Genomic DNA, 56,117 nt, shown 5'->3' with positions numbered 1-56,117 from the left:
ATCGACGGCAGGCAGGGCGCGGGTCAGCCCTTCAACCGGCGCGTTGGTCTCGATCGAACGCTTCAGCGCATCGAGGTTGGAAAAATCGAAGGTCGGCGTGCGCCATTGCAGCACTTTCACCGGCTCGAAATCATGACTTTCGATCTTCTGGACGAGGTCTTCGTCGAGCGGGTCGACCTGGCCGGTGACGCCGAACGTGCCGTCGCGCAGGTGCCGGCCGGCACGGCCGGCGATCTGGCCGAGCTCTGCCGCGGTCAGGTTTCGGTATTGATAGCCGTCAAACTTCCTGTTCTGGGCAAAGGCGACGTGGTCGACATCGAGGTTCAACCCCATGCCGATGGCGTCGGTCGCAATCAGATAATCGACATCGCCGGACTGATAGAGCGCCACCTGTGCATTGCGGGTGCGAGGCGACAATGCGCCGAGCACGACTGCCGCACCACCCTGCTGGCGGCGGATCAACTCGGCGATCCCATAGACCTCATCGGCCGAAAAGGCGACAATGGCCGAACGGCGCGGCAGACGGGTCAGCTTCTTGGAGCCGGCATAGGCAAGATGCGACAGGCGCGGCCTGGTCACCACCGATACGCCGCGGAGCAATTTCTGCAGGATGCCCTGCATGGTGGCGGCACCCAGAAGCAATGTCTCCTGCCTGCCGCGCAGGTTGAGAATACGGTCGGTGAAGATGTGACCGCGTTCGAGATCTCCGGCCAATTGCACTTCGTCGATGGCAACGAATGCGGCGTCGGTCTCGCGCGGCAACGCTTCGACGGTATGAACCGAATATCGCGCCCCGGCGGGCTGGATCTTTTCCTCGCCCGTTACCAGCGCGACCTTGTTGGCGCCGACCTTCTCGCACAGCCGGGCGTAGACTTCACGGGCCAGCAGGCGAAGCGGCAAGCCGATGATGCCGCTTTCATGCGCAACCATTCTCTCGATCGCGAGATGCGTCTTGCCCGTGTTGGTCGGGCCGAGCACGGCCGTGACGTCACGGCCTGAAAGGATCAGCGGTTCGGTGGGTTTGGGATGGATATTCATCGGCCCGGAAAGAAGACCTTTTCCCGTCATCGGCGCCGCCTTGCCCGGCGACAGCGCACACATAGGCATTCAGGCGCCGGAGCGAAAGCAGAATGTTCATGGAAGCGTCGCACCCGTTCACCCGGTCCTGCCTTTTGCACCGCAGAATTAACGTACGGAACGAGTCTGGAACGAATCAGCGACGAATCGCTGACTCTTCGCGATTCACGGTTCGTTCACGGCTAGATATGGATCTCGGCTCACTGAGTCGCACCACATGCTGAATCGGCTAATCGACCAAACCATCCGCTTTTCACAACTGCCGTTAACTTTTGCCGGCAAGAGGCATCCACGCGAGTGCCGGCTAACGAGCCGACCAGTTCAAGCCGCTGAAATAACAGCATTTTCTTAATGGCCATTAACCACATCCGACACTTAACCGTCCATTTTCATTAACAATTCGACCAAAGCCGGAACGAATCGGCGACGAATCGGCGATCGCAGGAGTTTCCTGTTTTGTTCACCCCAACATCTGGTGTTGTGCACAGCTTGTCCACCAATGATTCACAGGCTTCCGACGCATTTATTCGCCATGCGACGGACCAACATTAATGTTTGCGTGCCGGAACGGCACAATCAGCCAGGCATCGGCGAGCCTTCCCCACGGTCGAGACGGCCTCTTTTTTCGCCGCCGGGGTGGCGCGTGTCCGCTTCAAACCGGGATCGGTGGTCCATTTACAGAAGCGCAGGCACCTCCATACGGTGGGGCCCCAGCAGCCGGAACAGCCCCTATGGAATCCCAAAACTCGTATCGGACCTTGATGTCGATCCCGGGCCTGCCGCCGCTCATCCTCGCGGCAACGCTGTCACGACTGGCGGCACGCATGTTCGGCCTTACCCTTGTTCTGTTCGTCCTGGCACGTTTTTCGTCACCGGCCCTGGCCGGTTGGCTGACTTTTGCCGCGATTGCTCCAGGCCTCCTCGTCAGTCCCGTCGCCGGTGCATTGCTCGACCGCGTCGGTCCGACAACGGCGGTCCGAATCGACCTGATCGCCAGCGCCGCCTTCATCGCCGCGGTCAGCATTGCCGGCTGGGCGGGCTGGGCGAGCCCGCCGGTTCTGTTCGTCCTGGTGGTACTGTTCTCGCTCGCCGGTCCTCTGGGTGCATCCGGCACGCGGACGCTTCTGCCGCGGCTCGTGCCCGCCCATGCGCTCGATCGGGTCAATGCTCTCGACACCGCGGTCTATGCCATCTCCGATGTCGCGGGGCCGGCACTGGCCGGCCTGACCGTAGCCCTGCTTGGGCCGGAGGCTGCGCTGTCGATCATCGCCTTTGCCTATGCCGGCGCCGCTGTCTGCCTGTCTTATGTTCAACGGCTGCCGGGGCTGGCATCACGCCATGCCTCCCTGCTACGCCAGACGATCGAGGGCATTGAGATGGTGGCACGGCAGCCTACGCTGCGCGGCCTCGCTGTCTCCTACTCGTTCTATCAGGTCACCTGGGGCGTGCTCGTCGTGGTGGTGCCGGTGTTCGTGGCCGAGCGTTACGGCGTGACGGAAAGCAGTTCGGTGACCGGCGCGCTGTGGGCTGCCATGGGCATTGCCGGCGGTATCGGAGCGCTTCTGGCGGGTCATCTGCGCACGACGGGGCGCGAGCGCCATGTCATGGCGGTCGGCATGGTTGTCACGGCCCTGGCTGCCTGGCCGGTCGCGGCGGAGTTCGGGCTGGGTGGGCTGGCCATCGGCCTGATGATTGCCGGCATGGTGTCGGGCCCGATCGATGTTGCGCTGCTGACCTTGCGCCAGCGCCGCACAGATCCGCACCAGCTCGGCCGCGTCATGTCGATTTCCATGAGCCTGAACCTGGCCGGCTTCCCGCTCGGATCCGCCATCGCAGGCATGGTCATCACGCAATCGATGTCCGCTGCCTTCATCATCGCCGGCTGCGCATCCGTCATCGCAGCCGCGGCCACGGCATCGATCCCCCGCGATGTCGCCCCCGCAAAATAGGGTCCAGCGTAGTCGCTGAAACGAAAACGGGCCGCAAGCGGCCCGTTTCGTAACAATAGGCATAATCTCTCAGGCGAAATACTGCCCGCCATTGGCCGAGATGGTCGAGCCGGTGATAAAGCCGGCTTCCTCGGAAGCCAGGAACACCACGCAACGCGCGATCTCCTCCGGCTCGCCGAGGCGACCGACCGGGATCTGCGGGATGATGCGTTCGTTTAGCACCTTCTCGTCGATCGCCTTGACCATTTCGGTGGCGATGTAACCGGGGCAGATGACGTTGACGGTGATGCCCGCGCGCGCGCCTTCCTGCGCGAGTGCCTTGGTAAAACCGATGTCGCCGGCCTTCGACGCCGAGTAGTTGGCCTGGCCAGCCTGGCCCTTCTGTCCGTTGATGGAGGAAATGGTGATGATGCGGCCGAACTTACGGTCACGCATGCCGCTCCACAGCGGATGCGACATGTTGAAGACACCCGACAGGTTGGTGTCGATCACCTCTTTCCACTGCTGCGGCGTCATCTTGTGAAACATCGCGTCGCGGGTGATGCCGGCATTGTTGACCAGCACGGAAACCGGGCCAAGGTCGGCCTCGACCTTGGCGATGCCGGCCGCACAGGCTTCATAGTCGGCAACCGACCATTTGTAGGTCCTGATCCCCGTTTCCCCGGTGAATTTCGCTGCTGCCTCGTCATTGCCGGCATAGTTCGCCGCGACGGTGTAACCGGCATTCTTCAGACCGATCGAGATTGCGGCACCGATGCCGCGCGACCCACCGGTGACGAGTGCGACTTTACTCATGCGTTTCCCCTTTGCTGCATCTCAGGCGATTTCGAAATCGCCTTCATGGAATTATCCGTATGGCGGACCTCTTGAACCCGACTCTTATGACGAGCCTTTGAACCGGATCATTTCAGCGTTCCAAGAACGGAAACGCTCCAGAGACGAAACGGGCGGCACTTTGGCCGCCCGCTCGTATTTTCAATCAGAGTGCCTCGACACACATCGCGACGCCCATGCCGCCGCCGATGCATAGGGTGGCAAGCCCCTTCTTGGCGCCGCGGCGCTTCATCTCAAAGACGAGCGTGTTGAAGATACGCGCGCCCGAGGCGCCGATCGGATGGCCGATGGCAATGGCGCCGCCATTGACGTTGACGATCTCGGGGTTCCAGCCGAGGCCCTTGTTGACCGCGCAAGCCTGCGCGGCGAAAGCCTCGTTGGCCTCGACCAGATCGAGATCCGATACCTTCCAGCCGGCCTTCTCCAGCGCGCGCTTCGAAGCCGGGATCGGGCCCGTCCCCATCACCGACGGATCGACACCGGCCGTCGCCCAGGAGGCAATGCGGGCGAGCGGGGTGATGCTGCGACGAGCAGCCTCGGCCTCGGTCATCAGCAGGGCGCCGGCTGCACCGTCATTGATGCCGGAAGCATTGGCGGCAGTCACCGTGCCATCCTTGTCGAAGGCCGGCTTTAGCTTCTGCATTGCGTCGATCGTTGCACCGTGGCGGATATACTCGTCCTGGTCGACGATCGTGTCGCCCTTCTTGCCCTTGATCGTGAAGGCGACGATCTCGTCCTTGAACCTGCCGGCCTTCTGCGCGGCCTCGGCCTTGTTCTGCGAGGCGAGAGCAAAAGTATCCTGGTCGTCACGGGTGATCTGGAACTGCTTGGCGACATTCTCGGCGGTGATGCCCATATGGTAGCCATTGAAGGCGTCCCACAGACCGTCCTTGATCATGGTGTCGATCATCTTGTAGTCGCCCATCTTCACGCCGGCGCGCAGGTGCTGCGCATGCGCCGACAGTGACATCGATTCCTGGCCGCCGGCCACGATCACCTTGGCATCGCCGCTGCTGATCTGCTGCATGCCGATGGCGATCGCCCGCAGGCCCGAGCCGCAGACCTGATTGAGGCCCCATGCCGTCGTCTCGATCGGCAGCCCGGCATTGATCGATGCCTGCCGCGCCGGGTTCTGGCCCTGGGCCGCAGTCAGCACCTGGCCGAGGATCACCTCATCGACTTCCGCCGCCTCGACACCGGCACGCGACAGCAGCTCACGGATCACCACCGCGCCGAGCTCATGCGCGGGCGTTGCCGCGAAGGCTCCGTTGAAGGACCCGACGGCAGTGCGCGCGGCACTTGCGACGACGATGGCGTTGGATGCTGACATGTTCTTCTCCAGACCTCGAATTGAGCGGTTTGCAACCGTTGCTTTGACTTTTCTTGCCGGTTCGAGGCCGCGAGTCAAACTGGAAATCTGTCCGATTTGGCTATCCTTGCCGCGGCGTAAGTCATGCCGCGCAGCATATTGCGGCATGCTGCGCAGCATATTGCAGTGCCGAAAAGACGGCGTATGCTTCCGCACTGCACAAACCGCTTGGAATTGTGACGGTTTTGCGCATATCCTCGACACAGGGAGTAATCGTTACCGGCTGCTTACGAGCGTGCCGGTATCCGCGGGAGGATGCTGAATGGCGGCGAAAGACGAACCGGTGGTGATCAAGAAATACGCCAACCGCCGGCTCTACAATACGGGCACCAGCACCTATGTGACCCTCGAAGATCTCGCTGAAATGGTCAAGAAAGGCGAGGAATTCACCGTCCAGGATGCCAAAACCGGCGACGACATCACGCACCCCGTGCTGACCCAGATCATTTTCGAGCTGGAGAACAAGGACGGGCAGAACATGTTGCCCATTCCCTTTCTGCGCCAACTCATCGCCTTCTATGGTGATCAGATGCAGATGATCGTGCCAAGTTTCCTCGAGCAGTCGATGCTTGCCTTCTCCAAGGAGCAGGAACGCTTTCGCGACCAGATGAAGTCGGCGCTCGGCAAGACGCCGATGGATATGATGAAACTGCCGACGCCGATGAAGGCGCTGGAGGAACAGACACGCCGCAACATGGAAATGTTCCAGAACGCCATGCGCATGTTCACGCCATTCCCGGCTGCCGCGGCAGGCGGCGCCGCGAACACCGCCCCCGAACCCGCCAAGGCGGAACCGGCGGAAAAGGCCGATGACCTTCAGGAACTGAAGGATCAGATCGCCGCCATGCAGCGCAAGCTCGACAAGCTGTCATAGTCAGCATGCGTCTTCTTCCTTCTTCCCTTGCGGAAGAAGGAAGCGTTCTAGTCCTTCACCGCGAACGTCTCGGCGAACTGCTGGCGCAGAAGGTTCTTTTGCACCTTGCCCATCGTGTTGCGCGGCAACTCGTCGATCACGAAGAGACGGCGCGGCTGCTTGAAGCGCGCGAGCCCTGACGCCAGTCCTGCAAGCAGGCTGGCCTCGTCCAGGGCTACCCCCTTGCGCGCCGTCACGACACCGATCACACCTTCGCCGAGATCGGGATGCGGCACGCCGATCACCGCGGACTCCTCGACGCCCGGCATCTCGTCGAGCAGAAGCTCTATTTCCTTGGGATAGATGTTGTAGCCGCCGGCAATGATCAGGTCCTTGGCGCGACCAACGATGGTGACGTAACCATCGTCGTCCTGTGTGGCGAGATCCCCGGTGATGAAATAGCCGTCGGCGCGGAATTCCTGCGCGGTTTTCTCCGGCATGTTCCAGTAGCCTTTGAAGACGTTGCGCCCCTTCACCTCGATCACCCCGATATCGCCTGACACTACGGGCTTGCCGGTATCGGGCTCCGCGATGCGTACCGAGACGCCGGGCAGCGGCTGGCCGACGGTGCCGGCCCGGCGCTCGCCGTCATAGGGGTTCGAGGTGTTCATATTGGTCTCGGTCATGCCGTAGCGCTCGAGGATGCGCTTGCCCGTGCGCGCCTCGAAATCCCGGTGCGTTTCTGCCAGCAGCGGCGCGCTGCCGGAGACGAACAGGCGCATGTGCTGAACCAGCGCCCGTGTCAACCTGGGATCGGCGAGCAGGCGCGTGTAGAATGTCGGCACGCCCATCAATGTGGTCGCGCGCGGCATGTTCGCGACCAGGTCGTCAATGTCGAGACCGGGCAGGAAGATCATCGACCCGCCGACGAGCAGGATGACATTGGTGGCGACGAAGAGGCCATGCGTATGGAAGATCAGCAAGGCGTGAAGCAGCACGTCCTGACCGGTGAAACGCCAGGTCTCCACCAGCGCCGCCGCATTCGACAGCAGGTTGTCATGCGTCAGCATCGCACCCTTCGATCGTCCGGTCGTCCCGGAGGTATAGAGAAAGGCGGCGAGGTCATCCGGCGCTCGCTCGGCAGCCGCAAAGATTTCGGGTTGGCCTGCCGCCCGCTCGCCAAGTGTTCCGGAGCCGTCGCCGTTGAGGGTCAGCAGCGCCGCCCCTGCCCTGTCGGCCACCGGTCGCAGAGCGGCTGCACTGGCGTCGTCGCAGATCAGGAGCCTTGCACCAGCGTCGCTGACGAAATAGTCGACCTCGGCGGCCGTGTAGGCGGTGTTCAGCGGCAGGAACACCGCGCCCATGCGTACGGCGGCGGCATAGACGGCGAGCGCCTGCAGCGATTTTTTTGCCTGCAACGCCACCCGGTCGCCAGGCCGCACGCCGGCGCCGGCCATGGCATGCGCCACACGCGCTGACAATTTCAGGAAGTCGGCATACGAAACGCGCGAGCCATCCTTCAGCGCGAGAAAGGTGCCGTCATTGGCTTCGTGCGGCCGAAACAGCGCGTCGTAAAGCGTATTCGTCAAGGATGGCTCCGGCAGTTCGAAATCGAGGTTCTTTCCAGCACGGCTTGCACGCAGTGACAAGCACCAGCAGCCCTCTGGCATTTGCGTGCACGGGCGGGGCGCCTTAAACAGGGCGCCTCGTTTTCCAACGTCGACAGCCGAAAGTCCCCCAATGACCGAGACCGACCTGATCCCCGTCTTCGACGGCCACAACGACACGCTGCTCAAGCTCTACCAGTCCGGCAAGGCTGATGTCGAAAAGCTGTTCATCGAAGGATCGCCGGCCAGCTGGCATATCGACCTGCCGCGCGCCAGGAAGGGCGGGCTCGCCGGTGGCATGTTCGCTATCTTTCCGCCACCGCAGGAAGAGCGCAAGGCCAAGGATGACGGTGTGCCGGCAATGCCATCCGACAATGAGCCACTGCCGCCGGAACTGCCGCGCGAGTTCGCCCGTGAAACGACGCTCGGCATGGCCTCGATCCTGTTGCGGCTGGAAAGAGCGGGAGCGCTCACCGTCTGCCGGAGCGCCGCCGACATCCGCGCAGCCATGGCAAGGAACACCATGGCGGCGGTCTTTCACATTGAGGGAGCCGAGGCGATCGACGCTGACCTCACGATGCTCGACGTGCTTCATGCCGCCGGCCTGCGCTCACTCGGCATCGTGTGGAGCCGGCCCAACATCTTCGGCCACGGCGTGCCGTTTCGCTTCCCATCCTCGCCCGACACTGGCGACGGCCTGACCGATGCCGGCAAGGCACTGGTCAAGGCGTGTAACCAGCTCAGGATCATGATCGATCTTTCCCATCTCAACGAGAAGGGATTCCGCGACGTTGCCAGGCTTTCCAACGCACCACTGGTCGCAACCCACTCCAACGTACACGCGCTGTGCCCGCACTCCCGCAACCTCACCGATTGGCAGCTCGGCGCCATTCGCGATACCGACGGCATGGTCGGCCTCAACTATGCCACCGGCTTCCTGCGCGAGGATGGCCGCATGAATTCCGACACGCCGCTCGAGGTCATGGTGCGTCATGTCGACTATCTGGTGAAGGCACTCGGCGAAGACCGCGTCGGCCTGGGTTCCGACTTCGACGGCGCCATGATCCCGGCCGCGATCGGCGACGCAACCGGGCTGCCCAGGCTTCTCGATGCATTGGCCAAACACGGCTATGGCCGTGCCCTGATCGAAAAAATCGCCTATCGCAACTGGGTGCGCGTGCTGGAGAAATCGATCGGATAATCTACGCTTGGCGAGCGTTTCCGGTTTTCACGGAAACGCGGAAACGCTCTGCCCCTCACCCTTACGCAATTCCGGACGGAAAACCGCTACGCAGTTTTTCTGGAATTGCTCCGACCCGCTTCAGCCACGCCTTGCCGACGCCGCGATCACGGATGATCGACAGGGGGTCTTCCGCATCCAGCCTGGAGCAGATGCGATAGACTTCGAGGGTCTCGGCATCCATCTCGCCTTGCTTGTAGAAATACATGGCGGCGGCATACCGCGCGCGCCCCGACCATGGCTGTCCGAGCGGCGTGTTGACCAGCGCCCACTGTTCCGCCACCTCCGTCTCGTTCCGGTCGCTCATGTCAGGCCGTCCATGTTCACGACCCACCTCAGTTGCCGGCGGCCCGCAGCTGATCTTGCCATGGCGGGGTTTGCTTTGTCCATGTTGAATGAATGTTCAGCAAATACTCTTGCGTTTGCACCTCGAACCGCTAGGCTCTGCGTAATATCATCAGCCGACACCGTGATCCACCCGATGAGCAGGGAGGCGCTGGCGTACAGGGCTGTCGGAACAGCCTATGTCGACAAGAACATCCGCACCCGTGAAGCGATGCAGAAGGTGCTTGACTCGGGCGAACACCGCCCCACTCATCTGCGCGGCCGAAAGCCCGTATGGGCCGGCGCGTAGGGGACCGTTACGATGAAGACAATCGATCTCGAAGACGAGCCTGCAGAGACCGAACGACAAGGCGGTTCCGAACGGCGTGGCCGCAAGGCTTCCAAGGAAGTGCGCCGCCAGCAGCTGATCGAAGCGACGATCGATTCCCTCGCCAAACGTGGCTATTCGGAAACGACGATGGCGGACGTGGCGGATGGCGCGAAGCTGTCGCGCGGCATCGTCAATTTCCATTTCGAGAGCAAGGAGAAGCTGCTCGTCGCCACGCTGCAATATATGTACGACGAATATTCCACGCATTGGCGCAACGCCTACGACAAGGCCGGCGACAACACGGCCGATCGGTTGAAGGCGCTGGTCACCGCGGATTTCGATCGCGCCATCTGCAACAGGCGCAAGCTGGCTGCGTGGTGCGCCTTCTGGGGTGAGGCTAAATCGCGTCCCACCTATCAGGCGCTGTCGGGTGCACGCGACACCGACTACCAGAACCTTCTCTCTGATCTGTGCAGCGGGCTGAAAGCCGAGGCTGACTACGCCTTCGAGCCGCAGGCCCTTGCGCTGGCGCTCAGCGCCCTGCTCGAAGGGTTGTGGCTGCGCCTGATGATGGGGCTGGAAGACGTCAGCCGCGAAACGGCCCTGCAAGCCGCCAATGAGTTCCTGCTGACCGTTTTCCCGCGGCACTACACAAGAGGGGCAAACGGCATCCAGAGGCTCTGAGGCGGAGCTGCACATCTCGCAGGGATCTTGAGGACGGCACGACAACCAGACGGGCACCGGCCCGCGCAACCAAGGGGAACTGGCATGCAGACGACGATCCGCCATTGGATGACCGCACTCGCCTTCGCGAGCACGTTGATGACACCGGCAGCCGCGCGTGCAGCCGGCAGCGATCTCATCGTCTTCGACTGGGCGGGTTATGAGCTGCCCGAGTTCCATCCGAAATACACCGAGAAGCGTGGCGACGCCCCGACCTTCACCTTCTTCGGTGATGAGGACGAGGCCTTCGAGAAGATGCGCTCCGGCTTCAAGGCGGACCTTGCGCATCCCTGCTCGCAAAGCGTCGTGAAATGGCGCGACGCCGGCCTGTTGCAGCCGCTCGATACCTCCAGGATCAGCGCCTGGAAAGATCTCAACCCCGGCATCATGAAGATGAAGAACCTCGCCACGTCTGACGACGGCACCGCCTGGTTCATGCCCTGGGACTGGGGCAATTCGCAGCTCACCTACAATTCCGAAAAGGTGGACGAGAAAGACATCCAGTCGCTGAAATCCCTTGCCGATCCGAAGTTCCAGGGCCGCGTCTCCATCCCTGACAATGTCGACGACGCCTATGCGCTGGCTTCCCTGGTCATAGGGCTCAAGGACTGGACCCAGATGACCGATGAACAGTTCAAACAGGCATCGGATTTCCTGCGCCAGGTGCACAAGAACGTGCGCCTCTACTGGACCGACACCACCAACATCGTGCAGGCGCTGACCGGCGGCGAGATCGACCTGGCCTGGGCCTGGAACGATGCAACCGCTCAGTCCGTTCTGGCCGGCTCGCCCATCAAGGCAAAACCCGATACCCAGGAAGGCATTTCGACCTGGGTCTGTGGTTATGTTCGCTTGAAGGATGCACCGGGCGATGCCGACCAGGCCTATGATTATCTCAATGCGATCAATGAGCCCGACGTCGCCAACGTCCTGGTGAAGGACTGGGGCTATGGCCAGGCCAATACCAAGGGCATGGCCGCCGTCGACGCGAAATTGCTGAAGGACAAGGGTTATGATGACGTCGACAAATTCGTCGACAAGACGCTTTTCCAGTCACCTGTTCCGACGGAACTCAAGCAGAAGATGATCGCCGAGTTCGAGAAGATCAAAGCAGGATATTGATGGTTCACGACGTCATCGTTGTCGGTGCCGGTTTTGCCGGCCTTTCGGCAGCGCTTGCCTTGCGCGACAAAGGACTGGACGTGCTGGTGCTGGAGGCGCGCGGACGTGTCGGCGGGCGGGTCGAGGCACGGGCCGATGCCCTTGGGGAGTGGTACGACAGGGGCGGCCAGTTCCTGTGCGAGGACATGCCTGAAGTGATGGCGCTGGTTAAACGCCATGCCAAGACATTGGTGACGACCCCGGTCGACGGCGCTTTCACGCTGCAACCGGAAATGTCGGAGGAAGACAGCCAGGCGCTTTGGGACGCCAATGTCGCCATACGCGATCGCATGAATGCGATCGATCCGACCGATCCGGCAGTGCGTGACCTCAGCGTGTGGGATTGGCTGCAGCGACAACCGGATGATGTTCACGCCAAATCGGCGTTCTGCTCGACGGTCGAAGGCCTGTGGTGCCAGCCGATCGATGCCGTCCCGGTCTGGTATCTCATCGACAACGACCGCCGTATCACCAATGAGGTCTCCGAGCTGCAATACTTCATAGCCGAGACGATGTATGCGCTGGCCGCGGATCTGGCCGCGGACCTTGGCGACTGCATCCGGCTTACAGTGCCGGTGCGGGAAGTCCGGCACGACAAAAATGGCGTGATCCTGATGACGGCCGAAGGCTCCTTTCAGGCGAGGCGCCTCGTCATCGCGGTTCCACCCGTTATGGCAAACCGTATTGCCTTCTCACCACCCCTGCCGGCAAAGCTCGCCAAGGCACTCGGCGCCTGGCGTAGCGGCATGGTCATCAAGATGCGTCTTCGCTACGCCCGTGCGTTCTGGCGCGACCAGGGCCGCAACGGCATGGTTCTGTGGCGCGACATCCATGGTCTGTTCGTCTGCGACACCAGCAGGGACGACGCGCATCCGGCGCTTGTGGTTTTCATCGGCGGTCCGCTGGCTCTGCAGCTGCGTGCACTGGCGGATGCAGCTTTGCGCGCGGAAGTGCTCGCCCGGATCGCCGCCGCACTCGGACCGCACATCCTTGAACCACTCGACGTCGTCATGCGCGACTGGATCGACGATCCGTGGAGCGGTGGCGGTTATAGCGACATCGTCGCCGATTTTTCCGCCCAGGACGCCGAAGCCGAGCTGCGTGCCGGAATGGCGCCCATCCATTTCGCCAGCTCGGAGCTCTCCCTGTCGTTTCCTGGCTATGTCGAGGGTGCCATCATCAGCGGCCGCGCCGCCGCCGAAACGGTTCTGGAAGCCTTCGAACGGCCTGTCGGACTTGATCCGCCGGCTTAGCCTTGTGCCTTCCTCTCGTCAGCCGGCAAAAACTGCTCTACCGTCGACAGGCGTGCCGTTTGCGATCGGGGAGCTCTCGCGTCATGGCCTTCAGTTTTCGCCGCATGATCCTGGCCACCACGCTGGCCGCCGCTGCAGCAGGCACGGCACTTGCAGCCGGCGGCGATCTCATCGTCTTCGACTGGTCGGGCTACGAAGATCCGCTCCTGCACGCCGACTACACTGCCAAGCAAGGTGCGGAACCAAGTTTTTCCTTCTTTGGCGATGAGGATGAGGCCTTCGAGAAGATGCGCGCCGGCTTCAAGGCCGATGTCGGCCATCCTTGCGCGCAGAGCGTGGTCAAATGGCGCGAGGCAGGCCTGCTGCAACCACTGGATACGTCACGGATCTCTGGCTGGAAGGATATCAACCCCGGTCTGATGAAGATGAAGGACCTTGTCACCACCGCCGACGGCAAGGCCTGGCTGCTGCCGTTCGACTGGGGCACTTCGTCCCTCATCTACCGCACCGACAAGGTCACGCCCGACGACGCGAAGTCGCTCCGCATCTTCGCCGATCCGAAATTCGAGGGTCGCGTCACCATCGGCGACAATGTCGACGATGCCTATGCGCTGGCCTCCCTGGTCATCGGTCTGAAGGACTGGACCCAGATGACGGATGCACAGTTCAGGGAGGCTTCCGACTTCCTGCGTCAGGTGCACAAGAACGTCCGCTTCTACTGGACCGACGACACCTCGATCAACCAGGCCTTCTCCGGCGGAGAGATCGATCTCGCCTGGGGTTGGGCCGAAACCTATGTCACGCTGAAAAGCCAGGGCGTGCCGCTGGAGATGAATCGCGACACCAAGGAGGGTCTGTCCACCTGGGTATGCGGTTATGCGCTCCTCAAGGATGCCGCGCATGTCGACGAGGCCTATGATTTCCTGAACGCCGTCAACGCGCCCAACGTATCCAGCCACCTGGTCACGACATTCGGTTATGGACATGGCAATACCGCCGGCATGGCTGCGATCGACAAGAAGCTGCTCACCGAGCGTGGCTTCGACAATCTCGATGCCTTCCTCGACAAGACGCTGTTCCAGCAGCCGCTGCCGGCGGAGCTGAAACAGCGCATGGTTGCCGAATTCGAGAAGATCAAGGCGGGTTATTGAACCCATTGCCTGGCGCCGCGGCGGGCGGGCGACAAGGATCCGTGTTTTTCGAAGAAGGTTCGGCCGCACCCACCGCGCCGCCTTGGCATATCTGGACGTTTTGAGCCGATTTATTTATAAGCCCGCCATCCCGGCATCGGATCGCAACCGCTGCCCAATCAATATGTCAGATCGTTTTTGGCGCGCCATTCCGGCGCACGACGGTTCGACAACCGCTAACGACCGCAGGGGTGCCATGGCAGGCCATTCACAGTTTAAGAACATCATGCATCGCAAGGGCCGCCAGGATGCGGTCCGCTCGAAGATTTTTTCCAAGCTGGCGCGCGAGATTACCGTCGCTGCCAAGCAGGGGCTGCCCGATCCCGCGATGAACCCACGCCTGCGCCTGGCGATCCAGAACGCCAAGGCCGAGTCCATGCCGAAGGACAACATCGCACGCGCCATCTCCAAGGCCTCTGGCGGCGATGCCGAAAGCTATGAGGAAGTGCGCTACGAGGGTTACGGCCCCGGCGGCATTGCCCTGATCGTCGAGGCGCTGACCGACAACCGCAATCGCTCGGCCTCCAATGTGCGCGCCGCCTTCACCAAGGCCGGCGGTGCGCTCGGCGAAACCGGCTCGGTCTCCTTCATGTGGGATCGCATCGGCGAAATCGTCTACCCGGCCAAGGTCGGCAGCGACGACAAGGTGATGGAAGCTGCGATCGAAGCCGGCGCCGACGACGTCGAGACCGACGACGAAAGCCACACCATCTACTGCGCCTTCGAAAATCTCGGTGAAGTGTCGAAGGCCCTGGAAAGCGCACTCGGCGAAGCTGAGTCGGTGAAAGCCATTTGGCGTCCGCAGAACAACATCCAGGTCGACGAGGAACGTGCCCAGTCCTTGATGAAGCTGGTGGCGACACTCGAGGACGACGACGACGTCCAGAACGTCTACGCCAATTTCGAGGTCGACGACGCGACCCTGGCCAAGCTCAGCGCGGCCTGATCCAGACGCCCCGGCACGCCGGGGCGTTTTCTTTTCTGTCGTATCCGGAGCGTTTCCGCTTTTCCGGAAACCCTCTGGTTCTTTGTTTTACGCAAGTCCGGACGCAGAATCGCTGCGCACTTTTGCTGGAATTGCTTTACGAGGTTTGGATGACCGACGCTCCACGCCCCCGCATCGTCATCACCTATTGCACACAGTGCCAGTGGCTGCTGCGTGCCGGCTGGATGGCGCAGGAGCTGCTGTCGACTTTCGCCACCGACCTCGGCGAGGTGGTCCTGGTGCCGGGCACCGGCGGCGTATTCACCATTACCTGCAACGAGGAGCTGATCTGGGAGCGCAAGCGCGATGGCGGTTTTCCCGACGCGGCCAAATTGAAACAGCTCGTGCGTGATGTAATCGACCCCGAGCGCGATCTCGGCCATTCCGATCGCAAGAAAACCTGATTTCCAGCCGGTTCGACGCTGGCCCTTTTGGGGTGCCAGCAGCACGGTCTTTGCAATCCTGGCTGGCTGCAGCAAAAATCCGCCACCTCAACCCGAGACGGCGGATTTTCCAGCAGCGCCGAGCAACTTACATCAGCGCCGCGATGAAGGCCGCCAGCGCGCCGGTGCATGCGAAGGCACGCACATGGTTCCAGAACACCCAGCGATCGAGATGGACGGCCCAAAGCTGCGCGGCAGCCTGACTGTCGGGCGCGGTGGCAGCCAGTGCGTCGTTCATCGGCACGTTGATGACCATGGTGACGATGATGTTGCCGACGATGTAGAGCGCAGCGCCGATCAGCACCCAGCTGGGCCGCGCGACTCCCCATCCGAGCAGGGCTGCCAGCACGAGGAACAGCGCCAGTAGTGCCGTGCCCATGAAGATGGACAGGAACAGCGGGTTCTGGATCACCGTGTTGATGGTGTTCATGGCCAGCACGCCCTGCGGTACCGGCACTTGCGCCAGCGACGGCATCACCGAATTGGAATAGGCGAAGAACAGGCCCGCCATGAGGCCGCTGCCAAGGGCGGCAATGAAAGTGATGGCGATTACGATCTGAGCAAACATCTTTCTCTCCCTCTCAGAGATTCACATGCCACACGCCGGTGGCGGCAGTTTCGCGCACATAGGCGGAAAAGTCTTTGGGTCCACGACCAAGAGCCCGCTGGACACCGTCGGTGACGTGTTCATTTCGGCCGTCGAGCACCTGTCCGAACAGTTCGTCGAGCAGCCAGACGACCTCGGCTGGCGTTTCGTAAGCCTCGAGTTCAGCCCTGAATGCTTCCGGCGAGACGCGGCTGAAGCCCACGTCGCGGCCGGCGGCACTGGAGATCTCGGCGACGGCCTCGCGGAAAGTCAGGAGCCGCGGTCCGGTAAGCTCGTACAACTCACCGACATGCCCATCGTTCGACAGGACTTCCGCCGCCACGTCCGCGATATCGTCGACATCGACGAAGGGTTCGCCGATCTCGGCGGCGGGGATGGAAATCTGTCCCGCCAGCACGCCGTCCAGGAAGGCGCCTTCGGAAAAATTCTGCGCAAACCAGGCGCAGCGCAGGATCGTCCAGTCGGCGCCGGTGGCCTTGACCATCTCTTCTGCGCGCTGCGCCTCCGCTTCGCCGCGGCCGGACAGAAGTACCAGCCGGCGTACGCCGCGGCTCACGGCCAGCCTGGCAAACTCCTCGACGGTTTCCGCGGCGCCAGGCACGGCGATGTCGGGATAGTAGCTGATGTAGACGGCACCTACGCCTTCGAGGGCGCCTGCCCAGCTTGTCTTGTCAGTCCAGTCGAAGGCCGGACGTGCCGAACGCGAGCCGATATGGACCGGGATGTTCTTTGCCTTGAGCCGCTCAGCCAGCCTGCGGCCGGTCTTGCCGGTGCCGCCAAGGATCAGGACGGGCTTCGATGTCTTGCTGGTCATCTTTTCTCTCCATGTCACAAACGTGAGCAATCCTCGCGTTTGCAAAATGTGATAAATCCTCATATTGTGAGAGTCAAGCGGGAATTTTCCGGCAACCGCCCGCCGGCATTCGAGGAAAGATCATGGAAAGCGTCTCGGCCATCGTTCAGGACATACCCGGCCCGCGCCGCGAGCCGATCCAGAAACGCAGCCGTGAACGGGTGGAACGAATGCTCGCCGTCGCCTCTGCGCTGATCGCGGAAAAGGGCAGCGACGCTCTGCGCATGGGCGAAGTGGCCGAGAAGGCCGGCGTGTCGATCGGCTCGCTCTACCAGTTCTTTCCCGACAAGAGCGCCATCATCCGGGCTCTCGCCGACCGCTACCAGAAGGAGAGCGAGACGTGCATCTCCGAAGCCCTTGCAGAAGTGAAGGACAGGAAGGGTCTGGAAAAGGCCTTCTCGGAACTGGTCGATATCTATTACGGGATTTTCCTCGCCGAGCCGGTGATGCGTGACATCTGGTCGGGCACGCAAGCCGACAAGGCACTGCGCGAACTGGAACTTGCCCACAGCCGTGCCAATGCCGGCATGTTGCTTGCCGTGCTCAGACGCCTGCGCCCGGACGAGGATCCAGACCTGCTCGAAACCTCCGCCTTTCTGATCTGGCAGCTCGGCGAAGCGACCATGCGGCTGGCGGTGTCGGTCGACCGCACCGAGGGCGACCGGCTGGTCACAGCCTACAAGCGCATGGCGCTCAGCGAGCTAGCGCGCAGCTGAAGCCGCGCGCTCATCCATTGCGGACGTGTGCTTGGTGTCGCGCATGGTCGAATAGACCAGCAGCGAGACGAAGATGACGCCGGCCAGATAATGATAGAACCACTGTTCGTGGCCCTGCTGCTTGAACCACAGCGCGATTGCCGGTGCGGTGCCGCCGAAGATCGAGACCGTCAACGCATAGGGCACGCCGACGCCGGTGGCGCGGACCGCGGTCGGGAACAGTTCGGCTTTCACCACCGCATTGATCGAGGTGTAGCCGGCCGTGAATATCCACGCACCGCAGATCAGCAGGAAGGCGACGAAGGGCGACGTCGTCGTTGACAGCATCGTCAGGATCGGCACCGTCAGGACGGTGCCGGCGACGCCGAAGAAGATCAGCAGCGGCTTGCGACCGATACGATCGGAAATCAATCCATAGATCGGCTGCAGGATCGCCGCGAAGATCAGCGAGCCGGCGATCACATAGGTGGTGGTGAGGTCCGACAGGCCGACCGTCTGCTTGACGAAGGTCTGCATATAGGTCGTGAACGTGTAGAAGGCGGCCGTACCGCCAGCGGTCAGTCCAACCACGATCGCCACTTCGCGCGGGAACTTCCTCAGCCCGCGCAGCGAGCCCTCGCGCTTCTGCGAGGTCGCCGTCGCCACGAAGGCCTCGGTTTCATGGAGCTGCCGGCGCATCACCGCGGAGAAGATGGCAAGCAGTGCACCGATGACGAAGGGGATACGCCAACCCCAGTCGACCAGTTGCTCATGGGTCAGGAACACATTCTGCAGCAGCAGCAGGACCAGGATCGCGCACAGCTGCCCGCCGATCAGCGTCACATATTGGAAGCTGGAGTAGAAACCGCGATGGTTCGGATCGGCGACCTCACTGAGATAGGTGGCACTCGCACCATATTCGCCGCCGAGGCTGAGGCCTTCGATGACACGGGCCAGCGCCAGAAGCACCGGCGCGGCAAAGCCGATTGTCGCGTAGGTCGGCGTGAACGCGATGATCAGCGAACCGAAACACATCATCAGCACCGAAATGGTGAGCGACAATCGACGCCCGTAGCGGTCGGCGATATGGCCAAACAGCCAGCCGCCGAGTGGCCGCACGATGAAGCCGGCGGCAAACAGCGTCGCAGCGTTCAGCTGCTGGACGACGGGGTCATGCGAGGGAAAGAAAGCCGGCGCGAAATAGAGCGCAAACGCCGTATAGGCGTAGAAATCATACCATTCGACCAGATTGCCGATCGAACCGATGAAGATGGCTTTGATCCGGCGACGTGCATCGTCGAAATGCAGAGCGGTGTCCGACACATGACCTCCCTGCCCCCGATGGCAGGATCGGCCAGTTCACGTCCCGATGCAACCCGCGTCGACCCGCAACAAAAAACCCGCCCTGAGGGCGGGTTTTTGGATCCGTATCGCGGTTCCGGCTTAGATGCCGAGATTGGCGAACTTGTTCTTGAACTTCGACAGACGGCCACCGCGGTCGAGCAGCGTCTGCTGGCCGCCGGTCCAGGCCGGATGCGTCGAGGGATCGATGTCGAGGTTCATCGTGTCACCTTCCTTGCCCCAGGTCGAACGGGTCAGGTACTCGGTGCCATTGGTCATGACGACCTTGATGGTGTGGTAGTCGGGATGGATGTCAGCCTTCATCGCTCTTGTCCTGGCTAGGTGGGACGGCGGCCCTGCGGCGATGCGCCCCTTTTTAAAACTCGAAGCCGCAGCTATTGAGGAGCCACGGCTTCAAAAACGGTCGGCGTGCCTATACAACAGGCGAAATTGAATCACAAGGCCGCGCCGGAGCCAATTCGGACAGGAACCGGGACGATGGCTGACCCTACCAGCGCAGACGAGCGCAGACGCTCGCTCCAGCCGCTTCGGCGGGTCTTTCCCTATATCGCCCGCTATCGCGGCCTGGTGGTCGGCGCAAGCATTTCGCTGGTGCTGGCGGCCGTCACCACACTGGCGCTGCCGCTTGCCGTGCGGCGCATGATCGACAACGGGTTCTCCAGTTCCGATTCCGCCTTCATCGCCAGCTATTTCGGCATGCTGATGGTGATGGCCGCAGTGCTCGCACTGGCATCCGCCGGTCGCTATTATTTCGTCATCACCCTTGGCGAACGTGTCGTCGCCGACATTCGCCGCGACGTATTTTCGCATGTCACCACTTTGTCGCCCGCCTTTTTCGACACATCGCAATCGGGCGAAATCGTCTCGCGGCTCGCCGCAGACACCACGCAGGTGAAGTCGGCCGTGGGCGCGACCGCTTCGGTGGCGCTGCGCAATGTCATCCTTGGCCTTGGTGCGCTGGCTATGATGGTGGTGACGAGCCCGAAGCTCTCTGGCCTCGTCATTGCGGCGATCCCCGTCATCGTGCTGCCGCTGGTCGCCTTCGGCCGTTCGGTGCGCCGTCGTTCCCGGCAGGCGCAGGACACGCTGGCCAACGCCACCGCCTATGCCAGCGAGCAGATCGGCGCCGTGCGCACACTGCAGGCATTCACCAACGAAGGATTGGTCACCGGCCGCTTTTCCGCTGCTGTCGAAGCCGCTTTTGCGGCCGCCCGCGCCTCCGTTCTTGCCCGCGCGCTGCTCACCTTCTTCGCCATTTTCATGGTGTTTTCTTCGGTGGTCGCGGTTTTGTGGTTCGGCTCGCGCGACGTGCTCGACGGCACGCTGTCGCCCGGTACGCTTGGTCAGTTCCTGCTCTATTCAGTCTTTGCAGCCGGCGCCCTCGGCGCGCTGTCTGAAGTGTGGGGCGAGCTGTCGCAAGCGGCGGGCGCAGCTGAACGGCTCACGGAAATCCTTGCAGAGAAACCCGGCATCGAAGCGCCGGCACAGCCGCGCGCGCTGCCGGTCAAGGCAAAGGGCGCCATCGAATTCAGCGATGTCTCCTTCTCCTACCCGGCGAGACCCGATCGCGCCGCCGTGCACGACCTGGGCTTTTCGGTAAAGCCAGGCGAAACGGTCGCCATCGTTGGCCCGTCGGGCGCCGGCAAGAGCACGGTTTTCTCGCTGATCCTGCGTTTCTACGATCCCGAGACAGGCTCGGTGAAGCTCGACGGGATCGACCTGACGCAAACGGATCCGCTCGCGCTTCGCCAGCGCATCGCCATCGTGCCGCAGGACGTCACGATCTTTGCCGCCAGCGTACGTGACAACATCGCCTTCGGCAGGCCGGGGGCTGGCAATACCGAGATCGAGGCGGCGGCCAAGGCAGCTCTTGCCGAAGAATTCATCCTCAAGCTGCAGGACGGCTATGACACGCAAGTCGGCGAACGTGGAGTCACCTTGTCTGGTGGCCAGCGCCAGCGCATTGCGATCGCGCGCGCCATCCTGCGCGACGCGCCGATCCTGCTGCTCGACGAGGCAACCTCCGCGCTCGATGCCGAAAGCGAAACGCTCGTGCAGGAAGCGCTCGAACATCTGATGCAGGGTCGCACCACCCTCGTCATCGCGCACCGGCTGGCGACTGTGTTGAAGGCCGACCGGATCCTCGTCATGGACGGCGGACGTATCGTCGAGGAAGGCACGCACAAGAGCCTCGTGGCCAAGGGCGGCATCTACGCCAGGCTCGCCAAGCTGCAGTTCGAAACCGGCGCCAGCGCCTTCATGGGCGCGGCGGAGTAGCTGCTATCCCAGCAAGTTGCGTGCGGTGCGCATGAAAATCCTTGAGCCTATCGGGATCAGGTCGTCCGGAAAATCGTAGTCCGGGTTGTGTAGCGCCGGGTGCCGTTCCCCGGCTCCCAGGAAGAACATCGCTGAGGGCGCGGCGCGCCCAAAGATGCCGAAGTCCTCGGAAGCACGCATCGGCAGGCTGTCTTCGCTGTAGGCGACACCTTCCTGATCGAGCGCCGTGTGCAGATGCTCGACGGCCGTCGGCGCATTCATGCTGGCAACGAAGATCTCATGATAGTCGATAGCAAAGGTCAGACCGGCTTCACTGGCGGCCCGCTCCACCAGCGCTTCGGCGGCGGCGCACAAGCCTGCCATCCGCCCGTCCAATCGTGTCCGCAGTGTCGCCCACACTTCGGCGCGGCCGGGCGCCACCCCGAACACCGCCGCGCCCATCGTGGCATGGGTTACGGTCACCATGCCGAAACCGTCGTCGCTGAAAGCACCGCCACCAAGCCTTGCCAGTGCAGGCATCAGCTGGCTTATCGCGAGCATCGGCGACGTGCCGGTTTCGGGCATCGAGGAATGTGCCGTCTTGCCCTCCAGCACGATGCGCATGCCGCGCGAGGCGCAGTTGACGACGCCGGGTTTCACACGAACCTCGCCGAACGGAATGCCAGGCAGATTGTGCAGCGAAAAAGAAAAATCCGGAGCGATCTCGCCGAAGCGCGGATCGGCCACCACACCGACAGCGCCATCGCCGGTCTCCTCGGCCGGCTGGAACATCAGAACGACACGCCCCTTCCGGGGGCGGCTGCGTCCGAACTGGCGTCCAAGGGCAGCCAGGATCGTGGTGTGTCCGTCATGGCCGCACATATGCGACTTGCCCGGTACCAGCGACGAATGCTCCACACCGGACAGTTCTTCGATCGGCAACGCATCGAGTTCGGAGCGGAAGAGAACCGTTGGGCCCGATTTGCCGCTGTCATAGATCATGGCGACGCCATGGCCGCCCAGCCTTGTCAGGATTTTATCCGGCCCGGTATCGGCGAGAAAGGCAACCACCTCTTTGGCCGTCGCCTCCTCCTCGTTCGAGACCTCGGGATGCTGGTGCAGTCTGCGCCGCCAAGCCGTGAGCTCGATCAGGTCCTGGTTGGTAAGCGACAATGCGTCCTCCTCATCCGGCTTCATCGCGGACAGGATGGCGCCGGACGTTGCGGATCGGAAGGGGCAGCTGCTGGAAAACGGCCCTCCAGGCGCGCCCTCGAGCGTTTCCGTTTTGACGGAAACGCTCTCGCTCATTGTTTTTGCGCAATTCCAGATGGAAAACCGTGGCACACTTTTCCTGGAATTGCTCTCGATCAGAGAAAGGTCGCGATTTCCGCCAACGGTTTCTTTTCAACCGCATGTTGCGGAATGGTGGCGCCTTCCTTCGGATAACCGACGACCATCAGGATGTAGGGCTTGTCATGCGGGTCGCGGCCGCAGATCTCGTTCAGGAAGCTCATCGGGTTCGGCGTATGCGTCAGCGCGACGAGGCCGGCGCGGTGGATGGCGGTGATCAGAAGACCGGTCGCGATCGAAACCGATTCCGGCACATAGTAGTTCTTGCGCAGCACGCCATCGGCGGAGCGGCTGCGGCGCTCGCCGAAAATGCAGATGAGCCAGGGAGCCTCCTCCAGGAATGGCTTGTCGGCATCGGTGCCGAGCGGTGTCAGCGCGGCCAGCCATTCCTCGCCGGCCCTGCCCTCATAGAAGGCGCGCTCTTCGATCTCGGCCGCCTCGCGGATGCGCTTCTTGATCGCGGAATCGCCGATCACCGCGAAATGCCAGGGCTGGTGGTTGGCGCCGTTGGGCGCGGTGCCTGCCGTCAGGATGCAGGTTTCGATGATGTCGCGCGGGACCGGCCTGGTGGAGAATTCGCGCACCGTATGGCGCGCGCGCATTTCCGCATAGAAGGCTTCCGCATTCGCTCGCATGGTTTCAAGCGGAAGCTCCTGAAAGTCCGGCAGCGGAATCGGCTGATAGCTCGTTGTAGGCTTCATCGCGCAATGCTCCTCAAGATTGTCCAACAATATTGTCCGACAATCCAGGAATGCGCAAGTCCAACCTTTTAAAGCCGGTCAGGCCGGTGCGAAATGATCGTCGGACAGCCTCTGGATGAGCGCGCCCGAGGCAACGACATGCTCGCGCATCGCGGTTTCCGCAATTCGCCTGTCGTCAGCCAGGACAGCTTCGACGATCCGTCGATGTTCCGCGTTGCTGGCAAAGACGTCCTCGCGATCGACCAGCATGCGGAACTGCAGCCAATAGAGCGAATTGGACAACCTGGTCAGTGTCTCGGCCAGCACAGCGTTGTTGGCGGCCGCTGGAAACAGCGCATGAAAACGCGTGTTGGCGTCGGAGAACTTCGCCATGTCGTTTGCCGAGACGGCATCATCCATCTCAGCCTGAAGCGCCCACAGTCTGGCTGGTTCCGCTTGCAGTGCCGGCAGGGCAAGGCCGACGGCCAGCGCCTCCAGGGAACTTCGAACGGCAAACAGGTCATCGACCTCCTTGCGTGACAGCCGGCGCACCGTCACCCCTCGATGCGGCTCGAAGGCCAGAAGCCCGTCCACAGTCAGCCGCTGGAAGGCTTCACGGACCGACGACCGCGACACGCCATGCCGGGAAGCGAGTTCGGTCTCGGTGAGGCGCTGGCCCGGCACGAGATGGCCGCCGCGCACGGCCTGCGTGATGGCGGACGCGATCTGCTGGGCGGTCGAAAGAGGATCGCGGTCCGTCACCAGAAGCAGCCCGGCATTGTTGCTGTCAGCAATGAGCCTATCATGACTTGCCGTAGCGCCGCTTCAGATGCGTGATGAAATGCGCTGCGTTCAGCTTTTCACCGGTGGCGCGTTCGAGAAGCTCGGGCGTCGAGTAGCGCGCCCCCAGCGACCAGATCCGCTCCCGCCGCCAGGCATTGACTGCGTCGAAATCGCCACGGGCGATATCCTCGTCCGCCGTCGGATGTTCTCTGGTCAACGCCGCCCACTGCTGGGCGGCCATCATGGCGCCGAGCGTATAGGAAGGAAAATAGCCGAAGGCGCCCGAGGGCCAATGCACGTCCTGCATCGGGCCGTCGGCAGCATTGTCGATGGTCGAAAGCCCCAGATAGTCGCGCATCTTGGCGTCCCACGCCTCGGGCAGGTCGGCGACCTCGAGCCTGCCCGAAACCAGATCCTGCTCCAGTTCGAAACGCAATATGACATGCAGCGGATACGTGACCTCATCCGCATCGACGCGGATCAGCCCGCGCTCGACGCGATGCACATGCGGCAGGAGGTCTTCCAGCGTCCAGGCCTCGCCGAGATGCTGCTCGACCACCGGCAGCGCCCAGCGCCAGAAGGCCGGATTGCGGCCGAGCTGCTTTTCCACGAACAGGCTCTGGCTTTCATGTACCGCCATGCCGCGTGCCTTGCCGAGCGGCCAGTGCGACCACTCCTTGGGCAGGTTCTGCTCGTAGAGCGCATGGCCGGTTTCGTGCAGCACCCCCATCAGCGCCGACAGGAAATCCGAGGTCTTGTAGCGAGTAGTGATGCGCACATCGGTCGGCACGCCACCGCAGAACGGATGATGCGACACCGAAAGCGAGCCGTGGTTGAGGTCGAAGCCGACGGCCGCCATCATCGCCAGGCCCAGTTCGCGCTGCTTGTCGATCGGATAGACTCCCGACAGCGGCTTGAGTGGCCGTTTCGCCAGGTTTTCGCTCTGAACGGCGAGCGCTTCCGGCACGAAGTCCTTCAGGAAGGTCTTGAGTTCGGCGAAAACCGGCGCGATGTCCGCGGCGCGATTGCCCGGATCGTACTGCTCCATCAAGGCGTCGTAGGGCGACAGCTTGAGCACGGCGGCCCGCAAGCCCGCCTCCTCGCGCACCAGCGCAACGATGTTCTCGAGCGCGGGGCGAAAACCCATCCAGTCGTTCCTGGCACGCAGTTCCCGCCACAGTTGCTCCGAACGCAACCGCGCCGCCGTCTGCCGCTCCACGAACTCTGCCGGCAGGCAAGTCATATTGATGTACTGACGCTCGAATTCCCGCAGTGCTGCCTGCTGGTCTGCATCCAGCGCTTCAGCCGCAGCGCCGGCAATCCAGTCTGCAATCTCCGGCGCCGTGGCCTGGCGATGATACATGCCGGCCAGCGTGGCCATTGCCTCCGCCCGTTTCTCGCCGCCACCGACCGCCATGTGGGTCGCCTCGTCGGCACCCAGAATGGCCTGGGCATGCTCCAGGGCCTCGAGCTTGCGGCCGAGTTCATCCAGTTTCTTGAACGACATTGCTTCACCAGGGATCATGAATGGGGTTGGCGCGAACAGACATCAAGCCGCGAGCGATGGCAACCCTATCCGCACGGCTTGCGCGAAACGCTCGCTTGCGGGAACATCCGCGATCTTGACGGGCAAGGGGGAGACAATGATCGCGAACATATTGGTCGGCCTGGTCGCGCTGATCCACGTCTACATCGTCTATCTGGAAATGGTGCTGTGGGACACGCCGCGCGGCCACAAGGCTTTCGGCCTGACCCCCGAATTCGCCACGGCCTCGAAGGTTCTTGCGGCCAATCAGGGCCTTTACAACGGCTTCCTTGCGGCAGGGCTGATCTGGGGACTGTATCTCGGCGAAGCCGGCTTCCAGGTAAAGACCTTCTTCTTGCTCTGCGTCCTGGTTGCCGGGCTCTATGGCGCGGCCACGGCAAACCGCAAGATCCTCTACATCCAGGCTATCCCGGCTACGCTGGCGCTGATCGCGCTGTGGCTGGGCTGGTGATCGGTCGGTTCCCCTGAACGAAAAACCGCCCGGCATTGCCGGGCGGGTTCTGAAATTTTCGAGGCAGGGATTACTTCGTGTAGACCGGTTCCGGCTCCGGCACATAGACGGGCGGGGGCGGCGCGCAATCTGAGCGGCCACCAAACTGATAGCGCAGGCCAGCACGCACTTCGTGCGTATTGATGCCCTTGTCGAAGCCGGGGCCACCGCCGACCTTGTAACCGAACATGCCGCCACCGTTGATGTGGCTGTAACGATAGCCGACATCGAGCTTGGTGGTGTCGGTCAGGCAGTAGGAAGCACCGGCCATGACTGCGTAGGCGAAACGCCAGCCTTTCTTGCCTTCGTGCTCGAACTCGCCATCCGGGTCCTTGTTGACCAGGGTGTTCCATTTAAGGTTCGCACCACCGATACCGGCGCCGACATAAGGTGTGATGCCGTGCCAGGTGCCGATGTCGACATAGGCGTTAGCCAAAAGGAGCAGCGCCGAATAGGAGCTGGTGTCGGTCGACGTACAGGGCAGGCCCGTGCCGCAAAAACCCGACGTGCCACCGTTGAACTTGGTCTTCGACCAGTAGTCCAGGGTAACGTCGGTGCGGAAGTATTTGGTGACCTGGTAGCCAACGCCGCCACCGATCGAGAAGCCGCCCTTCAGCTTGTGCGTGTCGAAGGTCCCGACAAAGCCACCAGGAAGGACATATTCCGGGCTGCTCATATTGGATTTGCGGTAGCCGAGATCACCACGGATGTACCAGCCGCCATACTCGGCTTCTTCATAGACCGGCGCCGCGACGGGTGGGGCTTCCACCACCGGCGGCTCGGCCAGATCCGCCGCCAGCGCCGGCGCGGCGAGGCCGGACAGCAGCAAGCCGGCCACGGCTGCCTTCCTTCCGAAATTGTACATCCTTGTCACCCTTGAGACGTCGGAGCACGGATCGCGCCCGAACATGATTGACCTCGGGTGTGGATAATGAATTGCAAAGGTTAAAAGGCGTTTAACCGTATCAGTTAACTATACTCGTCTAGATTTCTCTCGAAACGTTCTGGCGAAGACTTCGCCAGAACGCTCACGACCCGCCGAAGCGGGTCGTGAGATTCAGCCTTGTCGCGAAGGAAACGAAACGAACTCAGGCGGCGCTGCGCGCCTCGGAAATCACACCGATAATGTCGTTGACGACGTCCTCGACCAGCTTGGGGTCGTCGCCCTCGGCCATGACGCGGATGAGCGGTTCGGTACCCGAAGGGCGAATGACCAGGCGACCCTTCTTGCCGAGGCGGTTCTGTGCCTCTTCGATCGCGGCCTTGACCGGGGCCTCTTCCAGCGGCTTGCCGCCGGAGAAACGCACATTCTTCAGCACCTGCGGCACTGGCTCGAATTTCTTGAGCAGTTCGCTGACCGGACGGTTCTGGCGCTTGACGCAGGCGAGTACCTGCAGCGCCGAGACCAGGCCGTCGCCGGTGGTCGAGAAATCGGACAGCACGATATGGCCAGACTGTTCGCCGCCGACATTGAGGCCATTCGCGCGCATATGTTCCACGACATAGCGGTCACCGACCTTGGTGCGGTGAAGCTGCAGCTTCATACCGGTCAGGAAGCGCTCCAGGCCGAGATTGGACATGATGGTGGAAACCACGCCGCCGCCGGCCAGGCGGCCGTTCTGGTGCCAGGATTCGGCGATCAGCGCCATGATCTGATCACCATCGACGACCATGCCATTCTCGTCGACGATGACAACGCGATCGGCATCGCCGTCCAGCGCGATGCCGATGTCGGCCCGAACCTCGTGGACCTTCTTCTGCAGCTCGGCCGGATGGGTGGAGCCGCATTCCTTGTTGATGTTGAAACCGTTCGGCTCGACATTGATGGCGACAACGTCGGCACCGAGTTCCCAGAGCGCGGCGGGCGCGACCTTGTAGCCAGCGCCGTTGGCGCAATCGACGACAATGCGCAGACCCGACAGCGACATGGCGCGTGGCAGGGTGCGCTTGGCGAATTCGATGTAGCGGTCGTGAACGCCATCGACGCGCTTGGCGCGGCCAAGGCTGTCGGAATCGGCCAGGGCCATCTCGACATCCTCGTCGAGCATGCTTTCGATCCGCTCCTCGATCTCGTCGGAAAGCTTGTAGCCATCCGGGCCGAACAGCTTGATGCCATTGTCGTGGTAAGGATTATGCGAGGCCGAGATCATCACGCCGATATCAGCACGCAGCGAGCGCACCAGCATGGCGACGCCCGGCGTCGGGATCGGTCCGAGCAGGAACACGTCCATGCCGGCGGCGCACAGGCCGGCCACCAGCGCGTTCTCGATCATGTAGCCGGAAAGGCGGGTATCCTTGCCGAGCACGGCGCGGTGACGATGGCTGCCACGCTGGAAGGAAAGACCGGCAGCCATGCCGACCTTCATGGCGATTTCCGCCGTCATTGGGAACTTGTTCGCGCGACCGCGAATACCATCCGTTCCGAAATAACGTCCCGACATCTACTACACGTCCCTGGCTGTTTGCCCGAAGGCTGCTAATGCCACAACTGCCCGGTGCCAAGCCATCACTTTGTGTTATAGTATGTCATGAATCTTAGAAATTTGTTGCCCCGCCAAAAATGCGACGCAATGGTCACAATGCTCGCCGATAAGTGCGGGAGGAGATGCGGCTGCTGCACTAGCGCAGGCATGGCTTGCGCGCTATTGCTCGCATGGGATTGATTGTGAGTGGCACAACGGAGAGAACGCTATGCTCATCGATCGACTTGCTACATTGACGGGCCTTGCCGTCGTGACCCTGTTCCTGGCCCAGCCGGCCAGCGCACTCACGATGGCCGAGTGCAGCACCAAATATAACGCGGCCAAGGACGCCGGCACGCTCGCCGGCCAGACCTGGAACCAGTTCCGCAAGGCGCAGTGCGGCACCGATGCCAGCGCAGCCGAGGAAGCCAAGCCGGCCAAGAAGGCAAAGGCCGCTGCCGAGGACACCAGCAAGCCGGCAAAAAAAGCCGCTGCAGCGAGCGATGACACGGCAAAGGGCCTGACCGCCAAGGAATGCTCGGCCAAGTACCAGGCTGCCAAGGCCGCCGGCACGCTGAATGGCTTGAAATGGAACGACTTCCGCAAGGCTCAGTGTGGCCCGGGCGCGAGTGCAGCAGTCGACACAACCGCTGCCCCGGCCAAGCCTGCCAAGGCTTCGACCAAGGCGGCTGACGCTGCCGCTGGCGGCAAGGGCCTGACCATGGCCGAGTGCTCGACCAAGTACCAAGCAGCCAAGAGCGGCGGTACGCTGGGCGGCCAGAAGTGGAACGACTTCCGCAAGGCAAATTGCAGCGCAGGCGCCAATGACGACGACTCCGTGCCTGCGGCCGACGAAGCCACCTACACCAGCGACCCGGAAACCCCGACGGCCAAGGCGCCGAGCGGCGTCAAGTTCCCGAGCGCGGTTGCGAAGAAGTATTCGTCCGAGTCGCCGGGCAAGGCACGTATGCACACCTGCCTCGACCAGTACTACACCGCCAAGGACAACAATGCCCTCGGTGGCCTCAAGTGGATCCAGAAGGGCGGCGGTTACTACAGCCTCTGTAACGCCCGCCTGAAGAGCTGACCGACGGCGCTTCAGCGCCAAATCAGCGTCAAGTACAAGGAATCGCGTGAGTTTCGCTCACGCGATTCTTTTTTTGTCCCGACAGTGAGATTCTTGTGGAACGTAAGAAGAACAAATAGTATACAAACAGCGTTTACTAGCTCACGCATCGGGAGGTTGCATGCGAGTTCTTTATCTGGCGGCCACTGCCGCGACTATCTTGTTTCCACTCGGCGTCATGCCGGCCAGCGCGCTGACGATGAAAGAGTGCAGCGCCAAATATCAGGCCGCAAAGGATGCCGACACACTCAATGGAATGACGTGGACTGCTTTCCGCAAGGCGGAATGCGGTTCCGACACGGCTGATGCAGGTGACGCTGCAACTGCCGTCACCGCGGAGAAGGTTGCCTTCGTTTCCTTCAAGGAGTGCGGCGCCCGCTACCAGGAAGCCAAGCGCAACGATGAACTGAACGGTCGCGGCTGGGACGAATATCGGACCGCGGAATGCGGCCACACGCTGGACAAGAAAGAGGCATCCGCCGCTTCGGCCTTGGCGAATCCGGCGGAAGCACCGGCCGGCGTTACCTTCCCGACTGAGATCGCTGCCGATTTCAAGGACGAAACGCCGTCGAAGGCGCGCATGCATTCCTGCCTGAAGCAGTATCACGCCAACAAGGAGGCAGGCACGCTGAACGGGCTGCGCTGGATCCAGAAAGGCGGCGGCTACTACAGCATTTGCAGCAAGCGGCTGAAAGCCACTCAGCCAGCCTAACCTGATTGGACATCAAAGGGTCGCGAACCACGAGGTTGGCGACCCTTTTTCTTTGCCCGCACATCCGTTGCAGCTAACGCAACGAGGCGATCCAGTCGGCAAGCAGCTTGACCGCATCCGGATCGGCTATATGCCGGCCGAGTTCAGGCATCATCACGCCGGGTGCCGTGCTTTCGACGCGGTAAGTCACGATCGAACGATCGGGCTCACCGGGCACGATATCGAATTCGCGATCGCCAGAACCTCGCCCTGCCGCAGCCGGCCGCTTCAACACACCGTACCGCACCGGTACATTCTCGCCATATGTCAGGAACAGGCCCGTATTGCTGGCTGGTCCTTCAGCACGATGGCAGTGCGCACAATTGACGTCCAGCCATGTGCGGGCCCGTTTCTCAAGGAGCGCAGCATCATCGCGCCAATCGGTGGCGGCCGGTATTTCCGCAGTTTCAGGCATTCCGGCAAGTAGGCCAGCCGCACGCCAATGGGCAAGCTGGTTCTCGGCTCCGTTCGCATAAGCGTAGTCGATGTTCAGGTTGCGAGCCTTCGGACCGAGCGGCGTGATCTTGCCGTTGAAGGCATGGCATGCCTTGCATTGGTTCTTGTTGGGTACCGAATAGTCGAACGATAGCGGCGTCCCATCGGCTCCGATCGTAGCGATCGCAACCTTCGCGCCGGCAATCTTCAGCGTGGCGTCGGTCTGCTGGTCGTTCCACAGATAAGCCCAGGCCAACCAGCCATCCGCATGATGCAACAGGACCCGGGTCTCGATCAGCCGCAGTTTCTCGCCCGGTTTTCTGTAGTCTGCAGGAAAGGCGAAAGTCTTGACCAGCGCAGTTCCCACCGGAAAATCGAAGGCTTCCGTGGGATCGTACTTCACGGCCTCGCCATTGGGTACATAGACGAAACGGAACTTCTCGGCGCCATCCGAAAACAGCGGCGTCGCCAGGCGAAACGGCACGACACCGGACGCCGGCGTCTGTTTTTGCAGGTCTTCGAAGAAACCGAACTCGGACAATTGCTTCGGCGGCGTTGCACCGAGAATTGCCGTTTCGGAAACGGCTCGAGCGGAAACGGTCAGCGAGGCAATCACTCCCGCTGCCACAACCAGGGGCCTTGCAAGCCTGGCAAATCTCACGCCCCGCCGTCCTGTGGCAGTTTGACGGGCGCCGGTTCAGGCAAGCTGCCCTTGTAGGCTGTAATATCGGTATCGGGCCACCAACCCCAGGGCAGCAGCAACTGCGACAGCATTTTCAGATTGACGAAGCTCGTGCCTTCCGCCTCGTCGACGTAAACCTGGTTCTCGGCGGAAACCCAGCTTAGATATTCGGGAATCCTTGTCACGCCATCCCAGACAATGTCCGGTACGGGTGTGCCTGAGATGTCGGTGATCATCTTGCCCACTTCGCCGTCGGGTGCGTTGCCGCCTTCGCCATAGGTGTTGCCGTGCACGAAGACACCCCGCGGTACGAACATGTAGTTCTTGTCATCGTAGTCCTTGGGATAGGCACCGATCAGCACATGCGTGGTGCCGTTGCCCGACAGGCGATTGCCGAACACATGCACGTTGCGGTTCGCCATCACCATGATGCCGGTGCCTTTCGGCACCATCGCCACGGTATTCCCCTTGGGGGCGAAATTCGCCGTGTCGTTGTCCACGACATCATTGTCGAAGACACGGATGTCGTGGCCACCTTGCACCGGCAGGTTGGGCAGATCGAAAATCAGAATGCCACCGGTGTTGTGGGTCGCGACATTCTTGTAGACGTCGGCGCGCATGGAGTTTTCGATCTCTATGCCCGCGACATTGTATTCGGCTCTTGAGTTGCGCACGATGATGTCCTCGCTCTGGCCGACATAGATGCCGGCGTCGGAGGCACCGCGCACGGTAACCCTGTCGATCAGCACATGCTTGGAGGAGACGGGATAAACGCCGTAGGAGCCGTTTTTCTCGTTCGGTCCGTTCGTCCATTCAACGCGCAGATTGCGGAAGGTGATCTGTTTTGAACCTTTGGATTTGACACCGTCACCCTTGGCGTCTTCGACTGCAAAGTCTTCCAGCACAACGCGATCCGAGGTGACGAGCAGCCCTTCGCCCGAACCGGTCTGGCCTTTCAGCGAAAGGATCGTCTGATCGGGGCCTGCGCCTTTGACGGTCACGTCATCGGCGTCGAGCGACAGACCTTCGGTCAACTCGATGCGCCCCGGGCCGATCGCGACGGTGTCGCCCGGTTGCGCGGAAATCAGCGCCTCGACGAGTTTCTCCGCCGCGCCATCTCCGGCAGCAACAGCAATCTCCGCTGCGGAAGCGGGTGCAGCCAGGAAGGCCACATACCCAAGAAACAGTGCTGCCCGCACCTTGGTTGAACGCATCGCCCTCTCCCTTGCGCAGCGTCGTTTTGTCCGGACAATGCGCCCGCGCTGGACAGCTGTCAACAAAGATGAAAATGTTTCACTTATGGATCGTCCGACCGCCCGCTCGAAACCTGTTGAACCACGCCAGCGCCGCGCGCTGAAAACGCGCACCGCCTTGCTCGAAGCCGTGGAAAGCGTTGTCGCCTCGGATGGACATGACGCGGTAACGACAACCCGCATCGCCGCCGAAACCGGCGTCGCGGTCGGCACGATCTACCGGTATTTTATCGACCGGGAGGCCTTGCTGCTTGCCGCCTACGAAGCAACTGTTGCACGCATCGTCGCACAGTGCCTTGCAACGCTCGACGCACTGCCTTCGGATATGAAGGCAGTCGACGCCGCCCGCGCCCTGCTCTCACGCTATCTGGAAGAGGCCGACTCCATTCCTGCCCATACCGGCCTGCTCGCGGCAATGCGGTCCATCCGGCCGATCGAGACCGACCAGCAAACCGATGCCCATACCGGCATCACAGGCGACCTGCTTGTGCCTTTCCTCGCACGCTATGCAACGGGCCCGGAAAGCCTCGAGCCAGTACGGTTGCGCTTTCTGAGCGTGATGGTCAGCACGATGGTCGACCTCTACCTCGTCACCAGCGATGGCAATGCCCGTGCCAGCCTGCGCGAAGAGATCGAAGCCCATGTCGCGCTGATGGTGGAGCGAATTGGCCGGCAGGCTGCCTGATCAGGCAGGAGCGCTTCGCCCGACCGCGCTGAGTTCAGCCCAGTCGAGTTCTTCTTCCAACACATGGAATGCGTCGTCGCCGATGACGAAGGTCCGCCTCAGTTCGATTGCGCGGGCGCGGGCAGCGGTGATGGCTTGAAGCCGCAGGGCACCACCTGGCAGACCTGCCGCCTGATAAGGCTCGCCCCCGACCTCGCATAGCTCGACAATGGCACCGTATTCCTTGCGCAACAGCCTGGCCGCGAGACTGTCTTCCTCCCCGATGGCTGCAACGGCTGCCTTGTAGGCTTCAACGCGTCCGTGCCGCACCTCCCGTCCAACGGGGTCGTCGTCGGAAAGGCCCAGCCACAGGATCAGCGGCCGCAAGGTCAGCCCCTGCAGCACCAGCGTGCCGAAGACCACAGCGAATGCGGCAAACAGGATGAGATCACGATAAGGGAAAGGTGATCCGTCACGCATCGTCTCGGGTATCGAAAAGGCCGCGGCGAGGGTGACGATGCCACGCATGCCGGCCCAGGAGATCACGATGCCGCTCGCGCGTGTCGGCCTCGACATGGGCCGCGGCGGATTGAAGCCATAGCGCTCGATGCGCCAGCGGATCAGCTTGTTGTAGCTCATCACCCAGGCGAAGCGCGTGAGAATGACGACGGCAAGGATGGTCGCCGCAAACAGCACGTAGTTGCCGCGCATATCTGGCGTCAGCCGCTCCCAGATCGGGCCGAGCTGCATGCCGATGAGCACAAAGGCCATGGCGTTGAGGATGAAGACGACCGCTTCCCAGACAGCATAGACCGGCACTCGCAGCCTGGCCGGCATGCTTGGCCCACGCGTGTTGGCGATCGTCATCGCATAGACGACGATGGTCAGGATGCCGGACAGGCCGATCGCTTCGGCAGCAATCCAGACGCCGAAGGTGACGGTGAACTGGGCGATGATCGAAGTCGGGAAATCTTCGAAGCGCAGGGCCGGCGTGAGCACGCGCGCCAGCACATATCCGGCCGCCACGCTTCCGAACACCGTCAGCAGGAAAACCGGCACACCGCTCGACAGCGAAAGCCCGCCCCCCAGCACCGCCATGACGGCCAGCTTGTAGAGCAGCAGCGCGCTGGCATCGTTGAGCAGGCTTTCGCCTTCGAGGATCTTCAGGAGCCGGTGCGGCAGCTTGACCTGTCGCATGACGGCGGTCGCCGCTGCCGCGTCCGGTGGCGCTACGATGGCGCCGAGCGCGACGGCGACTGGCCACGGCATGTCCGGCACCAGCCATCGCGCCGCCAGGGCCACGGCGAGCGTGGTCAAGCCGACAGCCATCAGCACGAGGCCGGTCACCGGTAGCCAGTTGTCGCGAAGATCGCGCAGGGAAGTGTCGTAGGCGGAATCGACCAGCACCGGCGCCACGAACAGAGCGAGTGCCAGATGTGGATCAAGCGTCCATTGCGGACTGCCTGGCAGAAACGGGATCAGCACACCGCCGACGGCAAGAAAAGTCGGATACGGCACGGCCAGCCGTCTCGCCAGCGCCGAAAGCAGCGCGGCGCCAAGCAGAAGCGCGATGATCCATTCGAATGTCTGCATGGCCGTACCGGTCCGTGTCCTTCCAGCGTGGGACTTCGGGGCTTGGCGCTCGTGAACACGAACGCTTCCGGTGACAATAGCGGCGATTGCGAAGCTCGTCTTCAGCCCCATTCGCAAGCATCGACAAGCACGGTCCTCAAAAGAAAACGCCGCGACGAGGTCGCGGCGTTTTCAATCAATCCGTGCAAGCCTTAGTTCGACGGCTGCGGTTCCATGCCGCCTTCAGGCTCCGGCCCCTTCTTGCGGCGGCCACCCGTACCGGCCTTCGGCACAGCCGATCCGCGCGCGGTCGGCGTATCGTCGCCAAGGTCACGCGACGGCTTCTGGCCCGCGATCAACTGCTTGATCTCGTCACCGGAAAGCGTCTCGTATTCGAGCAGGCCTTCGGCCAGCGCGATCCAGTCCTTCTTCTTCTTGGTCAGGATCGTCTTGGCGGTCGAATAGGCTTCGTCGATCAGGCGGCGCACCTCGGCGTCGATGATCTGCGCGGTCTCTTCCGACACGTTCTGCGTACGCGCCACGGAGTGACCGAGGAACACCTCTTCCTGGTTCTCGCCATAGGCGACGTGCCCGAGCTTGTCGGAGAAGCCCCAGCGCGTGACCATGGCGCGCGCAAGCTTCGTCGCCTGCTCGATATCCGACGAGGCGCCGGAGGTGATGTTCTCCTTGCCGAACTTGAACTCCTCTGCCACGCGGCCGCCCATCATGATGGCAAGGCGCGAGATCATGTATTTGTAGCTCATCGAGTAGCGGTCGCCCTCGGGAAGCTGCATGACCATGCCCAGCGCACGGCCGCGCGGAATAATGGTCGCCTTGTGCAGGGGGTCAGCCGCCGGCACGTTGAGCGCCAGGATGGCATGGCCGGACTCGTGATAGGCGGTCAGCTCCTTCTCGGCCTGCGTCATGGCCGAGGAACGGCGCTCCGCGCCCATCATGATCTTGTCCTTGGCGTCCTCGAACTCCTGCATGGTGACGAGGCGCTTGTTGCGCCGCGCCGCCATCAGCGCCGACTCGTTGACGAGGTTCATCAGGTCGGCACCCGAGAAGCCCGGCGTACCGCGCGCGACCGTCTTCAGGTCGACATTCGGCGCCAGCGGCACGTTGCGGACATGCACTTTCAGGATCTTCTCGCGGCCGACGATGTCGGGGTTGGGCACGACGACCTGGCGGTCGAAGCGGCCCGGACGCAGCAGCGCAGGATCCAGCACGTCGGGACGGTTGGTGGCAGCGATCAGGATGATAGACTCGTTGGCCTCGAAGCCATCCATCTCGACCAGCAACTGGTTCAGCGTCTGCTCGCGCTCGTCATTGCCGCCGCCGAGGCCGGCGCCGCGATGACGGCCGACCGCATCGATTTCGTCGATGAAGATGATGCAGGGAGCGTTCTTCTTGGCCTGCTCGAACATGTCACGGACGCGGCTCGCGCCGACGCCGACGAACATCTCGACGAAGTCCGAACCGGAGATGGTGAAAAACGGCACGTTGGCTTCGCCGGCAACCGAACGGGCCAGCAGAGTCTTGCCGGTGCCGGGAGGGCCGACCAGCAGCACGCCGCGCGGAATCTTGCCACCTAGCCGCTGGAACTTCTGCGGGTCGCGCAGGAATTCGACGATTTCTTCCAGATCCTGCTTGGCTTCGTCGACGCCGGCGACATCCTGGAAGGTGACGCGGCCATGCGCCTCGGTGAGCAGCTTGGCCTTGGATTTGCCAAAGCCCATCGCGCGACCGGAGCCGGACTGCATCTGGCGCATGAAGAAAATCCACACGCCGAGGATCAGGATCATCGGCAGCCACGAGATCAGGTAGCCGAACAGCGTGTTGGAGCCGTCAGTTTCAGGACGGGCGTTGATGACGACGTTCTTTTCCTCGAGCCGCGAGACCAGCGTGGGATCGCCGGGCGAGTAGGTCTGGAAGCCAGCCGCATTGTCGGCATAGGTACCGGAGATGCGCTCACCTGCGATCGTCACCGCCTTGACGCGTCCCGAGGCGACATCCTGCAGGAACTGCGAATAAGGAACGTCCGTGGAAGCCCCACGGGTCTGCGGCGTCTGGAACAGATTGAAGAGAGCGATCAGCAGCACCGCTATAATCGCCCAGAGCGCGAGATTACGATAGTTCGGATTCATCGATTGTCCCGTTGGCGCCCGGTTTAGGGCGCGGATCCTTGAAGAGTTAGGCCTAACATAGGGAGAGCGTTCCCCCTTGCCAAGCATAAGAACATGGCTCGGTTAAGCATTAGCGCTCGCTTTGGATCCGTCAGACGCTCTCAGCGGTGACACAGGGAGGGAGGGAGCGCCGATGAGCGCCGAAGCGGCGCGTGCGACCTCCAGGTCGAAGCCGGACAGGAACTGTGCGAAAGGTGCGACGACAGGAACGACCTCCACCCCCGGCAATTGTCCGGGTTCGCCTAAGGAACCGAGGCAGATGTCGCCTTGCCAGACCGCCGGCTCCGCTGCACGGGCGGCACGAAACAGGCTTGCCGGAGCTTCCTCTCCCACCGAGGCCGGGCTTTCCAGAGCCTCCTTGCGCCCAAACGGAGCGATCACACAACCCTCGACGTCGTCGTCGAAAGTGATGCGATACCGCCCATCCCAGACGGCTCCATCCGACAACGTTGAGGCAGCAGGAAGGCCACGGGCTTCACGGTAGAGAAAAAGGCCTGCGCGGCGCACGTCGATCACCGTCCGCGACAATGTAGCGCGACCTGCACCGGCCGCTGACATCCGCAAGAGCCCCGCAACGCGATGCTTGTCAGGGAGGAAGGGCGTCCCTCCCGCAACGGCAAGCAGGACGCGCAGAGCCTGGAGTACCGCCTGTGGGTCGGTTTCGGCCGCGAATTCGGGAGCAAGGCGGATAAGCCCCGGGGCCAATCGCCTACCGTAGCGATCGATCAGAGCGGCGGCACGGCGACCGAGATCCTCGCGCTCAGGCGCGACCCGACGCGCAGTGGCCAGAAGATCCTCGACGCGGTTTTCGTCGGCCGCGAGCATGGCGCGCGCACGCGGCCGCTCGAATGCGGGGTCGAGATTGGTTGGGTCGTCGATCCACCCGCGACCGCTCACTGTCAGCAGCGTGCGCAGGGCTGAACGGCGTTCGGCCAGCAGCGGGCGCAGGATCCAGACATCGCCGTCATAGAGTGTCGCGGGCGCCATGCCGGCCAGCCCTGGCCCTTCGTCCCGCGCCTGCCGCATGACGACGGTCTCGGCCTGGTCGTCGGCGGTATGGCCGGTCACGACGATGCCGACCCCTTCGTCGCGGGCGACACCGGCAAGCAGCCTGTAGCGCGCTTCGCGTGCGGCGGCGGGAATGCCGCTCGAAGGTTTGGTGCCTTCCCAGACAACGGTGCGGTGGACGATGCCCAGTTCCTTGCACAGGCCGGCAACGGTTTGCGCCTCGGCAGCGGATGAAGAACGCAGGGCGTGATCGACGGTCACGGCAATGAGCCGCGCCGAAGGCAGAAAACGGTCGAAATGGTTCTTCAGGAGAACAAGCAGAGCGGTCGAGTCACTGCCGCCGGAAATGGCGGCTACGGCGCCTTGGCCGAAATCGATCCGCGAGAAAAGCATGGCCGCAGGCGTTGAGCCCGCTTGTTGCATCAGCACGAGGCGAGCGCCCGCTCCTGCTTGACGCGTTCCTTGAGAGCGCTGGAGGCGTCGGGGTAGCGCTTGCCCACCTCGGCGAAAGTCGCGCAGGCGACGTCGCGCTGCTTGAGGCCGATCAGCGAGATGCCGAGCTTCAGCAGCATGTCGGGGGCCTTCTTGGATTTGGAATAATCCTTGCTGGCGGCCAGGAAGACTTCGGCCGCATCACGGTATTTCTGTTGTCCGAGCAGGGATTCGCCCAGCCAATAGTGGGCGTCGGCCGCCTTGGCGTCGGATGGATAGCGCTGGATATGCTGGCGGAAGCCTTGTTCCGCGGTGTTGTAGTCGCCCGAAAGCACGAACTGATAGGAATTGCGGTAGAGTTCATCCGGGCTGTTGGTCGACGGCAGCGAAGCGACCACGCCACCGCCCTCGGCGGGTGCCTGCGAGGCCGAGCCTGAATTCGGAACATCCGCCGGCGGCACGGCGCTGATGACATTGCCGTTCTTGTCGACCGTGATGGTACCGAAGGAGGTTGCCGGCTTGCCCGTGACCAGCGTCCCTGGCTCGCCATTGCCGGAATCGATGATGAGATCGCCAACCTGGTCGCCGGTTTCGCTTTGTCCGCCGGGCGGCACCGTCTGGCTGGCGGATTGTCCCGGCGCGGAAGGCTTGGCGCCGGCGGTAGCCGGCGCGGAAGGCGCGGCCGAGGCGGGTGCCTGGGCCACGCTGCTGCCGCTGGTGGCGGCGTCGGACTTCTTCTGCGGAGCAGCACCGCCACCCTGCTCGATCTGCTGGAAGCGGAACTCGTTGTCTTCCTGAGTCTTGCGCAACTGTTCCTGCAGCTGCAGGATCTGGAAGTTCAGTTCTTCGATCTTGCCATTCATCTGGCGGATCTGGTCCTCCAGGCCGACTGAGCCCGATTGGGCAAGCTGCACCGGCTCACTCTTCTTTTCCTTGCCGCCAAATACGCCCGGAAGTCCGAAGCTCGGCAAGCTGAAGGAAAAGCCGTCTTCAATGGTCCGCACAGGTCCGGCGGCACTGGCGGGTGCGATCACACTCGCTGCGAGCAGGACTGCAAGCGTCCCGCTCAGGATTGTTCTAAAATGCATTGGTCTCTCGCCATCAGGGTCAAAACAGATCATCGCCCGGAAGCGGCCATCGCCTGGGAACGATTTGCCGACCCGAACGCATCCGCTTTTAGCAGGGCGCGAGACTTCGGCCAAATTTTGTTTCAACCAGAAACAAGGATGCGTTCGGCCAAGAAAAAAGGCGGCCATGTGGCCGCCTCCCGCAATTCCTGTGATGTCTCCGGCCGCGGCCGGCAGCAATCAGGAGCCAGCGCCAGACAGGGTGGTGACCGCGCGGCGGTTCTGCGACCAGCACGAGATGTCGTCGCAGACGGCGACGGGGCGTTCCTTGCCGTAGGAGATCGTCTTCAGGCGATTTCCCGCCACACCCTTGCCGATCAGGAAGTCGCGGGTCGCGGCAGCGCGGCGGGCGCCGAGCGCCAGGTTGTATTCGCGGGTGCCACGCTCGTCGGCATGACCTTCGACGACGATGGCGTACTGGCCATACTTGTTCAGCCACTGGGCCTGGCGGCCGAGCGTTTGCTGCGCGTCAGCGCGGATCGAGGAAGAATCGGTGTCGAAGAAGATGCGGTCGCCGACGTTGACGGTGAAGTCCTGAGCCGAGCCAGGGGTGGCAGCACCGCCGCCCAGGCCGAGATCGGCCGCGCTGTTCGGGGTCTTCTTCGAGGCGCAGCCTGCAATCGCCAGCGAGGCGACCAGCGCGATCATGACCGGGTTCGTGGTAAGCTTTGCGATACGGCGCATGCCGCCTCTCCTTCGCATTCGAGTGATTTCGTTGATCTGCCAGTAACCACGTTTGGGTTAACCGGCGCTCAAGAAACACGGTTAAAATTCTGTTGCGGCCGCCGTCCGCGACCATCGCCGCGGCTTGCAGTCAGGTAGACCAAGATCCCGTGACACGCTTGACGCTGCACTGTACTGCCCGGAAAGCGTAGCCGGCTTGCGCTGCCCACTCTGATCCCCAGACCATTCGGTCGAGGCTCTAGCCCGAAATGCGGCCAAAACGCGACCAAGGCACGAAAAAGGGGCCACGAGGCCCCTTTCTGTAGAGTTTCAGGATCAATCCGTCATTCCAGAAGCGGTGACCAGGCCGGGTCGGAGCCGAAGCCGGAAGTCGGGATCGGCTGCTCGTTGCGGCCGGTCAGGTCGATCGAATAGAGCTTCGGGCCGCCGCCGCTCTCGCGGAAGAACATCAGCACACGTCCGTTCGGCGCCCAGGTCGGGCCTTCCTGCTGGAAACCTGTCGACAGGATGCGCTCGCCCGAACCATCCGTCTTCATCACGCCGATCTGGAACTGACCGCCACCTTGCTTGGTGAACGCGATCAGGTCACCGCGCGGAGACCATACCGGCGTGGAATAGACGCCGTCGCCGAAGGAGATACGGTGTGGATTGGAGCCGTCGGCGCCCATGACATAGATCTGGGAGCGGCCACTGCCGCCGCCGCGATCCGAAGTGAAGACAACCTGCGAACCATCCGGCGAATAGGACGGCGAGGTGTCGATCGCCGACGAGTCGGTGAGGCGTGTGGTCGAGCGGCTCCTCAGGTCCAGCGCATAGATGTTGGAATTGCCGTCGTCGCGCAGCAGGCTCATGATCACCTTCTGGCCATCCGGCGAGAAGCGCGGCGCAAATGTCATGCCGGGGAAATTGCCGACGAGTTCGCGCTGACCGGTCTCCAGCTGCAGCAGGTAGACTTTCGGCACACCGCTTTCGTAAGACATGTAGGTGATTTCCTGCCGGTTCGGCGAGAAGCGCGGCGTCAGCACGATCGCTGCGCCATTGGACAGGAAGCGTGCATTGGCACCGTCCTGGTCCATGATGGCGAGGCGCTTCTTGCGCGCATTCTTGGCGCCCGTCTCGTCGATGTAGACGACGCGCGTGTCGAAATAGCCCTTTTCGCCGGTCAGACGCTCGTAGATCGCGTCGGCGATGATGTGGGCGACACGGCGCTGGTTGGCTGCGTTCGCGAAAAACTGCTCACCCGCCAGTTGCTGGCCTGCGAACGTATCCCACAGACGATACTCGGCACGGATACGACCGTCCGCTTCCTTGTTGACACGGCCGGTCACCAGCGCCTGGGCGTTGATGACCTTCCAGTCCTCGAAGCGAGGCGTCTGGTCGGGATTCGATATCTTCTCGATGAAGGCACCCTTGTCGATCGGCGCAAACAGACCGGACCGTTTGAGGTCCGCAGCGACGATGCTGGATATTTCCGCACCGAGCTCGCCGGACGACTGGAAATCGGTGATGGCGATCGGCATAGGCTCGACATTGCCCTTCGTCACATCAATTTCGACGAGTGCGTACGCTGGCGGCGTAGTAAGACCGCTGAAGCCAACGACAACAGCGCCAAAAAAGACAAAGACTCGAAGAAGAAATTTCATAAGCATATTCCCGTTTTCTCCGCACGCGTTACATGCCCATCTCGCGTGGGTCGAAATTGACGATAACTTCCGACCAGATATCTTGTTTTCCAGCGGGAAGTACGAGGCCGACCATGTTACATTTCTGGACGGCACGAATAGCACTCTCATCAAATTGACGGTTGCCGCTTGACGATTCCACGACAGGCATTCCGTCGAGCTTCCCGTCTGAAGCGACGTTGAATTTGATCTTCGCGCGTAAATCCGAGCTACCTTCAGCACCAACCGGGATAGACCAACAACCAGCCAGTTGATCCGACAACGCCCCACGCTCACTGTTGCTAAGTTTTTGACCAGTATCGCGGCTTCCACCAAGCGAGGACTGCGACGTCGAGCGCTTGGCCCCGCCGCCGGAAGGTTTTTCCTTGTTCGCAAGGGCCGTGTTCTTGTCGTTCTGGCCATCGTCCTCCGATTTTGGGCGAGAAGACGCTTCCTTGACTGGCTTCTCCGAATCCTTGCGGTCCGGTGCCTTGGCAGTTTCGGCCTGGGCCTGCTCAGGGCGCGGCTTGGCCTCCGGCGCCGGCGCCGAATTGGGCAGCGCGACGGATTCCGTCGGCTGCGAAGCAATCGCTTCGGCCACCGCATCCGGCTTTACGGGCTCAGGCTTGGTCTCGGCAGGTTTCTGCTCGGCTGGCTTTGGCGCAGGCTCCGGTTCCTTCACCGGCTGCGGCTTGGGCTCCGGCTTCTTGACTGGATCGGGCTTCACATCCTGCTTCGGCTGCTCTGCCGGCGCGACTTCCGTTGCCGGCGTTGGCTTCGGCTCTTCCTTCGGCTTTGGCGCGTCCTCTGGCTTCGGCTTTTCAGTCGGAGTCGGGGCCTTGGGCATCGCCTCCGTGTTCTCGACCGGTTTTGGTTTCGCGGTCGGCGTCACCGGCTGATCGGTATCGATGCTGTTCTCACCGACCTTCTGGGCATTGGCGACAATATCGGGACGCTCGGTCGGCTTCGGCGCCGGCTTGTCGCGCATGGTCGACTTCTTGTCGCCCTGCACCGACTGCGCAACATCCTCCACCGGGACGATGTCCACGGGGAACGACTCGACGTTCATGGGCTGGAACGCAGGCGGAGCCCTGAGCGTGAACAGGCCGAAGCCGATCACGGCAGCATGCAGGATCACCGATGTGGTGAGGCCGGCCTTCAAGGTTATTTGTCCTGTTCCTGCAGCGTGACCAGGCCGAGGTTCTTGTAACCGGCGGCCGAGATGCGGGCCATAACCTTCATGACCGTACCGTAGTCGGCAGCCTTGTCGCCGCGGATGAAGATGCGCTCTTCGTAACCGGTCTTGGCTATGGCCTCGAGCTTCGGCACCACTTCCTCGAGCGGGATCACGGTTTCCTGAAGATGGATTTCGCCAGCCTGGTTCACCGAGACGGTGATGGGCTGGGTTTCCGCATTCATCGGCTTGGCCTGCGTTTCCGGCAGGTCGATCGGCACGCCGACCGTAAGCAGCGGCGCCGCCACCATGAAGATGATGAGCAGCACCAGCATGACGTCGACGAATGGCGTGACGTTGATTTCGGACATCAGGCCGTGATGGCGGCCGCGCCGCCTGTGGCCGCGTCCACCGCGTCCCGAACCGCCCGAGCTGACTGACATTCCCATCGGCGTAATTCCTCAGGCGGCCTTCTGGGCCACTTTCTCATCGATTTGGCGCGACAGTATGGCGGAGAACTCGTCGGCGAAGCCCTCCATGCGCACCGCGATCTTGCCGGCGTCCGACGACAGCTTGTTGTAGGCGATGACGGCCGGGATAGCGGCGAGCAGGCCGATGGCGGTGGCCAGCAGCGCTTCGGCGATACCGGGTGCCACCACGGCAAGATTGGTCGACTTCGAGCCGGCGATGGCCTGGAACGAGGTCATGATGCCGACCACCGTGCCGAACAGGCCGATGAAGGGCGCGGCCGAACCGATGGTGGCGAGGAAGCCAAGGCGACCTTCCAGGCGTTCCATTTCGCGCGTCAACGCCAGATCCATCGCCTTGTCGATGCGGGTCTGCAGCGCGAGCGGCGACTTGGCGCCCTTTTCGAAGCTCTTCTTCCATTCGCGCATGGCGGCTACGAAGATGGCACCCATGCCCACGGTCTTGCGATCGGCAAGGTTGCGGTAGAGCTCTTCCAGCGACTGACCCGACCAGAACACCTGTTCGAAGCGGTTGAGCGCGACGCGCAGCCGCGCAAAGGAAACCAGCTTGTCGACGACGATGGCCCAGGTCCAGACCGAGGCGCCGATGAGGCCCAGCATGACCAGCTTGACCACCCAGCCGGCCTGCATGAACAAGCCCCAAATCGACAGTTGCGCGCCCGGATCGGCGAGTGCGATGTTTTCCATGGTTTCTTCCTTAAGAATTCCCGGGCCCGGCTCGCCGCTAGCCCCCTGGCGCTCTACCCCTTGTGGTCCGTTCGCGCGAAGCTTCCGGAAATGCCCAAAAGGCGCCTTTCGCGGCCTTTTCACGACAAATATTGGTAAAACGAAGGCACGGACGCCTCCAAACTTCACCAATGTCTTCATGAACCGTTATGGTTAAGGAGAGGTTAGGAATCGCAATCGTTGTGCGGCGCAACATTACTGCCGCGCGAACATCCGGTCACAACAGAGTGAAAAAGCTCGCTTAGCGGCCCTTTGGCATGAAGGCAGCCACCCACTCTTTCGGAAAGCGGCGTGGACGGCCATTCTCGCCGATGATCGCAGCCTCGACCCTGGCATCGACCAGCACTTCCGCATCGCGTTTGAGTTGCTGCGCCATGAAGATGCGTGCGCCGGAGATGTCGTCAGCGCGCGTGTCCACCGTCAGGATGTCGTCTATGCGGGCCGGCGAGCGGAAGTCGATCTCCATGCGGCGGACGACCCAGACGATCTTCTCGCCATGCTTGCCCTCGGCGAGTTCAGTGTGGTGGACGCCGGCCAGGCGCAGGAAATCCGAGCGGCCGCGCTCCAGGAATTCGAGATAGCGGGCATGGTAGACGACGCCGGAGAAATCGGTGTCGGCATAATAGACCCGCGCCATCAGCCGATGGCCGAATTCGGTCAGCGCGCCGGAAATGCCGCCGAGCAGGTCGTCCGCGCCGGACATCGATCAATCCCCTTCCTGGAAAAGATTGATCTGCTGCTGCGCGAGATCGCGCGGCATCTCCAGGCCGAGATGCCTCCAGGCATTGGCCGTCAGCACGCGCCCGCGCGGGGTACGCTGGATGAAGCCCTGCTGGATCAGATAGGGCTCGATGATATCCTCGATCGCATCCCGTGGCTCCGAAAGGCCCGCCGCGATCGTTTCGATGCCGACCGGCCCGCCGCCGAAATTCATGGCGATCATGGAAAGATAGCGCCGGTCGAGCTGATCGAGGCCGAGCGCATCGACTTCAAGCCGCGACAACGCCTCGTCCGCAACCTTGCGCGACACGGTCTCGGCACCGGCGACCGACGCGAAGTCGCGGACGCGGCGCAGCAGCCGGCCAGCAATACGCGGCGTACCACGGGCACGACGGGCGATCTCGACGGCGCCATCATCGGCGATCGGCATGCTGAGGATGCGCGCCCCGCGCCGTACGATCAGCTCCAGTTCCTCGACCGTGTAGAAATTCAGCCGCACCGGAATGCCGAAACGATCGCGCAGCGGATTGGTGATGAGCCCGAGGCGCGTCGTGGCGGCCACCAGCGTGAAACGGGCCAGATCGATCTTGACCGAGCGCGCCGCTGGCCCTTCGCCAATGATCAGGTCGAGCTGGAAATCCTCCATCGCCGGGTAAAGGATTTCCTCCACTGCCGGACTGAGCCGATGGATCTCGTCGATGAAGAGAACGTCACGGTCTTCCAGATTGGTCAGCAATGCCGCGAGATCGCCGGCTTTGGCGATCACCGGGCCCGACGTCGAGCGGAAATTGACGCCCATCTCTCGTGCCATGATCTGCGCCAGCGTTGTCTTGCCCAGTCCGGGCGGACCAACGAACAGGACATGGTCGAGCGCATCGCCACGGCCCTTGGCAGCTTCGATGAAAACCTTCAGGTTCGCACGCGCAGCCGCCTGGCCGACAAAGTCATCCAGCGTCTGCGGGCGCAGCGTCTGGTCGGCATCCTCGCCGCGCTTTTCGGACGAGATGAGACGGGGGGCGGTATTCATGCCCCTCTCCTCGCACGAGAGAGGGGGCCGAACAAGCTGCGCGTCACCGCGCCAGTTCCTTCAGTCCCAGCCTGATCAGCTTGGCTGAATCGGCTCCGTCGCCTGCGGTCTTCAAGGCAGCAGCCACGGCATTGGCAGCGATGTCACGCGAGTAGCCAAGATTGGTGAGTGCCGATACCGCATCGGCGACGGGTGCTGCCGCCACGCCCTCGCCCAGCTCCTGCTTCAAGCCGATGGTGCCTGAAGCCTCGCCCGCAAAGGCCGGGGCCTTGGTCTTCAGTTCGGTGACGATGCGTTCGGCTACCTTCTTGCCGACGCCGGGCGCCCGGGACACCATGGCGATGTCGCGCAGGGCGATTGCGTTCGCGAGGTCGGACGGTGACAGCGTCGACAGAATCGCCAGCGCAACCTTGGCACCGACGCCCTGGACATTGTTCATCAGCAGGCGAAACCACTCCCGCTCCAGCGCGGTCTGGAAGCCGTAGAGGCGGATCATGTCCTCGCGCACATAGGTTTCGATGTGCAGCACCACCGCTTCCCCGGGCCCGGGGAGGGCCGAGAGCGTCCGCGCGGAGCAGTAGGCGACATAGCCGACACCGTGCACATCGACGAGGCAGTGATCCTCCTCGATTTCGTCCACGGTGCCCTTCAGCTTGCCAATCATCGAGATTGCCCCGTCATGCCACAGCCAAACGATAGGCTACGCTCTGCCGATGATGCGCATGACAGATCGCGATCGCCAGAGCGTCGGCGGCATCGTCGGTGTCGAAGGCTGCTTTCGGCAACAGCACCTTCACCATCATGTGGATCTGCTTCTTGTCGCCATGGCCTACGCCGATCACCGTCTTCTTGACAGCGTTGGGCGCATATTCGGCCACCAGCAACCCGGCACGCGCCGGCACCAGCATGGCGATGCCGCGCGCCTGGCCGAGCTTCAGCGTCGCCGACGCATCCTTGTTGACGAAAGTCTGCTCGACGGCGGCTTCCTGCGGCATCAGTTGATGCAGCACCTCGGCCAGCCCGTCGTGCAGCTGGCACAAGCGCGCCGCCAACGCCGCCTTGTCGTCGGAGCGTACGGTACCCGCGGCGACGAAACGCAGTGAATTGCCCAGGCTTTCGACGACACCCCAACCGGTGCGCCGCAACCCAGGATCGATACCGATGATGCGAATCGTTTCCGCCATGCGCGAAGTCTACCTTTCACGCAGAGCGATGCCAGAGAAATGTGAACAAACCAGAAACAGCCCGTGGATCGAGAGCTGCGTGCCGAAACTCCGGCTCAGCCGCCGGCAAAGGCTGTCTTGAGCAGCGTGATCTGGTCGGATACCGGGTTGGAACGGCGGTTGGCTGGCTGTGCATGAACGGTGCTGCCGTTGCCGTAGATTTCCTCATCCATGCGCCGTACCAGCGACTGCAGGCGCAGCGATCGGTTGACGAGATCGAGGAAGTCGTCCGGCAACTCGCTCCAGCCGGCAGCCTCGCTATGCGCCGAGGCGGTGTCCAGCCGCACCTTGGATTTCTCCGAGGCAACCTGATCGCGGGTCATTTCGCCGGAATTCGCAGCACGCTGCAGGAGCAGCCAGGATGCGATCTGCATGAGCCGTGTCGTCAAGCGCATCGATTCAGCGGCATAGAGCGTCGCAGCCAGCCGCGACAGCTTCTTGGCTTCGAGACGACCCTTGCCGTCAAGATACTCAGCCGTACGCTCCACGAGCCCCATGCCTTCGTCATAGAGCGGCTTGAACGACTGCGAAAAAACCCTTCGCTCGGCCAACTTGATCGTGTTCGCGCTTTCCTTGGAAGGCTCGCTCATTTCCTGTTCCGTATTCGCATTCTTCCGGCCGAATCGGCATCATGCCGCCGGTTTCCAAGCCTATATGACAGTGGCTAAGAAAATGCGCCGGGACTTCTCGCAAGGCAAGCACATGTTTAACAAACGGTTAACGGCGGGTCTGCGGCAGCCAATACGCCCTGGCGGCAGGACAAAAAAAGAGCCGCGATAAGGCGGCTCTCAGGAGTTTAACAGGGAGGCGTCAAACAAAGTGGCTCCAACCACTCGGTAAGAATCCAGATCACTGGATGCACATAGTAAACGCTCGTAAAGCTTAATGAACTCTTAACAGCGGCCGATTTTTTTTAGGAACCCAGCTGCAGGTGTGCCGTATCAGCACAGCAGCGGCCACCACCGGCGATCCCGACAGAGTGAAAAACCTCACTCTCAATTTCCTTCTTCTTGCAGTATCTTTCCCGGGAAATCGGGAATGGTGCCATCCCGCTCGGAGCGGGACGAATGCCGGCGCCGCAAACGTTTGCGCTCTCGTCTGCACCGGCAAGACGATCAACCTGGGGGATTATCCATGCAAGGCGTGTCTCGGAATTTCTTTGCGCTCGCTATCGTCTATGCGGTGTGCGGCATGGCGTTGGGCCTGCACATGGCGATCAGCCAGGACCACACCGAAATGCCGGTGCATGCACACGCACTGGTCGCGGGCTGGCTGACATCCGCGGTCTTTGCCATCTTCTACCATCTGTTTCCGGCAGCTCGCGAAACAAGGCTGGCAACGATCCATTTCTGGCTGACGGCGCTGAGCGGCATCGGCTTGCTGGTGACGCTCTACATCCTGCTGGCTGGAAACACCGCTATTGAACCCGTGGTTGGCATCTGCTCCATCCTGTTCTTTGCGGCCATGCTGCTGTTCGCGGTCATTGCCCTGCCGGTGCTGCGCAAGGCATGATCCGAATGCCTTGGCCGGCATTAGAGCGCCGCGCACCCATTTGGACGCGCAAAGGGCGCTCTAACCCTTTTTAGCTGCGCATCGTGCTTTCCGAAAATCGATCCCGATTTTCGGGCCGATGCGCTAGCCGGCCTTGGCCATCTCCCGCAACCGGAACTTCTGGATTTTTCCCGTCGAGGTCTTGGGGATCTCATGGAAGATGATGGCCTTTGGCACCTTGAAGCGGGCAAGGAGCCCGCGGCAATGCTCGATGATTTCAGCCTCCGCCGCTGCCTTGCCCGGCTTCAATTCGACATAGGCCACCGGCACTTCACCCCATTTGTCGTCAGCACGGGCGACCACGCCGCAGGACGCGACGGCCGGGTGCTTGTAGAGCGCATCCTCCACTTCGATCGAAGAGATGTTCTCGCCGCCGGAGATGATGATGTCCTTGGAGCGATCCTTGAGCTGGATGTAGCCGTCGGGATGCATGACGCCGAGATCGCCGGAATGAAACCAGCCGCCGGCGAACGCCTCGTCCGTCGCCTTGCGGTTCTTCAGGTAACCCTTCATGACGATATTGCCGCGAAACATCACCTCGCCGATGGTCTCACCGTCCGCCGGCGTGTTTTCCATCGTGGCCGGATCCATCACCGTCAGGCCTTCCAGCGCCGCATAACGCACGCCCTGACGCGCCTTCCTGGCGGTGCGCGTACCCTTGTCCAGCGCGTCCCATTCGCTATGCCATTCGTTGACGACGGCAGGTCCGTAGGTTTCTGTCAGACCGTAGAGATGGGTCACCGAGAAGCCGGCATCCGCCATTCCCGACAGCACCGCTTCGGGCGGTGGGGCCGCCGCGGTATTGAAGGTGACGGTCTGCGAGAAAGCGCGCTTGTCGTCGTCGCTGGCGTTGATCAGTGTCGCCATCACGACGGGTGCACCGCAAAGATGCGTGACACCATGGTCGGCGATGGCATCATACATGCCTTTCGCCCGCACCCAGCGCAGGCAGACATGCGTTCCTGCCTGCACCGCCAGCGTCCAGGGGAAGCACCAGCCATTGCAGTGGAACATCGGCAGCGTCCACAGATAGACGGCGTGCTTGCCCATGCCGGCGTGAATGGTGTTGGTGTAGGCCATCAAGGCAGCGCCGCGATGGTGATAGACGACGCCCTTGGGATTTCCGGTGGTACCCGACGTATAGTTCAGCGAGATCGCGTCCCACTCGTCGTCGGGCATCGCCCAGGCAAAATCCGGCCCACCACCCGCGACGAATTCGTCGTAGTCGCGCGAACCGATGCGCTCACCCTTCGGATAAGGCGCATCCGTCGCGTAGTCCGGATCGTCGTAGTCGATGACCAGCGGCTTCGCCCTGGCCAGCGCCAGCGCCTCCTTCATCACACCGGAAAACTCGCGGTCCACGATCAGCACCTTCGTCTCGGCATGGTCGAGTTGAAACGCGATGACGGCTGCATCGAGGCGCGTGTTGAGCGAATGCAGCACCGCTTTCAACATCGGAACGCCGAAATGCGCTTCCAGCATCGGCGGGGTGTTGGAGAGCATCACGGTCACGGTATCGCCCTTGCCGATACCCTCTTTGGCCAATGCGGATGCCAATTGCAGCGAGCGGCGCCAGAAATCCCGGTACGTGATGCGCTGGCTGCCATGAATGATGGCGACATGGTCGGGATAGGTCTTGGCAGCCCGCTCCAGGAACGACAGCGGCGTCAACGGTTGGTGATTGGCCGGATTCTTGTCGAGATCCAGCGCATAGGGGTTCGTCATCCCGCCCTCCGAAACGATACCTGCATTTCTAAGCACAGCCGGAGAGCATCGTCATCCTCTACACAAGGCTGACGATACCGTCCCACAACAGCTTGATCGCCACCAACGCGATCGTCGCGTAGGTGAACGGATAAAACACTTCCGCCCGCATGCGCCGTACCAGCCAGGCACCCGCCAAGGTCGACAGCGGCGCAAATGGCATCAGGACCGCCGATGCTGCAAGATTGGCGGCGTCGAACTGACCGAGCGCGAAATAGGGGACGAGCTTGATGGCATTGACGATGGCGAAGAACACCACGCCGGTCGCCGTCAGCACTTTCGGATCCATCCGCAGCGGCATCGTGTAGACCTGGAACGGAGGTCCGCCGACATGGGCGACAAAACTGGTGAATCCGGCGATCGTTCCCCAGAAGGCGGCCTGCGGCTTGTTCGGCTTCGACACATGGGAGCTACCATGCCTGTAGGTGACATAGAGCCAACGCCCGACAAAGGCGATGGTGACGGCGCCAACGATGAAGCGCACCATATCCGCCGTCACGAATGCCGCCGTCGCCCAGCCGATGCCGATGCCGACGAGCGCACCCGGCAGCATGTCGACGAGCGTTGCCTTGTCGTGCTGGCCACGCCAGGTCCACAGCGAAACGATATCCATGACCACCAGGATCGGTAGCAGGATAGCGGCCGCCTGCACCGGCGACATTGCCAGCGCCATCAGTGGCACACCGATCAGGCCGAAACCGCCGACCCCACCCTTGGTGAGCCCGACCAGGATGACCGCAGGCACGGCGACGGCGTAAAACCAGGGATCGGTGAGCAGAGCTGACATGCCGGGGAGGATATGCCTGATGGTATGGTGTCTTTTACCTAGCGTATCGGCTTGAAAATCGGAATCGATTTTCAGAAACCATCACACGTCAGCGACGAGCGGACACCAGCAGGAACATCGGGCGCTCCAGCTCTTCCGCCAGCTCAGGGCGGATGGCGATCTGCTCGGCAGACGGGCAGAATTCCTCGACATGTGTCAGAGCAAAGCCCGCTGCCATCAACGCATTCAATGTGGTGCCGATCGTTCGATGGTATTTGACGACACCCTTGGCCAGCCAATCGGTTGTCCGCCGCCCTTCGATGAAATAGCGGTCGACAGGCCACGTCTTCTTGCCTTCGGCATCGATCGACCAGCCCGGGTTGGTCGGTGCCATCAGCACGGGATGTTCGGTTGAAAACACAAACATGCCGCCCGGCGCCAGCGCCCGGAAGACCGTGGCGAAAAGCCGGCCGACATCCTCGACATAGTGCAGCGCCAAAGACGAATAGGCGATGTCGTAGGTGGCTGCCGGAAGCCTCAGTTCCTCCAGGTCGGCGCGCCGGTATTCGATCGCGGCATCCGAGGTGGCAGCAGCGCGTTCGAGCATCTTTTCCGAAACATCGAATCCAAGCACGCTCGCCGCACCCTGCTCGTGAGCCCAGCGGCAGAACCAGCCGAAGCCGCAGCCGAGATCGACGACACGACGGTTTTCGATATCGGGCAGCATTGCCTGCAGCGCCGGCCACTCCGGAGCACCAGCCAGTCCTTCCGTTGAGCGAGCGAGACTGCTGTAGCCGGCGAAAAACTCCGGCCGGTCATAGATGTTCTGTGCCATGGTGATTGCCTTTCGCCGTCATCATAAGGAGATCTCTCCGTCGTGCCAACGCGTTGAGCTCGCTGGACACAGACTTGCCCGTACGCAGCCAGCCGCCTATTGCGGAGGCGGAACACGGAGAAACCTTGCATGGCCGATATTGCCTTCCGTCGCGCTGAGCGAAGTGACGTCGCCGCGATCGTCGGGATGCTGGCCGACGACTTGCTGGGCAGCAACCGCGAAGACACCCGCGCGCCCCTCGCCGAAGCTTATCTGACCGCGTTCGCAGCGATCGACGCCGATCCCAACCAGTTGCTGGCAGTCATGACCGAAGCTGGTCGCGTGGTTGGTACGCTGCAACTGACCTTTATCCCCGGGCTTTCCCGTAAAGGCGCGCTGAGAGGCCAGATCGAAGCCGTGCGCGTGGCACGGGACCGCCAAAGCGGAGGTCTGGGCCAGAGGATGATCGAATGGGCTATCGATCAATGCCGCAAGCGCGGCTGCGCGCTCGTACAGCTCACCACCGACCGCAGCCGTCACGATGCCCATCGTTTCTACGAACGCCTTGGCTTCAAGCAAACCCATTTGGGCTACAAGATCGACCTCTGACGACTGCACGCCAACGCCTGTTCAAGACCACATCATTCGTCTATGCCGCAATCCAACCATCTTCGCCCCGCATAGGCGAACCCGGAACCAGATATCGCCATGACCGAAACCACACCACCTGACCGCTGCCGCATCGTGCTCATTCCGCCGGCTGGCACACCTGCAGAGCGCGTTGTCGCGGCCTTCGCCGGTGGTGACATTGCATCGCTGATCCTGCCCCAGGACGATCGGGATGAAGACAGTTTCCAGGCCTACGCGGAAAAAATCGTGCCGGCTGCGCAAGCTGCCGGCATCGCCGTGGTGATTGCCGGCGACAGCCGCATTGCCGGGCGCGTCAAGGCCGATGGCCTCCATATCGAAGCCGGCAAGGCAGAACTTGCCGACGCCATCGACCGACTACAGGATCGCATGATGGTGGGCGTTGGCGGTGCCAAGACACGCGATGATGCGTTGGGACTCGGCGAGGAACGCCCGGACTACATCTTCTTCGGCCGTTTCGGCTTCGACAACAAACCGGAGCCGCACCCGCGCAACCTCTCACTCGGCCAATGGTGGGCCGAGATGATCGAAATTCCCTGCATCGTCATGGCAGGCTCCGATGTCGCCTCGGTGGATGCCGTGGCCGCAACCGGAGCGGAATTCGTGGCTCTGTCCGCGGCCGTTTTCGCCCAAGGTGCGGAGCCCGCCACCGTGATCGCCAAGGCAAACGCCTTGCTCGATGAAACGGCGCCTCGCTTCGAGGACTGACGATGCGCCTGCGCTTTGCCCTTGCCGGTATGTTCGCTGTCGGTTTCGCCCTCTCACAGGCGCAAGCCGAGACAGCCGAAGCGCCGAAACCGGCAAACCCTGCGAATCTTTCCGCCGGGGCCCCAAAGCCGGGATCCGGCAAGAGCGGCGCAGAGGTCCCTCCAACGGTTGCACCAGGCACTGCGTCTCCTGTATCGCCGGTAGCCGCGCCATCACCAAAAGACTCGGCGGCACAAGGCCCTGAACCTGCCCCCACGGCGCCGGCGACCGGCACGTCGCAACAGGCATCGCCGCAGCCGTCGACGGATTCACCAGCTCAGCCAGCGGCAGAAACACCCGGAACCTCTCAGACGGTGCCAGCCGAACCAATCTCTTCGGCGGAACCACCACAGCTGCCGCAGCCGATACCCCTGCCTGATTCATCAACGACGACGAAGAAGGGCGATCGCCCGATCGCCAATCCGTTGCCGCAACCGGCGACAACGGCAGAACCGGCAACGAAGATCGACCCAGCCCGCTTCGGCGGCAAGGCGCCGGATGCTGCCTATGGCGCGTATCAGCGCGGTCTCTACAAGACGGCCTACAATCTGGCCTTGGAACGTGCCAAACAGGGTGATGCTCCGGCACAGACCCTGGTGGCGGAAATCCTGGCGCGCGGGCTGGGCATGCCGGCCAACGCCGCAGAGGCTGCCAAATGGTACCAGCGCGCAGCTGAACAAGGCGTGCCGGAGGCGCAGTTCCAATATGCGCTGATCCTGATCGACGGACGCCAGGTCAAGAAAGACGAAAAGAAGGCCCAGGTTCTGCTGCAGGCAGCGGCCGAGGCTGGCAATCCGCTGGCGCAGTTCAATCTCGCACAGCTGCTTTTGGAGCAGGATCCGGGCGAAGCGGGTCTTACCCGCGCCGTTCTGTATTATCAAAAAGCGGCCGAGACCGGCCTGGCGGATGCCCAGTACGCAATGGCGCAGATCTACGCCAACGGTGCCGGCGGCAAGACCAAGGACGACACAGAGGCAAGAAAGCTTCTGGTTCTGGCCGCACAGCAGAATTACGACACCGCCCAGCTCGACCTCGGCCAATGGCTGATCGACGGACGTGGCGGCAAGCGGGATCTGAAATCCGGCTTCAACTGGACGAAGCGCGCGGCCGAAGGCGGCAATGTCGCAGCCCAGAACAGGCTGGCAAAACTCTACGAGGGCGGCATCGGCGTCGATGGCGATCTGGTCACTGCCGCGGCATGGTTCATTGTCGCGCGCCGGGCCGGCCTCGCCGACCCCCAGATGGACGACTTCATGCAGGGTCTGGATGAAGAACAGACCAAGCAGGCGCTGCAAAAGGCCAACCGGCTGCCCTGACGACTTTGCAAACGGACAGGCATTTTGCCGCCTCTCTTGCCTCTTTCGGCAAATTATGGTCTTGGAGGCGCCGAAATCGCCCTTTCGGCGCACCTCTTTTTCCGGATCAAATCAACCATGGCCAAGATCAACGGCAACGAAATCCGTCCCGGTAACGTCATCGAGCATGACGGCGGCCTCTGGGTGGCGGTGAAGACCAATGCGGTGAAACCCGGCAAGGGCGGTGCCTACAACCAGGTCGAACTCAAGAACCTCATCAACGGCACCAAGCTCAACGAAAGGTTCCGCGCTGCCGAGACGGTCGAAAAGGTGCGCCTGGAACAGAAGGACTTCTCCTTCCTCTACGAGCAGGGAGAGATGCTGGTGTTCATGGACACCGAAAGCTATGAGCAGCTTGAGTTGCAGAAAGATTTCGTCGGTGACCGCGCTGCCTTCCTGCAGGACGGCATGACCGTCACCGTGGAACTCTACGAAGAAAAGCCGATCGGCATCGCACTGCCGGATCAGGTCACGCTGACCATCACCGAGGCGGACCCTGTCGTGAAGGGCCAGACGGCGGCTTCGTCCTACAAGCCGGCGGTGCTCGAGAACGGCATCCGCGTTCTGGTCCCGCCATTCATCTCGTCGGGCGAACGCATCATCGTCGACACCAACGAAATCACCTACATTCGCCGCGCGGACTGATATCCAGGGCCGGCAGCTTGGCCGGCCTGCCTGCATTTTTGAGGCCAGGCCAGCACCAGTTGGCCCCTGTACACCAAGGACTACCCAGCATGGCGCGTTCCGCCCTTCTCAATGTCATGGTCCAGGCCGCGATGAAGGCGGGCCGCTCGCTGTCACGCGACTTCGGCGAAGTGCAGAACCTGCAGGTCTCGATGAAGGGGCCGGGCGACTATGTCAGCCAGGCCGACCGCAAGGCCGAGGACATCATCTTTACCGAGCTTTCCAAGGCGCGGCCAGGCTACGCCTTCCTGATGGAAGAGCGCGGCACGGTCGGCGGGGACGACGATCAGCACCGCTGGATCGTCGACCCGCTGGATGGCACCACCAATTTCCTGCATGGCATTCCGATCTTCTCGGTCTCGATCGCGCTGGAGCGCCAGGGGCAGATCGTTGCCGGTGTCATCTACAACCCCGCCATGGATGAGC

56 protein-coding genes (2 of these 56 cut by a window edge) are annotated in these 56,117 nt (G+C 62.3%); 22 read left to right on the top strand and 34 right to left on the bottom strand.

Annotation, left to right across the window (positions count from 1 at the left end; translation table 11 throughout):
* Positions 1–1,038, bottom strand: partial view of a helicase-related protein gene (locus ACFWYE_RS13180; RefSeq protein ID WP_379111993.1) — the 5' portion only. Its footprint begins 2,265 nt before the window's first position; 1,038 of the gene's 3,303 nt are visible here — the first part of the coding sequence; it begins with the start codon at positions 1,036–1,038; its stop codon lies off the left edge, out of view.
* 770 nt (positions 1,039–1,808) lie between these two features.
* On the opposite strand from ACFWYE_RS13180, the gene ACFWYE_RS13175 reads away from it, so the two are divergent.
* Positions 1,809–3,026 (top strand): MFS transporter, encoded by a 1,218-nt coding sequence (locus ACFWYE_RS13175; RefSeq protein WP_379111836.1) that lies wholly within the window; start codon positions 1,809–1,811, stop codon positions 3,024–3,026.
* A 69-nt stretch (positions 3,027–3,095) separates the two neighbouring features.
* On the opposite strand, the gene phbB is transcribed toward ACFWYE_RS13175, so the two are convergent.
* Together phbB and ACFWYE_RS13165 are read right to left on the bottom strand one after the other, a co-directional pair.
* Positions 3,096–3,821: an acetoacetyl-CoA reductase gene (phbB, locus tag ACFWYE_RS13170; RefSeq protein WP_379111833.1), complete on the bottom strand. Its 726-nt coding sequence runs from the start codon at positions 3,819–3,821 to the stop codon at positions 3,096–3,098.
* Positions 3,822–4,005: 184 nt separating this feature from the next.
* Entirely contained in the window at positions 4,006–5,190 is a 1,185-nt protein-coding gene (locus tag ACFWYE_RS13165) for an acetyl-CoA C-acetyltransferase (protein ID WP_379111831.1), read from the bottom strand.
* A gap of 301 nt (positions 5,191–5,491) precedes the next feature.
* Here ACFWYE_RS13165 and phaR point away from each other — a divergent pair, with 301 nt between their 5' ends.
* Positions 5,492–6,103, top strand: coding sequence for a polyhydroxyalkanoate synthesis repressor PhaR (gene phaR / locus ACFWYE_RS13160; protein WP_144222777.1), 612 nt, complete (start codon positions 5,492–5,494; stop codon positions 6,101–6,103).
* Between the two features lie 47 nt (positions 6,104–6,150).
* Here the strand turns inward: phaR and ACFWYE_RS13155 are convergent, their stop codons facing one another.
* A complete protein-coding gene (locus ACFWYE_RS13155) occupies positions 6,151–7,671 on the bottom strand; it encodes a malonyl-CoA synthase (RefSeq protein ID WP_379111829.1) in 1,521 nt (506 codons plus the stop codon).
* 151 nt (positions 7,672–7,822) lie between these two features.
* On the opposite strand from ACFWYE_RS13155, the gene ACFWYE_RS13150 reads away from it, so the two are divergent.
* Positions 7,823–8,890: a dipeptidase gene (locus tag ACFWYE_RS13150; RefSeq protein ID WP_379111828.1), complete on the top strand. Its 1,068-nt coding sequence runs from the start codon at positions 7,823–7,825 to the stop codon at positions 8,888–8,890.
* 61 nt (positions 8,891–8,951) lie between these two features.
* Here the strand turns inward: ACFWYE_RS13150 and ACFWYE_RS13145 are convergent, their stop codons facing one another.
* Positions 8,952–9,236 (bottom strand): hypothetical protein, encoded by a 285-nt coding sequence (locus tag ACFWYE_RS13145; protein WP_379111826.1) that lies wholly within the window; start codon positions 9,234–9,236, stop codon positions 8,952–8,954.
* Between the two features lie 174 nt (positions 9,237–9,410).
* Between ACFWYE_RS13145 and ACFWYE_RS13140 the strand changes: the two genes are divergently transcribed.
* The 7 genes from ACFWYE_RS13140 to ACFWYE_RS13110 all read left to right on the top strand — a co-directional run bounded on the left by ACFWYE_RS13140 (position 9,411) and on the right by ACFWYE_RS13110 (position 15,300).
* Positions 9,411–9,563, top strand: a complete 153-nt coding sequence (locus ACFWYE_RS13140) for a hypothetical protein (RefSeq protein ID WP_379111824.1) — start codon at positions 9,411–9,413, stop codon at positions 9,561–9,563.
* A gap of 12 nt (positions 9,564–9,575) precedes the next feature.
* A complete protein-coding gene (gene betI, locus ACFWYE_RS13135; protein WP_379111823.1) occupies positions 9,576–10,268 on the top strand; it encodes a transcriptional regulator BetI in 693 nt (230 codons plus the stop codon).
* 84 nt (positions 10,269–10,352) lie between these two features.
* Positions 10,353–11,429 (top strand): ABC transporter substrate-binding protein, encoded by a 1,077-nt coding sequence (locus ACFWYE_RS13130; RefSeq protein WP_379111822.1) that lies wholly within the window; start codon positions 10,353–10,355, stop codon positions 11,427–11,429.
* Positions 11,429–12,721, top strand: coding sequence for a flavin monoamine oxidase family protein (locus ACFWYE_RS13125; protein WP_379111820.1), 1,293 nt, complete (start codon positions 11,429–11,431; stop codon positions 12,719–12,721). Before ACFWYE_RS13130 ends, ACFWYE_RS13125 begins: the two co-directional genes overlap by 1 nt.
* Before the next feature lie 104 nt (positions 12,722–12,825).
* Positions 12,826–13,872, top strand: coding sequence for an extracellular solute-binding protein (locus ACFWYE_RS13120; protein WP_379111991.1), 1,047 nt, complete (start codon positions 12,826–12,828; stop codon positions 13,870–13,872).
* 235 nt (positions 13,873–14,107) lie between these two features.
* Positions 14,108–14,857 carry a YebC/PmpR family DNA-binding transcriptional regulator gene (locus ACFWYE_RS13115; protein ID WP_379065835.1) on the top strand — a complete coding sequence of 250 codons (750 nt, stop codon included), beginning with the start codon at positions 14,108–14,110 and terminating at the stop codon, positions 14,855–14,857.
* Between the two features lie 149 nt (positions 14,858–15,006).
* Positions 15,007–15,300 (top strand): SelT/SelW/SelH family protein, encoded by a 294-nt coding sequence (locus tag ACFWYE_RS13110; RefSeq protein WP_379065833.1) that lies wholly within the window; start codon positions 15,007–15,009, stop codon positions 15,298–15,300.
* Positions 15,301–15,427: 127 nt separating this feature from the next.
* Here the strand turns inward: ACFWYE_RS13110 and ACFWYE_RS13105 are convergent, their stop codons facing one another.
* Together ACFWYE_RS13105 and ACFWYE_RS13100 are read right to left on the bottom strand one after the other, a co-directional pair.
* Positions 15,428–15,907: a DUF1772 domain-containing protein gene (locus tag ACFWYE_RS13105; RefSeq protein WP_379065831.1), complete on the bottom strand. Its 480-nt coding sequence runs from the start codon at positions 15,905–15,907 to the stop codon at positions 15,428–15,430.
* Positions 15,908–15,920: 13 nt separating this feature from the next.
* A complete protein-coding gene (locus tag ACFWYE_RS13100) occupies positions 15,921–16,760 on the bottom strand; it encodes an NAD(P)H-binding protein (protein WP_379111818.1) in 840 nt (279 codons plus the stop codon).
* Positions 16,761–16,882: 122 nt separating this feature from the next.
* Between ACFWYE_RS13100 and ACFWYE_RS13095 the strand changes: the two genes are divergently transcribed.
* Positions 16,883–17,515, top strand: coding sequence for a TetR family transcriptional regulator (locus ACFWYE_RS13095; RefSeq protein ID WP_379065827.1), 633 nt, complete (start codon positions 16,883–16,885; stop codon positions 17,513–17,515).
* Here the strand turns inward: ACFWYE_RS13095 and ACFWYE_RS13090 are convergent.
* A complete protein-coding gene (locus tag ACFWYE_RS13090; protein ID WP_379111817.1) occupies positions 17,501–18,817 on the bottom strand; it encodes an MFS transporter in 1,317 nt (438 codons plus the stop codon). The genes ACFWYE_RS13095 and ACFWYE_RS13090 overlap by 15 nt on opposite strands.
* Positions 18,818–18,937: 120 nt before the next feature.
* Positions 18,938–19,159 (bottom strand): 50S ribosomal protein L31, encoded by a 222-nt coding sequence (gene rpmE, locus ACFWYE_RS13085; RefSeq protein WP_379065824.1) that lies wholly within the window; start codon positions 19,157–19,159, stop codon positions 18,938–18,940.
* 174 nt (positions 19,160–19,333) lie between these two features.
* Between rpmE and ACFWYE_RS13080 the strand changes: the two genes are divergently transcribed.
* Positions 19,334–21,133, top strand: a complete 1,800-nt coding sequence (locus ACFWYE_RS13080; RefSeq protein ID WP_379111816.1) for an ABC transporter transmembrane domain-containing protein — start codon at positions 19,334–19,336, stop codon at positions 21,131–21,133.
* 3 nt (positions 21,134–21,136) lie between these two features.
* On the opposite strand, the gene ACFWYE_RS13075 is transcribed toward ACFWYE_RS13080, so the two are convergent.
* The 4 genes from ACFWYE_RS13075 to ACFWYE_RS13060 form a co-directional block, all read right to left on the bottom strand.
* On the bottom strand, positions 21,137–22,285 hold the full coding sequence (locus ACFWYE_RS13075) for an amidohydrolase (RefSeq protein ID WP_379111815.1): 1,149 nt from the start codon (positions 22,283–22,285) through the stop codon (positions 21,137–21,139).
* A gap of 194 nt (positions 22,286–22,479) precedes the next feature.
* Positions 22,480–23,163: a nitroreductase family protein gene (locus tag ACFWYE_RS13070; protein WP_379111814.1), complete on the bottom strand. Its 684-nt coding sequence runs from the start codon at positions 23,161–23,163 to the stop codon at positions 22,480–22,482.
* Positions 23,164–23,241: 78 nt separating this feature from the next.
* Positions 23,242–23,904: a GntR family transcriptional regulator gene (locus ACFWYE_RS13065; RefSeq protein WP_379065816.1), complete on the bottom strand. Its 663-nt coding sequence runs from the start codon at positions 23,902–23,904 to the stop codon at positions 23,242–23,244.
* Positions 23,905–23,944: 40 nt separating this feature from the next.
* On the bottom strand, positions 23,945–25,432 hold the full coding sequence (locus ACFWYE_RS13060) for a carboxypeptidase M32 (RefSeq protein WP_379111813.1): 1,488 nt from the start codon (positions 25,430–25,432) through the stop codon (positions 23,945–23,947).
* A gap of 136 nt (positions 25,433–25,568) precedes the next feature.
* Here ACFWYE_RS13060 and ACFWYE_RS13055 point away from each other — a divergent pair, with 136 nt between their 5' ends.
* A complete protein-coding gene (locus tag ACFWYE_RS13055) occupies positions 25,569–25,922 on the top strand; it encodes a DUF1304 domain-containing protein (RefSeq protein ID WP_379111812.1) in 354 nt (117 codons plus the stop codon).
* A 70-nt stretch (positions 25,923–25,992) separates the two neighbouring features.
* Here ACFWYE_RS13055 and ACFWYE_RS13050 read toward each other — a convergent pair whose 3' ends face one another.
* The gene (locus tag ACFWYE_RS13050; protein ID WP_129412728.1) at positions 25,993–26,826 is read right to left on the bottom strand and encodes an outer membrane protein; all 834 of its coding nucleotides are present in this window, start codon (positions 26,824–26,826) and stop codon (positions 25,993–25,995) included.
* A gap of 223 nt (positions 26,827–27,049) precedes the next feature.
* Positions 27,050–28,402: a phosphoglucosamine mutase gene (gene glmM / locus ACFWYE_RS13045; protein ID WP_129412727.1), complete on the bottom strand. Its 1,353-nt coding sequence runs from the start codon at positions 28,400–28,402 to the stop codon at positions 27,050–27,052.
* Between the two features lie 250 nt (positions 28,403–28,652).
* On the opposite strand from glmM, the gene ACFWYE_RS13040 reads away from it, so the two are divergent.
* Positions 28,653–29,510 carry a hypothetical protein gene (locus tag ACFWYE_RS13040; protein ID WP_379111811.1) on the top strand — a complete coding sequence of 286 codons (858 nt, stop codon included), beginning with the start codon at positions 28,653–28,655 and terminating at the stop codon, positions 29,508–29,510.
* A gap of 160 nt (positions 29,511–29,670) precedes the next feature.
* Positions 29,671–30,261, top strand: a complete 591-nt coding sequence (locus ACFWYE_RS13035; RefSeq protein WP_245488543.1) for an antifreeze protein — start codon at positions 29,671–29,673, stop codon at positions 30,259–30,261.
* 73 nt (positions 30,262–30,334) lie between these two features.
* Here the strand turns inward: ACFWYE_RS13035 and ACFWYE_RS13030 are convergent, their stop codons facing one another.
* Positions 30,335–31,396 (bottom strand): SO2930 family diheme c-type cytochrome, encoded by a 1,062-nt coding sequence (locus tag ACFWYE_RS13030; RefSeq protein WP_379111809.1) that lies wholly within the window; start codon positions 31,394–31,396, stop codon positions 30,335–30,337.
* Complete coding sequence (locus ACFWYE_RS13025) at positions 31,393–32,631, bottom strand: parallel beta-helix domain-containing protein (RefSeq protein ID WP_379111807.1); 1,239 nt, start codon at positions 32,629–32,631, stop codon at positions 31,393–31,395. Before ACFWYE_RS13025 ends, ACFWYE_RS13030 begins: the two co-directional genes overlap by 4 nt.
* Positions 32,632–32,716: 85 nt before the next feature.
* On the opposite strand from ACFWYE_RS13025, the gene ACFWYE_RS13020 reads away from it, so the two are divergent.
* Positions 32,717–33,355 (top strand): TetR/AcrR family transcriptional regulator, encoded by a 639-nt coding sequence (locus tag ACFWYE_RS13020; RefSeq protein WP_379111805.1) that lies wholly within the window; start codon positions 32,717–32,719, stop codon positions 33,353–33,355.
* On the opposite strand, the gene ACFWYE_RS13015 is transcribed toward ACFWYE_RS13020, so the two are convergent.
* The 14 genes from ACFWYE_RS13015 to ACFWYE_RS12950 form a co-directional block, all read right to left on the bottom strand.
* Positions 33,356–34,927 carry a cation:proton antiporter gene (locus ACFWYE_RS13015; protein WP_379111803.1) on the bottom strand — a complete coding sequence of 524 codons (1,572 nt, stop codon included), beginning with the start codon at positions 34,925–34,927 and terminating at the stop codon, positions 33,356–33,358.
* 191 nt (positions 34,928–35,118) lie between these two features.
* Entirely contained in the window at positions 35,119–37,053 is a 1,935-nt protein-coding gene (gene ftsH / locus ACFWYE_RS13010) for an ATP-dependent zinc metalloprotease FtsH (protein WP_129412721.1), read from the bottom strand.
* Positions 37,054–37,155: 102 nt separating this feature from the next.
* Positions 37,156–38,523, bottom strand: a complete 1,368-nt coding sequence (tilS, locus tag ACFWYE_RS13005) for a tRNA lysidine(34) synthetase TilS (protein WP_379111989.1) — start codon at positions 38,521–38,523, stop codon at positions 37,156–37,158.
* Entirely contained in the window at positions 38,523–39,620 is a 1,098-nt protein-coding gene (ybgF, locus tag ACFWYE_RS13000; protein WP_379111800.1) for a tol-pal system protein YbgF, read from the bottom strand. Before ybgF ends, tilS begins: the two co-directional genes overlap by 1 nt.
* A 219-nt stretch (positions 39,621–39,839) precedes the next feature.
* The gene (pal, locus tag ACFWYE_RS12995; protein WP_129412719.1) at positions 39,840–40,343 is read right to left on the bottom strand and encodes a peptidoglycan-associated lipoprotein Pal; all 504 of its coding nucleotides are present in this window, start codon (positions 40,341–40,343) and stop codon (positions 39,840–39,842) included.
* 323 nt (positions 40,344–40,666) lie between these two features.
* Complete coding sequence (gene tolB / locus ACFWYE_RS12990) at positions 40,667–41,986, bottom strand: Tol-Pal system beta propeller repeat protein TolB (RefSeq protein ID WP_379111798.1); 1,320 nt, start codon at positions 41,984–41,986, stop codon at positions 40,667–40,669.
* 28 nt (positions 41,987–42,014) lie between these two features.
* Complete coding sequence (locus tag ACFWYE_RS12985) at positions 42,015–43,166, bottom strand: cell envelope integrity protein TolA (protein WP_379111796.1); 1,152 nt, start codon at positions 43,164–43,166, stop codon at positions 42,015–42,017.
* Positions 43,167–43,168: 2 nt separating this feature from the next.
* Entirely contained in the window at positions 43,169–43,627 is a 459-nt protein-coding gene (gene tolR, locus ACFWYE_RS12980; protein WP_054313860.1) for a protein TolR, read from the bottom strand.
* A gap of 12 nt (positions 43,628–43,639) precedes the next feature.
* On the bottom strand, positions 43,640–44,353 hold the full coding sequence (gene tolQ, locus ACFWYE_RS12975) for a protein TolQ (protein ID WP_379111794.1): 714 nt from the start codon (positions 44,351–44,353) through the stop codon (positions 43,640–43,642).
* 280 nt (positions 44,354–44,633) lie between these two features.
* Positions 44,634–45,095: a tol-pal system-associated acyl-CoA thioesterase gene (gene ybgC / locus ACFWYE_RS12970; RefSeq protein ID WP_129412715.1), complete on the bottom strand. Its 462-nt coding sequence runs from the start codon at positions 45,093–45,095 to the stop codon at positions 44,634–44,636.
* A 3-nt stretch (positions 45,096–45,098) separates the two neighbouring features.
* On the bottom strand, positions 45,099–46,139 hold the full coding sequence (gene ruvB / locus ACFWYE_RS12965) for a Holliday junction branch migration DNA helicase RuvB (RefSeq protein ID WP_379065787.1): 1,041 nt from the start codon (positions 46,137–46,139) through the stop codon (positions 45,099–45,101).
* Positions 46,140–46,182: 43 nt separating this feature from the next.
* Positions 46,183–46,803: a Holliday junction branch migration protein RuvA gene (gene ruvA / locus ACFWYE_RS12960; RefSeq protein ID WP_379065785.1), complete on the bottom strand. Its 621-nt coding sequence runs from the start codon at positions 46,801–46,803 to the stop codon at positions 46,183–46,185.
* A 13-nt stretch (positions 46,804–46,816) separates the two neighbouring features.
* Positions 46,817–47,323 carry a crossover junction endodeoxyribonuclease RuvC gene (ruvC, locus tag ACFWYE_RS12955; RefSeq protein WP_379111792.1) on the bottom strand — a complete coding sequence of 169 codons (507 nt, stop codon included), beginning with the start codon at positions 47,321–47,323 and terminating at the stop codon, positions 46,817–46,819.
* Between the two features lie 95 nt (positions 47,324–47,418).
* A complete protein-coding gene (locus ACFWYE_RS12950) occupies positions 47,419–47,952 on the bottom strand; it encodes a DUF1465 family protein (protein ID WP_129412711.1) in 534 nt (177 codons plus the stop codon).
* A 544-nt stretch (positions 47,953–48,496) separates the two neighbouring features.
* Between ACFWYE_RS12950 and ACFWYE_RS12945 the strand changes: the two genes are divergently transcribed.
* On the top strand, positions 48,497–48,874 hold the full coding sequence (locus tag ACFWYE_RS12945) for a hypothetical protein (RefSeq protein ID WP_379111790.1): 378 nt from the start codon (positions 48,497–48,499) through the stop codon (positions 48,872–48,874).
* 123 nt (positions 48,875–48,997) lie between these two features.
* Here ACFWYE_RS12945 and ACFWYE_RS12940 read toward each other — a convergent pair whose 3' ends face one another.
* From ACFWYE_RS12940 to ACFWYE_RS12930, 3 genes are all read right to left on the bottom strand, one after another.
* Positions 48,998–50,638, bottom strand: a complete 1,641-nt coding sequence (locus tag ACFWYE_RS12940; protein ID WP_379111789.1) for an acyl-CoA synthetase — start codon at positions 50,636–50,638, stop codon at positions 48,998–49,000.
* Between the two features lie 58 nt (positions 50,639–50,696).
* Complete coding sequence (locus ACFWYE_RS12935; protein ID WP_379111787.1) at positions 50,697–51,464, bottom strand: sulfite exporter TauE/SafE family protein; 768 nt, start codon at positions 51,462–51,464, stop codon at positions 50,697–50,699.
* Between the two features lie 88 nt (positions 51,465–51,552).
* Positions 51,553–52,278: a class I SAM-dependent methyltransferase gene (locus ACFWYE_RS12930; protein ID WP_379111785.1), complete on the bottom strand. Its 726-nt coding sequence runs from the start codon at positions 52,276–52,278 to the stop codon at positions 51,553–51,555.
* 129 nt (positions 52,279–52,407) lie between these two features.
* On the opposite strand from ACFWYE_RS12930, the gene ACFWYE_RS12925 reads away from it, so the two are divergent.
* From ACFWYE_RS12925 to ACFWYE_RS12905, 5 genes are all read left to right on the top strand, one after another.
* Positions 52,408–52,866, top strand: a complete 459-nt coding sequence (locus ACFWYE_RS12925) for a GNAT family N-acetyltransferase (RefSeq protein WP_379111783.1) — start codon at positions 52,408–52,410, stop codon at positions 52,864–52,866.
* A 99-nt stretch (positions 52,867–52,965) separates the two neighbouring features.
* Positions 52,966–53,613 (top strand): thiamine phosphate synthase, encoded by a 648-nt coding sequence (locus tag ACFWYE_RS12920; RefSeq protein WP_379111781.1) that lies wholly within the window; start codon positions 52,966–52,968, stop codon positions 53,611–53,613.
* Positions 53,614–53,966: 353 nt separating this feature from the next.
* Complete coding sequence (locus ACFWYE_RS12915; protein ID WP_379111779.1) at positions 53,967–54,968, top strand: tetratricopeptide repeat protein; 1,002 nt, start codon at positions 53,967–53,969, stop codon at positions 54,966–54,968.
* Positions 54,969–55,085: 117 nt separating this feature from the next.
* Complete coding sequence (gene efp, locus ACFWYE_RS12910) at positions 55,086–55,652, top strand: elongation factor P (RefSeq protein ID WP_129412704.1); 567 nt, start codon at positions 55,086–55,088, stop codon at positions 55,650–55,652.
* A gap of 89 nt (positions 55,653–55,741) precedes the next feature.
* Positions 55,742–56,117, top strand: the 5' portion of a protein-coding gene (locus ACFWYE_RS12905) for an inositol monophosphatase family protein (protein WP_379111776.1). The gene runs 425 nt beyond the window's last position; only the first 376 of its 801 coding nucleotides appear in the window; its start codon is at positions 55,742–55,744; its stop codon lies beyond the right edge, outside the window.

The organism is Mesorhizobium sp. NPDC059025 (assembly GCF_042739655.1).
In the GTDB taxonomy this organism is placed as follows: Bacteria; Pseudomonadota; Alphaproteobacteria; order Rhizobiales; family Rhizobiaceae; genus Mesorhizobium.
The sequence above is the reverse complement of the archived record's forward strand: the minus strand, read 5'-3'. Positions and strand labels throughout refer to the sequence as shown.

What these genes read in the sequence shown, in the direction of transcription:
- ACFWYE_RS13175 (WP_379111836.1), top strand. Translation starts at nt 1,809, where the DNA reads ATGGAATCCCAAAACTCGTATCGGACCTTGATGTCGATCCCGGGCCTG.
- phbB (WP_379111833.1), bottom strand. Translation starts at nt 3,821, where the DNA reads ATGAGTAAAGTCGCACTCGTCACCGGTGGGTCGCGCGGCATCGGTGCC.
- ACFWYE_RS13165 (WP_379111831.1), bottom strand. Translation starts at nt 5,190, where the DNA reads ATGTCAGCATCCAACGCCATCGTCGTCGCAAGTGCCGCGCGCACTGCC.
- phaR (WP_144222777.1), top strand. Translation starts at nt 5,492, where the DNA reads ATGGCGGCGAAAGACGAACCGGTGGTGATCAAGAAATACGCCAACCGC.
- ACFWYE_RS13150 (WP_379111828.1), top strand. Translation starts at nt 7,823, where the DNA reads ATGACCGAGACCGACCTGATCCCCGTCTTCGACGGCCACAACGACACG.
- ACFWYE_RS13145 (WP_379111826.1), bottom strand. Translation starts at nt 9,236, where the DNA reads ATGAGCGACCGGAACGAGACGGAGGTGGCGGAACAGTGGGCGCTGGTC.
- ACFWYE_RS13140 (WP_379111824.1), top strand. Translation starts at nt 9,411, where the DNA reads ATGAGCAGGGAGGCGCTGGCGTACAGGGCTGTCGGAACAGCCTATGTC.
- betI (WP_379111823.1), top strand. Translation starts at nt 9,576, where the DNA reads ATGAAGACAATCGATCTCGAAGACGAGCCTGCAGAGACCGAACGACAA.
- ACFWYE_RS13130 (WP_379111822.1), top strand. Translation starts at nt 10,353, where the DNA reads ATGCAGACGACGATCCGCCATTGGATGACCGCACTCGCCTTCGCGAGC.
- ACFWYE_RS13125 (WP_379111820.1), top strand. Translation starts at nt 11,429, where the DNA reads ATGGTTCACGACGTCATCGTTGTCGGTGCCGGTTTTGCCGGCCTTTCG.
- ACFWYE_RS13120 (WP_379111991.1), top strand. Translation starts at nt 12,826, where the DNA reads ATGATCCTGGCCACCACGCTGGCCGCCGCTGCAGCAGGCACGGCACTT.
- ACFWYE_RS13115 (WP_379065835.1), top strand. Translation starts at nt 14,108, where the DNA reads ATGGCAGGCCATTCACAGTTTAAGAACATCATGCATCGCAAGGGCCGC.
- ACFWYE_RS13110 (WP_379065833.1), top strand. Translation starts at nt 15,007, where the DNA reads ATGACCGACGCTCCACGCCCCCGCATCGTCATCACCTATTGCACACAG.
- ACFWYE_RS13105 (WP_379065831.1), bottom strand. Translation starts at nt 15,907, where the DNA reads ATGTTTGCTCAGATCGTAATCGCCATCACTTTCATTGCCGCCCTTGGC.
- ACFWYE_RS13100 (WP_379111818.1), bottom strand. Translation starts at nt 16,760, where the DNA reads ATGACCAGCAAGACATCGAAGCCCGTCCTGATCCTTGGCGGCACCGGC.
- ACFWYE_RS13095 (WP_379065827.1), top strand. Translation starts at nt 16,883, where the DNA reads ATGGAAAGCGTCTCGGCCATCGTTCAGGACATACCCGGCCCGCGCCGC.
- rpmE (WP_379065824.1), bottom strand. Translation starts at nt 19,159, where the DNA reads ATGAAGGCTGACATCCATCCCGACTACCACACCATCAAGGTCGTCATG.
- ACFWYE_RS13080 (WP_379111816.1), top strand. Translation starts at nt 19,334, where the DNA reads ATGGCTGACCCTACCAGCGCAGACGAGCGCAGACGCTCGCTCCAGCCG.
- ACFWYE_RS13070 (WP_379111814.1), bottom strand. Translation starts at nt 23,163, where the DNA reads ATGAAGCCTACAACGAGCTATCAGCCGATTCCGCTGCCGGACTTTCAG.
- ACFWYE_RS13060 (WP_379111813.1), bottom strand. Translation starts at nt 25,432, where the DNA reads ATGTCGTTCAAGAAACTGGATGAACTCGGCCGCAAGCTCGAGGCCCTG.
- ACFWYE_RS13055 (WP_379111812.1), top strand. Translation starts at nt 25,569, where the DNA reads ATGATCGCGAACATATTGGTCGGCCTGGTCGCGCTGATCCACGTCTAC.
- ACFWYE_RS13050 (WP_129412728.1), bottom strand. Translation starts at nt 26,826, where the DNA reads ATGTACAATTTCGGAAGGAAGGCAGCCGTGGCCGGCTTGCTGCTGTCC.
- glmM (WP_129412727.1), bottom strand. Translation starts at nt 28,402, where the DNA reads ATGTCGGGACGTTATTTCGGAACGGATGGTATTCGCGGTCGCGCGAAC.
- ACFWYE_RS13040 (WP_379111811.1), top strand. Translation starts at nt 28,653, where the DNA reads ATGCTCATCGATCGACTTGCTACATTGACGGGCCTTGCCGTCGTGACC.
- ACFWYE_RS13035 (WP_245488543.1), top strand. Translation starts at nt 29,671, where the DNA reads ATGCGAGTTCTTTATCTGGCGGCCACTGCCGCGACTATCTTGTTTCCA.
- ACFWYE_RS13025 (WP_379111807.1), bottom strand. Translation starts at nt 32,631, where the DNA reads ATGCGTTCAACCAAGGTGCGGGCAGCACTGTTTCTTGGGTATGTGGCC.
- ACFWYE_RS13020 (WP_379111805.1), top strand. Translation starts at nt 32,717, where the DNA reads ATGGATCGTCCGACCGCCCGCTCGAAACCTGTTGAACCACGCCAGCGC.
- ACFWYE_RS13015 (WP_379111803.1), bottom strand. Translation starts at nt 34,927, where the DNA reads ATGCAGACATTCGAATGGATCATCGCGCTTCTGCTTGGCGCCGCGCTG.
- ftsH (WP_129412721.1), bottom strand. Translation starts at nt 37,053, where the DNA reads ATGAATCCGAACTATCGTAATCTCGCGCTCTGGGCGATTATAGCGGTG.
- tilS (WP_379111989.1), bottom strand. Translation starts at nt 38,523, where the DNA reads ATGCAACAAGCGGGCTCAACGCCTGCGGCCATGCTTTTCTCGCGGATC.
- ybgF (WP_379111800.1), bottom strand. Translation starts at nt 39,620, where the DNA reads ATGCATTTTAGAACAATCCTGAGCGGGACGCTTGCAGTCCTGCTCGCA.
- pal (WP_129412719.1), bottom strand. Translation starts at nt 40,343, where the DNA reads ATGCGCCGTATCGCAAAGCTTACCACGAACCCGGTCATGATCGCGCTG.
- tolB (WP_379111798.1), bottom strand. Translation starts at nt 41,986, where the DNA reads ATGAAATTTCTTCTTCGAGTCTTTGTCTTTTTTGGCGCTGTTGTCGTT.
- tolR (WP_054313860.1), bottom strand. Translation starts at nt 43,627, where the DNA reads ATGGGAATGTCAGTCAGCTCGGGCGGTTCGGGACGCGGTGGACGCGGC.
- tolQ (WP_379111794.1), bottom strand. Translation starts at nt 44,353, where the DNA reads ATGGAAAACATCGCACTCGCCGATCCGGGCGCGCAACTGTCGATTTGG.
- ybgC (WP_129412715.1), bottom strand. Translation starts at nt 45,095, where the DNA reads ATGTCCGGCGCGGACGACCTGCTCGGCGGCATTTCCGGCGCGCTGACC.
- ruvB (WP_379065787.1), bottom strand. Translation starts at nt 46,139, where the DNA reads ATGAATACCGCCCCCCGTCTCATCTCGTCCGAAAAGCGCGGCGAGGAT.
- ruvA (WP_379065785.1), bottom strand. Translation starts at nt 46,803, where the DNA reads ATGATTGGCAAGCTGAAGGGCACCGTGGACGAAATCGAGGAGGATCAC.
- ruvC (WP_379111792.1), bottom strand. Translation starts at nt 47,323, where the DNA reads ATGGCGGAAACGATTCGCATCATCGGTATCGATCCTGGGTTGCGGCGC.
- ACFWYE_RS12950 (WP_129412711.1), bottom strand. Translation starts at nt 47,952, where the DNA reads ATGAGCGAGCCTTCCAAGGAAAGCGCGAACACGATCAAGTTGGCCGAG.
- ACFWYE_RS12945 (WP_379111790.1), top strand. Translation starts at nt 48,497, where the DNA reads ATGCAAGGCGTGTCTCGGAATTTCTTTGCGCTCGCTATCGTCTATGCG.
- ACFWYE_RS12940 (WP_379111789.1), bottom strand. Translation starts at nt 50,638, where the DNA reads ATGACGAACCCCTATGCGCTGGATCTCGACAAGAATCCGGCCAATCAC.
- ACFWYE_RS12935 (WP_379111787.1), bottom strand. Translation starts at nt 51,464, where the DNA reads ATGTCAGCTCTGCTCACCGATCCCTGGTTTTACGCCGTCGCCGTGCCT.
- ACFWYE_RS12930 (WP_379111785.1), bottom strand. Translation starts at nt 52,278, where the DNA reads ATGGCACAGAACATCTATGACCGGCCGGAGTTTTTCGCCGGCTACAGC.
- ACFWYE_RS12925 (WP_379111783.1), top strand. Translation starts at nt 52,408, where the DNA reads ATGGCCGATATTGCCTTCCGTCGCGCTGAGCGAAGTGACGTCGCCGCG.
- ACFWYE_RS12920 (WP_379111781.1), top strand. Translation starts at nt 52,966, where the DNA reads ATGACCGAAACCACACCACCTGACCGCTGCCGCATCGTGCTCATTCCG.
- efp (WP_129412704.1), top strand. Translation starts at nt 55,086, where the DNA reads ATGGCCAAGATCAACGGCAACGAAATCCGTCCCGGTAACGTCATCGAG.